Here is a 57,671-nt window from a genome sequence, read left to right on the forward strand (position 1 = left end):
GAAGTCAGCCCTGAGCGGGGAAGTGGTGTGCGATGCGGGCCGTTGAGGTGTCCCAGGAGAAGGGCCCAACCCGGCGAGCGTGTCACCAGCAGCGACACGGCGCGGTTCATCTGGCTTTTCGCGGGGAGCGGCTGCGCCTTCATCTCCAGCAGCGTCAGCTTCCATTCGCGGCCCCGCAGCCAGCTCAGGGCAGCATCAGGTGCAGATCCCCAAACTCGTGCCAGAGGTACCCGGCCTCCAGCGCCGCCGCATAGGCCACCTCCAGATGCCGCCGCCCGGCGATCGCCTCCAGCATCAGGAGGTGGCTCGCGCGCGGCTCATGCCAGCCGGTGATCAGGCCGTCCACGGCCCGCGTTCCCCGCTGTGGTGAAGATCGACTACGACAGCACGGAGCTGGGTACGATCAGCGCCTACGGGTTGACCCAGGGCGGGTACGAGGCAGCCTTTCAGGAACTGCAGAGCGAGGGAGTCGAGCCGGGAGCGCTGCGACGGATGAGCGACACGCTGCACGCGGCGCGCGCCCTGCTCGGCTGCTACCCCGATGCGCTGCAGGTTGATCCGGACGAGGTGCTGGCGAGGAGAGCAGGCATATGGAAATCCGCCTGAAGGTGAGGAACTGGGGTTCCGGCCGGGGAGTGCTGCTGCCCAAGAAGCTGCTCGAGGAACTCAAGGTGCAGCCTGGCGACATGCTCGCAGGGGAAGTCCGTGATGGGCAACTGGTGCTCACCCGGGCGCCGCGCTACCGCCTGAGGGACCTGCTGAAGGAACTGCAGCCGGAGAATCAGCATGACGTGTCCGCTGAGGTGGAGGAAGAGGTGGAGCCGTGAGGACAACAGCGATCGCACAGGGTGACCTCGTGCAAGTCTGCAGCGCGGAGGTGGGGTCTGGGGTGCGTGCCGTGGTGATCACGCCGGGGGCCTACAATGCCCGGAGCCGGTATGTGCTGGTGGCCCTGGTCGCTGGGAAGTCCCATGAGCACCCGTTCGAGGTGTCTGTGGGAACGCAGAATGTTGTGCTGGCAGACTACGTGTATCCCCTGAGGACCGAACAGGTGCAGGTGGTGGGCCGGGTACAGGCGGCAGTGCTGCAGGACGTGCTCGCGAAACTTGAGGCGCTGCTCTTCGAGCGGTAGGCGGCAAGGGAATGGGGGCGCTGCCAGTCCTGCAGCGCTCCCTGTTCGTGGCCGGTGTTTCCACGGGAGCACCCGGAGGCTCGGAAGCGCACAGCGCGGGAGTCCTGAAGAAGCACAGTGCCCGGTCAGGCCCGCTCCGGGTGGGAAAATGACCGGGTGAGTGTGAAAGCAGGAGTTTTTCCCTCCCAGAGAGACTGGACAATCGGCTGCGGGCCTGAGCTTTTTTCGCACTTTTTTCCCAACCCTGAGCTGCCAGGAGCCTGTGGGCCAGACGCCACGGAGGGGATGGATGCTCAAACGTGAAAAAGCTGCGCCAGAACGCTCAAAAGTAGAGAGGCAGCAGGATGGCGAAGAGTGGGAAAATGACCAGGCGAGCGTGAAAGACAGATTTCTGTTGTTCCAGCGTGCCTCTTGGGCTGGGAACAGGCCGAGCTATTTTCACACTTTTTGAAGGGCCTCGAGGTGAAGACGAAGGAAAAAGTTGTTCTACACGTTGAAAGGCGCGCCTCGACAGGTGCGCCTTCTCAGAGCGGAGTGTGAATATACATGGGCCAGTGTGAAATTAAATTGTCATCCGACATCTGGCAGGTGCTGGGCCAGGGGGCTTGTACAGCGCGCCGATTGTTGTCACCAGCACCCCCGATGAACACGACGTCCATCGGGGGATTTTTATTCATGTCACTACCCGCTCGCCGCGGATAGTTGTCACTGGTGAAGCGGAACGCCGAATTGACGCGCCGCTCAACTGGTCACGCAGCATTCTGCAGAACCGCGTGGAGTTGAAGCCCACGAACCTCGCCGAGCACCGACTGGAGATCAGTCAGCGACCAGCCGCGTAACTGCTCGAGCGTTGATCCAGCGCGGGCATGCAATGCGAGCATCTCCCCGCGGTCGAGCCTTAGCGGCAGCTCCAGCAGCCCGAGGGCTTCCTCGGGAAGTCCGAACTCCAGTCGCGTGAGTTCGCGGTCGAACGCCTCCGCGTCGAGGTCGCCGGTCACAAGCAGCGCCGACGCTAGCGCGTGCACGGACCGCAAGTGAAAGCGCGTCGCGTCCGCGATGCCGCGGATACTCCCGGCGTCCATCACGATGAAGGCGTTCGTCTTGTAGGTGCTCTCAAGGTCGGCCATCGCCACGCCGTTCATCCAGTCGCGCAACACGAGGCTGCGCTTGCAGCGGGCGTGGAACGCCCAGGTGTCCTCCGCGTGACGCTGCAGCGCGCGCCCGACGTCAGCCCCAAGGTTCCTCGCGGCCAACGCGCCCCACTTCGTCTCGAAGGTGCCCCTCTTCTGCATCGGTGTGTAGATGTTGTCCAGCTCGCTGGTGACCTGGGTGGCTGTGAGCAGCCCGAGGGTCGTGTCACCGCGCAGTTCGCCCTGCTTGAACATCCTGATCAGCCGCTTGCTCGACGCGAACGACAGGGAGGACGCACCGCAGGCCCGCCCGAGTAGCGTCAGCCGCACAAGGCCGTCCTCCTCTTCGAGCAGGTCGAGGCGGAGCATCTCCTCGACCAGGCTCGCGACCGCGGCGTGCGCGCCTGCCGCCCAGTCCGGCTGCTGCCGAGCGAGCAGGAAGCCGCCGTAGGTGTTCACAAGCAGTCCGGGCAATTCCGTCGCGGGAACCCGCTTCACCTGCGCGAGCAGCCGCAGCAGCCACGTGCCGAGATCGGCCCCCTGGAACGACGAGCGCAGCCCTTCCGGCTCCGCCAGTACGTACTGTTGCAGCAGACGCGTGCGCTCCCACGGCGTGTCCGCGAGGATGATCGCGCGGCCGGACTCGTTGAAGCCGAGGCGGCCCGCGCGCCCCATCATGTTGCGCATCTCGGCGACTGTGAACGGTCGCTTTTCGCCGCCGACGAACTCGTGCTCAACCACGATGACCGTCCGCGCGGGCGTGTTGACGCCCGCCGCAACGGTCGTCGTGGCCGTCAGGACCCGCACCTCCCCACCGGCGTCGCGGAAGGCGCGCTCCACGATCACGCGCTCGTCTCGCGTGAGGTTGGCGGTGTGAAAGGCGGCGCCGCCCCCCAGGGCCGCGCGCAGGTCGTGGCTGGTGCCGGACAGGTCGTGGCGCGGCAGCGCCTGCAAGGTCGCCGTCGCGGGCGGCAGGCCGAGCTCGGCGGCGAGGTACTTCGCCGCGCCGGTCGCGCTGCCCTTGGTGTTGCGGAAGATCAGCACCTGCTCGGTCGGGTCGTCCATGAGCAGCTGGCGCACCAGCGGCACGATCACGTCCTGCGAGCTGGCCTTCTCGCGGCGCTGCCTCACCTGGTGCGGCTCGAGCAGGTTGGTGGTGCCGCGCGTGCCGTCGGGGCTGACGTACTCGTACATGCCGGTGCGGTCGAGGACGCCGAGCTCGAGGGGAACGGGCCGTTCGGTGGTGAGCAGGGTGCGGACGCCGAGCCACTCGTCGAAGGCGTTGACATCGCCGATCACGGCGGAGAGCGCGAGCAGCTGGGGCGTCACGCCGCGCTCGCGTGCGCTGCGCAGGTGCGTGAGAAGCAGTTCGACCACGATGCCGCGGCTGGGGTCGGCGACGAACTGCGCTTCGTCGAGCACGATCGTGCCGATCCGCTCAAGCGTGCCCTCGGTGCCGACGGCCAGTTGCAGGAACATCTCATAGGTGAGGAACGCGAGGTCGTACTTGCCGCGCACGAAGTCGCTCACGTCGTCCTGGTGGTCCCCAGTGCACAGCGCCACGCGCAGGCCCAGCTGCGCGCCATACACGGCCTTGAAGTCCTCGTACTTCTCGTTGGCGAGGGCGCGGTACGGCACGAGGAACACGGCCTTGCGGCCTGCGAGGACGCCGCGGACCGCGGCGAGCTCGCCGATGAAGGTCTTGCCGGAGCTGGTGGGCGCGATGACCAGCAGCGACTGGCCGTCGAGGACACCGTACTCGTTGACGGCGCGCTGCTGCAGCGCGTTTAGCCCAGTGGGAAAGCGCGCGCGCCACGCGTCAGTGACGCTGACGGGCAGGCCGTGTGAGGCGAGGTCGGCGAAGTCGGCGGTGACGGGTGCGCGGTCGCGCGTGGGGTGCAGGAGGTGGTAGCGCGCGCCCTTGACGAAGCTCGGGAGGGTGAAGCCGCCCTGGCTGAAGGCGCTTGCGGTGGGTTCCTGCGTGAGGTGATGCCGTGCGGACGCCTCGCGCACGCGTGCCTGCACGTCCGCAACGACCTCGAACACGTCGCGCGGGCCGGTGCCCGAGAGGAGCGCATCGATAAAGGCCTGGGTAAGGAAGCCGTGCCCACCGCCGGGATGCTCGTACGCGGGCGACGAGGGGTCGCTCGCGGCGATCAGCACGCGGCCCTCACCGGCGAACTGCTCGAAGTTGAGCATCTGGCGAGTGGCGGGGCCCGCGATGACCTTGGCGGATGCGCCGCCGCTGAAGCAGCAGTCGAGCAGGAAGAGGATCCGACGCGCTCGCGAAGCACGGAACAGGTCGCTGAGTACCTGCATGTCGATGGTCGTGCCCGGTTGGTCGTTGACACGCGTGTCGTGCGCGACCAGCCGGTGGCCAGGAGTGCCGTGCCCGGAGAAGGAAAGGATGACGGTGTCGTCCTCGGTGACGTTCGCGAGGTGGTTCTCGAGCGCGGTCATGATGGCGTCGTGCGTGGCGTGCTCATCATGCAGCTCGGTGACGGCGAGCGTGTCGACGGAGTCTTCGAACAACGCGGCGAGAGTCTGCGCGTCGCGGACGGCACCACCGAGGTCCGAGATCTGGGGGTCTTGAAAGCGGTTGATGCCGATGAACAAGCCTCGGTACGACATGAAGTCCTTTCCAGGCCGCGGCGTCTCCTTCTCGTCCTTCTCGAGGAAGCCACCGTGTCTGGCCTGTCGTGCGCGCGGTCAAGCCGCGCGTACATGAGGATAATTATACGCCATCAGCGTAGAACGAGCCGGTAATTACGGAATATGGAGGCTGAGGTGCAACGGGTCAGTCCAGATGGCGCGGTGCTCCTGCCCTGGCTGACCCGTTCCGGGCAGAAGCCATGAAGCCCCCTCCACGCCCGGCTCAGGCCACAAGATGAAGCCGCGGGCAGAATATCGCCAGTTCAAAGAGCACATGTTCGTCCACCGTCCGCCGGCCCTTCCGCTAACGTGCGGGCGTGCCCGACGACGTCTTTTTGCAGGTGCAGGCCATTCACACGCTGCTCGCGCCCGCGCGCCCGAAAGTCTTGGCGCATGCGCAGCGCCCCTCCCGGTGGCGCTGGCTCGCGCGCCTTCCGTGGCTGGATATTGCCCTGTTCTTGTCGACGGCGACCACCTACCTTCTCGCGCTGCGCCCGGCTTCCGACTCCACGCTCATCGTCGCGGCGACACTGGTCCTGCTGCTATTCGTCGCGCGGCTGCTGATGTACCGGCTGGAATACCTGCGGCTGTCGGGTGCCGCTGACTCGGAAGCGCACGCGGCGCTGATGGAGCGCAGCGCCTACGAGGCACGCGTGGCACGCGAGCTGCAAGTCTTCGATCTCAAGGCCCTGGAGTACGCCGTGGCGGAATACGACGCGCAACTCGAGGCGGTGGACCGCTCAGCGGGTACCTGGCTGGGGCCGACGCGCGTGGGCGGCGTGATTGGCATCATCGGGCTGCTGCTCGCCGCCTACCCTGGCCTGCAGAAGGTCACGGGAGGCTGGACGCTGCTCCTGCTCGCTGTACCCTTCGGTCTGGCGCTGGGCGGCCTCTCGGGAGTCAACTCCTTCGAGGGCCGGCGCCGTGCCCGGGCGTTGCTGGCGCGGGCGGTGGCCCTCAAGCGGCCCTAGGCACCCTCGCTGCCGGGCCTCAGGTTCGCCGCGCAGAACTGTCTGAGAGCATGTGCGTGCGCCTTCCCAGCGGCTCCTCGTTAAGCTGATCGGTGGCATGCCCGCCCCCCACACCCTCACGCGCAGCTCCCACCAGCAAGCCGTCCTTGACTTCGTCCGCTCAGGCGTTGGCCACGGGGTGGTGCTGGCCACGGCGGGCTCAGGCAAGACCTTCACCCTCACCGAGGTGGCCGGCGTCCTGCCCCAGGATCTCGAGGCCCGCTATCTCGCTTACAACGCCCATGTCGCCCGGGAACTCGCGTCCCGGCTTCCCCGGCACGTCCGGGCGCAGACCATTCACGCCCTGGGGAAGCGGGCCCTGCAGGCGCGGTACCCCGGCGTGCGCCAGGCGCAGGTCAACCCGGGCAAGGCGCGCAAGCTGGTCCGGGCCTACATCGACGAACTGCAACTGCAGCACCGCTTCGCTCCCGAGGACCGCTCGGACGCCGACGCCTTCCTCGCCAGCCTGCTGCACTTCGCCCGGGTCAACCTCACCGACAGCCGCGACACGGCCGCGGTACGCGCTCTTGCCCTGCGCTACAACCTCACCCCACCCGCCGACCCTGTGCTCGAGCGCGCCTGCCTGGAAGGAGTGCGCGTCCTGCTGCGCCGGGGCGACCAGGCGGTCGAGGCGGGCAACTTCGACTTTGACGACATGCTGTATGTCCCGGTCGTCCGCAGGCTGCCCGTCCCCCAGTTCGACTTCGTGCTGATCGACGAGGCGCAGGACCTCAGCCCCCTGCAGCTGGAATTCACCCTGAAGACTGTGCGCCCCGGGGGCCGGCAGCTGTTCATGGGCGACCCCCGCCAGAGCATCAACGGCTTCACCGGTGCCGACGCCGACGCGATGAACCGCATCCTCACGCGGATAGGCGGCACCGTCCTCACCCTGCCGGTCACCTACCGCTGCCCGCGCAGCCACGTCGCCCTGGCCAAGAAGCTTGCCCCCGAGATTGAGGCCGCACCCGGCGCCCCGGAGGGACGGGTGTTCGTTATCCCCGACACCGCCCTCCCGAAGTGGATCCAGCCCGGCGACCTGGTGCTCTGCCGCTACAACGCGCCCCTGATCGGGCGCTGCCTGGAAGCCATTCGTGCGGGGAAGCCCGCCGCCCTGCAGGGAAAGGACCTCGGGGGAACGCTGACTGGGCTCGCCCGGCGCGTCTTTCTCCGGGGTCTGACCCACTGGGAGGCGCAGCTCGCGGACCACCGGCGAGCGGAGCGCGAGCGGATCGAGCGCGAGGTGGGGGACGCCACGGCGGCTGCGGCCCTGCTGGCCCAGCGGGAGGACCTCGCCGAATCGCTGGGCCACCTCACCCGGGCGGCGGTGCGGGAGGGGGCGCGCGACCTCCAGGGGCTGGCCGAGTTCATGGCGGCCTTTTTCGCGCGGAGCCACCAGACCATCACCTTCTCCACTGTCCACGGGGCGAAGGGGCGGGAGGCGGACCGGGTGTTCGTGCTCCATCCCCACCTGATGCCCGCCGTCTATGCCCGGACGCCGGAGGCCGTCATCGGCGAAGCCTGCGTGCAGTTCGTGGCCCTGACCCGCGCGCGGCGCGACCTGATCTTCGTGGAGGAGGCCGGACAGGCGCCGCCACCCCTACGCCGGGGGCGCCGATGACGGCCGTGCCTTTCGCGCTGGATGCGACGGCGAATGTGGTGACTGCGCTGACCGCCCCGCGCGGTGCCCGCTACACCTGCCTGGAGTGCAGCGCCCCTCTGGGCGTGCGCCGCGGCGAGGAGCGCCGCTGGCACTTCTTCCACCTGCCCGGCTTCGAGCGGGACTGCGGGGGCGAGAGCGTGACCCACCGGGCGGCCAAGCAGCTGCTGGCCCAGGCGCTGCGGCGCGAGCTGGAAGAGACTGGGCACGTGACCTGGCAGCAGCGCTGCGCCGGTGTGAAAGGCCGCTGCCGGGACAGCGCCCTGCTACCGCGTTCCTTCCGCCCGGTGGGCTGGACCGCTGTGGTGGAAGAAGCCACCCACGGTGACTTCCGCTTCGATGTAGCGGTAGTGGCGGGAAAGCGCGTGCTCTTCGGCCTAGAGGTGTTCTTTAGGCATGCGGTGCCCGAAGCGAAGGCCGCGGCCTTGGACGTCCCCTGGCTGGAACTGCTCGCCGAGGACCTGCTGGCCCACCGGCCCCGGGTGCCGGTCCGGGGGGACGACGGGGCAGCCCAGTGCCCAGCTTGCCAGGAGCGGGCTCGGTTGCTCGAGCAGCGCGCTGAGGACGATGCCGTGCGAGGCGCCGTCACGGGCGCTTTTGAAGACGAGGCCCAGCGAGTCGCGGACACCTGGGCGGCGGTGCTGCGCGAGGCCCGGGCGAAGGCTGAGGTTGCAGCCAAGCGGACCCGGACTGCCAGCGCGCCAGCGGCGCCGCAGGAGACGCGAGAGGGGCAGGCTCCAGCCTCGAAGCAGAGGCCCTTGGTGGTTGAGGACGAGACGGCCCGCGCCCGGCGCGAGCAATGGGCAACCATGCAGGCATGGGTGAACGAGCGTAAGAACTCTGGGTGATGTGCTCAGAGAGCTTTTGGCGATAGGGCTTGGCGTACAGACCAGCGCTGTGCTGCCTGTATTGCTCGCTCCGGCGCCTACAGCGTTACATGACGCGTCAGGATTAAATCCACTTCACCGGGCTTGGATTCCCGGTCGCCGAACAGGCGGGTCTGCGTCGGATCCTTAAAAGGGCTCGCATTTTCCTCCATATTCCACTCTGGAAAGACTGTGCTCAGCACGCTTTTTGTGGTGTCCAACGTGAATTTCCGGGCGTCTGTCCGAACTACGATGGTGGCGTCAGGCTTCAGCAGCCGTCTCGAAATTGCAAAAATGTCCAGCAGTAGCTGGCGGTAATCCTCCTGATTGGCAAAATCCCGTTCATGCTTGTTCGATCCCCGGGTAGTGTTCGACCAGGGGCCACCGAGCATCCAGCGACGAAGCCACTGGTCGCGGTTGTAGTTCACCAGCCCGTAGTAAGGCGGCGAGGTCAGCAGCAGCTGGTGCTTGGCCTCGATCCGAGGCTTCAGGCGCTTGAGAGTCTCAGTGGAGTCACCGAACAAGGCCCGGGTCTGCCGGTCGCCTGTGATCACGCCGAACTTGTAGCGCCATTCAATCTTGCGCTGCAGCATGGCACCGACATCCTTGTTCCGTGGAACCAGGCCCTTTTCGCGCCACCAGGCCACAGAATAGTCAGGGCTCATGCTTTTGGTCTGACGCATCTGGTTCGAGAACGATTTCTCTTCGTTCCCATGCAGGTCAAGCAGAATAAGGGCCATTAGGCTGCGGTCGGTGGCATTTTCCTGCCAGTCCAGATGTTCGCGTGCCACCAGCAAGAATTTCAGAACCTCAGGATGGAAGGCCCACTCAAAGAACTCCGGGATCGCTTCGGGCAGATCCGTGACCTCCTCGATCCGGAAGGCTGGAACCAGGCGAATGATTTCCTCGAGACGCGCCAGAACAGCATCCTTGGGCGCCGCCTGCAACTTGGTCGCCGCGTAGATCCAGGCTACCGGGTTGATCTCACTGCCCAAGCCGATGCGCCCCAATGCGCTGGCCGCAGCCAGGGTCGTGCCCCGGCCCATGAAGGGGTCCAGCACCCGATCCCCTGGCCTGGTGTAACGCTGGATCATTTCGTAGGCGAAGTCCAGCGGGAACATGGCATACCACGGCCCTAGCCGAATCCAGCGTGCCTCCACGGTGGCAGAGTTCGGCTTGGGCGCTGGCAGCAGGCGGCGTTCGCCTGGAGCAGATGGGTGCGCTGCGGCGCCTTCGCTTGAGTGATCGGGCAGGGTTGCCAGGGTCATGCTTTTCGCCCTGCTTTCTGATGCTCAAGCAAAAAGCGCTTGAGGACGCTCTCATTGGCACGGGCAGGGAGCGAAGCCTCGGCGTGTGCGACCACGAGCGGAATCGTAGCATCGCGAAAGGCATTCGAGACCAGCGCGTCAAGCAACGAAAGCATGGTGCCCAGATTGTTGAAATGATCGCAGCAAGCTTCGGCCTTCATATCATCGTCGCCGTCTTTAAGGAATGCTGGCATAGCAGTGATCAGGGCACCTGAAGTTGTCTTGTACAGCACCTTGCGGCCATAGTGGCTCGTCTCGCCGTACGCCTTGTAGGGTCCAGTGCCTGGAGGTTCGTATTTGAAGATGATGTTCTTCTTTGTGTATGCGTCATTCACCAAGATGACCCGTCCTGCCTCCAGGTGACCCTTCTGCGTCAACTTTCGCGGATCAGGCCGCTCGTCTGCGGATCTCGGCGTCTTCTGAACCCGTTGATCCAGGAGCTTGAGGTGCTCCTGGAACATTCCAGTCTTCTCGATGCCAAAGATGATGGGTGTGACCCCAGAAGCTCGCCGGCTGGCTTCAGCCAGTCGAAGGAACTCCTTCTTGATGCTCATGGCCAACCAAGCGGGATGGCCACTGACCGCTAGGGGACCATCCATGACAAAAGCGACATCCTGGATGGAGTCCCACATGTTCTTGCGCTCGAAGTACCGTAGGTAATTCACCAGCACCAAGTGCTCCACCACGCTACGGCATTCAGTGATGACGGTCTGGTTGCTTCCAGCGTCCATGAAGCTCTCGTGGATGCGCAAGGCATCTGTTGAGAACAGCTCTTTTGTGCTGCAAGCGCAAGCGTAGGCGCCCTTTGCCTGGTGATACTTATGGCCCTTGTCAGGCTCAGTGCAGCTGCCCAGCAGAGGACAGCCCAGCTTCTCCGCGCCCTGATCATCGCGCAGGCCCAGGAGGACCTCGTAGGTCTCCAGCAAGCTCTCCCCGTCCTCTGCTAGGCGCTTTTCGCCCAGCACACGGAAGAACTCACTGCGGAAGCTCTCACGCGCATCTCCGCACTCATCCAAGACCATGTTCGTGGAAGGCAGGAACACTTCAATGCCGTGCGGATCATGCAAATTGCGGAACTTCCGTGGGTCGGGGACGCCCCTGACCCGGGCATCGCGCAACTTATGCAGGTCGATCATGACGCTGGCCACGGTGACTACGCCCACTTCGGCGCCAGGAAAGCCCTCCTCGATCTGCACTGCCCCCTGGGAGCCGTCAATCGCGATGACAAAGCGTGGGAGTGCGGCGGGGTCCGGTCGCTCAATCGCAATGCCGCTTGATCCCTGCGGAGGTTCAGATGGGGCGCGGTTCTGGAGCCGGCTTTTGAGCTTCTCGGCTTCGCCGCTGCTGAGCAGTCGCTTCAGGCTGGTGGTGACGCCCGCCCGTTCACCTTCATGCGGCATCAGTTGCCCTCAGCTACCGTGGCGCCCGGCGCGGGTGCACTGCTGGTCGTCAGGTCGAACTTGCGCATCTGCACCGGGATGGTGAAGACGTTCGTGCGGGTGCGCATGCGGATAAAGCCCTTATTCGGCGCGCGCTGGATGGAATCCGCGAAGTCCTCGAAATCATAATATTTGCTGATTTCTCTGATTTCCTCGCTGTTGTTCAGGTGGGCGATGAACCAGTTGGCCGTGTTCTTGAGGATGTTGCTTTGCAGCGCACTTACTTCCTGCGTGGCGTAGACCAGCCCCAGATTCAGCTTCGCGCCTTCCTTGGCCAGCCGAGCCCAGACGTTGACCTCACCTTCGGCACTCTTCTTGGGCAGCAGGTTGTGCGCTTCTTCGACGTAGACCAGGATGGCGGGCGGCGGATCCCCTTGTCCGAACGTCTCCATGTGGCTGCGCAGCAGCTTCCACATCACGCGCTCCGCGACCGCCCGGTTCGCCAGTTCCTCGCCGAGCGACTGATCGAGAATGACCAGCTTCCCGTCAAGGAGGTCGTCGTAGATCATGTCGGCATAGTCCTTGCTCGACGCAGGCGCGTGATTGGGGTAAAGGCGCCCGGCGAGGCGGGGCCCATTGCTGTAGCGGAACATGCCAAGGATGTTCTACAGGGTGCTGTCATGCCAGGAGCGGCCTTCGTGGTCCTCTCTGTACTTCCTGTTGAAATCGGCGTATTCAGGGCGCTCAAGGAATTTGTCCAGCCCCTTAAAAGCGATGGCTAAGTCATTCCAGCTCGGGCTTGGGGTCACCTTCGGGTCCAAGATGTCGGCAGCTTCCTCGAATTCCTGCTGCAGCGCTGCTTCCTTGGGGTCCAGAGGCGTGCGCATGGCATCCCGAAGCTCTTTGCTGAACAGGTTCTTGGTGCTGGGTCTGAAAGGGGCATCCAGGCCGCCTTCGGCCAGTAGGGCACGGTAGACCAGCAGGCTGCGGATATAACGGACGCCGCGGCCATACGCTTCGTCAGGTGGGAACATGGTCAGGTCAGGGGGCGCCAGGTCGGTGCCAATGAAGTTCCCGATGTACTTGGTCTCCTTGGAGGGGGCCAGAAGCTCGTTCAGGATGGCCTTGCCAATCAGCAGCATCTGGGTCTTTTCCTGCAGTACCGTGTAGGCATCCTCCTGGGCCTTCTGAATGTTGCTGGCTACACCTGACTTTTCTGCCGTCTTGATCCCCAACATGTCAGTCATGGCGAGCTGATCGCCGAACACGTTGATCTTCATCAGGCGCCGATCGGGATCTTTGGGGTGCGGAAGGGTGCCGTAGGTCACGACCTCTGCGGCTTTGGTCAGGCCCAGATGCCGATGGATGTTCTTCAGCGCGCTGGGGTTGAGGTTGGTTCCGTCTTGCACGTTCTCGTTGGCGTATTCCCCGTTGGGGTCGAAGATGAGCTGGCCAATCCGATTGCTTTTGGCCCGCGCTGCCGCTTGTTCTGGGGTGTCGCTTGCATCGGTCGGCACCGGCATGGCGCGGAGCTCGTAGATGGCCTGCGCGATGATTTTGGTGGTATTGGATTTGCCGCTGCGGGTCATGCCGAACAGGGCAGTCTTCTGACCGATGAGGTCGGCGGGGGTGATACTGATGTCGACCCCGTCGCTGCTCAGGTTCCGGCGGGTGCTGCCATATCGCAGGCTCGCGATGGAGACCGTATGGTCGCCCAGCGGATGGTCACTGCGGAATTCAGGGTCGCGATAATTCACGAGCTGCTTAAGCGCGTCGGCAGAGGGCTTGTAGATCTTCATGCCTCGGCCGGAGTAGAAGTTGTCAATGTCGGTACCCAGGCGCAACTGGAGACCATCAGGCGCGGTGGCGCTCTCCTCGATGTAGAGGGTGCCCAGCACACGGCACCGCAGGCCGCTGAACGAGAGGTTGTTATGGGTGTATTCGTCGACTTCGGTCTCCCACGCCGAGTCACCCTGCATCGCCCGAGCCACGGCGTCCGCGCGCTGGTCTTGCCGCTCCCCATCACGGGGAAGCGAGGTGGGTCCCATCACTCGCAACAGCACGATCTCGCTGTCCTCGTCATCGAAGGGCAGAGCACTCTGGTCAGGTGAGACGCGCGTGGCGATCAGGAAGGCGCCCTGCGGGATGCCGCCGACATCCCGCCGGAAGCTGTCGTGCACTTGAGCGATGAACTCGTTGAAGCCGACGGAAAAGACTTCGCCAACGTACCGGTCGGCCTGAATGAGGCTGTTGAACATCAGAGCCGCTAGGGCCTGCTTCTTAGCCACCAGCTTTTCGGTGTGGTGCTCCGTGAGGGTAGAGAGGGGACTATTCATGCACGAGCTCCTTCTAGGTCCAGCTGGGCTGCAGGCGTCAGAATCGATGTCATCTGGCTTCAGAAAATTCTAATGCTTAAGGGCTTGGTCTGTAGCCCCAGATGGGTTAGGACGCATCCTTCGGAACCCCACTGGTCGGGGAGCAAGCTCCACCGAAATTGATGCTGTGTGGACAGCCCTTGGAAAATTGCACCGGTACCCCCGATGGATGGGGCGATCTTCCCGCGAACTAAGACACTGTCAGTCATCTGCGTACTCCCACGAGAACGCCACACAGCCGCCAGCCGCTACCCGCGCTTCAAATTGCTGGATGGCTTCCGGGGTGAAATACGCACGCAGAAGCGCTTGGCTGACGCCTTCGCGGATCGTCACTTTCGGACAGAGCAGCGCCCAGGACAGTGGGTCATGTTCATAGAACAGGGCACCGAACGCTTCCGCTGCTGAGTTCACACTGGGTGTCTGGATCACCAGCAGCTGCTGGACCTCACCTGCACCCGGCACGCTTAGGCGCAAGCACAACGTGTATGTCCTCTGTCGCGTAGCACTGCTCATTCCGGGTCGTACGAGCAGCTCAAGCTGAAGTTCAAGCTGTCGGAGGCCAGTGCCAACGCTTCCAGGCGATCTAGCGCCCCCGCTGTGCACCAGTGCCGCAACGGCTCACGGGCCACGCCTTGCCGGACCGTCGGCCAGAACGTCGTGGGCTGCCGCTCTCCACGGTAGAAGGCATTCCAGAACAGTTCGATTGCCTCCTCTTCACTCTGCGCAGAGGCCACCAGCACTTGCAGCAGGACGCCCTCACCGGTGGCGAAATGGTTCAAGGACACTGTGTAGACCGCGAACTCGCCCATACCGCTCCTTCTCCGCCCATAGGTGGATACTTCCGCATCCGGCCAGTGCCAACCAATAGGCCGAGCTCAGGTGGCGAAAAAGCTGCCGCCCGCTGCAGCCAGACGGCAGACCAGGCGAACCCGCGGGTCCCCGGGGTTCCAGTCGCCCTGCAAGATGTCGCGGGGGGACTCGCCGCGCAGCGTGTAGCGGGCCCGCTCGAACCATTGGCGGATCCCACTGTCGGTGTGGGTCGCGCGCAGGTTCGTGACGATCTGCCCCAGCGTCGCCTGACGGGCCAAGCCTGCTGGCGAACACGCCTCCCGCCCCCCGAGCAACGCGGTCAGCAGCTCATCGCCCAGCAGGGCGCGCAATTCATCGCCCCGGGGCAGGTCGTCGGCCGCGTGGGGTCCACTGGGCTGGCCCCGGAACGCCTCACGCAGGGCGGGGTGACACGCTTCCCGGAAGGTGACGTCTCGCAAGGCGCTCTGGAGCCGCCAGCGCAGCAGCGCCCGCGTCAGTCCTTCGCCGGGCGGCTGCGCCTCACACGTCCACAACCGCAACAAGGGGAGCCCGGCCACTCTCAGAATCCGGTCCTTGCGCACGTCGCGCTCCAGCTGGGGACTGCGCTCGTGCTGCGGGCCATCCAGTTCCAGAACCAGCAACGGCTGCTCGGTCTCGACATGTTCGACGACCAGGTCCACGTGAACGCTGGCGTTGGCCAGGAACGTGCGGTCGGCTTCATCGAGCAGTCCGTTCATGACCTGAACATCCAGCACCTGGCGCAGGGGCACCCGGGGCCGGACCACATGGGGCGCAAAGACCTCGCGGCAGAGTAAGCGCAGCACCCGCTCCCCGGCATGCGGAGCAGGGCAACGCACTGTGTCCTCACTTCTCAGCACCACCCGGGCCCCGACCGCTGAATTCAGGTCGCGCTGCACCCGGGACCGCAGCTCGTCCAGCAGCGCACAGCGCCCGGGCAGCAGGTGCACCATTCCCCCGGCTGCAAGGGCAGCCAGCCGGGCCTGGAGCGCACCATCCGGAAGATCCAGGGCCCCCGCGAGCGTTCCCATATCAGCGCTGCCCCCGTGGGCTTCCAGCACCATCAACACCTGCTGGTCCGCGGGCACCAGTTCGGCGTAGCGCACCGCCGGGGAGGGCATGGGCTTCGGCGGAACCACGCGCAGAGACTCGCGCGGCGGTGCGGTGGGCTGGGCCGTCATGGTCTACTCCCCGTTCTGCGTGCGCCGGCTGCGGCCGGCGCCGATGTGTCCCACCATGCAGCCCTGGATCAGCACCTCTTCCACTTTGAAGGTCATGGGGCCGTACTCGGGGTTCTCGCTGGTCAGCGTGACCGTGCCGTTGTTGCGGTGCCAGCGCTTCAGCGTCGCGGTGTTCTCAGTCGGAAGGGTCACCAGCATGATCTCGCCGCTCAAGGGTTCCTCCTGCTGGGGCCGGATGGCCACCAGAGCTCCGGGATAGATGCCGATGCCCGTCATGCTGTCGCCACGCACTTTCAGCAGGAAGTCGCCCTCACGCAGGTCCAGCACGTCCTGCAACCGGGTGGCATAGGCCTCCACCTGCCCGTCGGCCAGCGTGGGCTGCCCGGCGGCGATCTCACCAAGAATTGGGAAGCGCAGGTCGACGCTGGCCGCGCGGGGCACCTGCGAGACCCGCCAGCCCGCCTCGCTCAGCCGAATCGGGGTGGTGAAGCGCTCGGCAGGGTTGTAGACGATCAGGCCGCGCTCCTGCAGCTTGCGCACGTACCCCCAGATGTTCTGCCGGGGAAGGTGCAGCGCTTCACCGACGCGCTGGATGGTCACCAGCTCGCCCGCATTCTCCAGCTCGGCGATCTTGTGCAGTACATCCCGCGGCCGTCCGGTCAATTCATCCTGAGTCATATGACACCTGTCACAGTGTGCGTCCTGGGGTTCTGAAAAAGCAAGAGCGGGCAGCCTCCCAGGGTTGCCCGCACGCCTTGCAGGCTTTCAGCCCAGTCCGGCCTGCACCTCCTCCGCCAGCCGTTCCAGGGCCGGTCGCAGCCTCTCCAGGTCCCCGTCCCGGAAGCGGCGGTACACCTCACGGTGCGATTCCCGTTGCGTGCTGTTCCGGGACGACAGCGCCGGCGAATTCTTTGCATCCCGCAGCGTGAGCTGCGACCAGACCCAGGCAGCCGCGTTGCGTCGCCTGACGGGCGTGCCGGCCAGCCCGGTGACGCCCAACCCGGCCCACTGCTGCGGGGTCAATTCCCGGAAGTCGGCCAGCAGGCGGCGCCGGGCGCTGTAGTCCACCCGGTCCGGCCGGACTGAGAGCTCCGCCGCCACGGCGCGCACCTGCTCGTCAAAGGCGGCGGTGTGCCCCCGGCTGCGCACCACGCCCATCGCCTTGTTGTACAGGCCACCCGCGTGCGAGGGGGGCAGGCCCAGCGCCCGCGCCGCCCCCACCCGGTCCAGCGAGGACACGAGCTGCACCAGCACCATCGAGACGAAGCGGCGCCCCGAGGTCTCCGTCAGGTCGCTCTCTGTCAGGAAGAGAGCAAAGCGCTCCCGGTAGACCTTCGGCCACAGCTCGGGGGGCACATGGTCCGGGGTGAAGGCATAGGCCGGCCGGGCGTGGGCGTCGCGGCCCAGCCGGCGCCGCAGGTGGGATCGGTCCGCGAGGGAGGCGTCGTAGGCTCCGGCGAGCATCCCCCCGAAGTGGAAGTAGGTGGCGAGCTGCCGGACCTGGCTGCCCTTCACCTCCCGGGCGCGGGCCGCCAGGGGTGCCAGGCGCCCGGCCATATCCGCCGCGTTCCCGGATCGGCATGCTCCTCGAAGGCCGCCTGCACCTCGGCCTGCAGCGCTCCCAGGTCCGTGGGCTGTGCCACATGGAGCGCCAGACTGACCAGTGAGCGCAGGTGACCGAAGATCTCCAGCGGCGGGGTGGGCTGGCCAGCCACCGGCAGCCCTTCGCCGGCGAGCAGCCGGTTCACCGTGCGCTGCGCGTCCAGCAGACGACGCTGGGTCACCGCGGTGGTGGGAACCTGGGTGAGGTCCCAGCCGCAGGAGGCCGAGACGCCCGGGCTGCTGCGGCCCTGCGGGGCAGGATTCATGCAGATGCCGGGCCGGGCCGCGTGGGTGCGGAAGCGTGGCATGGCCCCCAGTTCTGTACGCTGATCGCCCGGGCGCTTCCCGCAGCCCGGGCAGACCCCAGCAGGAAGCGCTGGTGGGTCAAGCACAGAAAGGTCCAGGGCAGCTTCCAGGCGAGCAGCCAGGCCCGGGTGAGGGGGTCCCCATCCGGCCACGGGGTGGCCGCGGGCTGGGCCAGGCAACAGGGACCGACGTGGGTGCCGGTCAGGTAGACCCAGTTCGCATGCCCGGTTCGGCGCGCAAAGTCGGAGCTGGCGGGGTCCAGGTCGGGCAGCTCCAGACAGACGCCCACGTAGTGGGTGAGCAGCAGGGCAGCCACGGTCTGTTCGTTCAGGCGGGTCACCCGGGCGAAGGTGCTCCGGTGCTCCGGGGTCAGCATCAGCCCGTAGCCGGGCAGGAAGGCCCGGTGGTCCTCCTGCGGCAGCAGGCCGATGCGGGCCAGCATCGTGGTGGGTGACATCTCCAGGATGCGCGGCTGAAAGGCGCACAGGCGCCCCACATAGCTTGCAAAGCTCTCGCCAGGAACCGGGAGACAGCGCATGGGCAGCGGTCGGCCAGCCCCGGTTGGCGCTGGGCGCAGGCGCCAGCCGGTCATGCGGCCTTCCTGGTGCTGCTCTTCTCGGCGTTGTAGTCCGCCGTGGTGAGGTCGATCAGCTTACGGCTGACCTGCTCATGCTCGGTCGCCACGGCTTTCAGGGCCACCCGGCGGATCAGCGACATGAACGAGCCGATGCCGCCCTGGGTGCGGTTCCACAGGTAGTCTTTCAGGCGCAGCAGGCGGCCGGGCTGGTGGTGAAGCAGCACCAGCTGACCATCGGCCCAGCTCACCAGATCGATCCACTCCGGGCTGCCCTTGGCAAAGCGGCCCACCGGCAGCACCGTGGTGCGGCCCCCAGTCTGGCCAACCTCGATTCTGTCCTTGTGGCGCAGGGCCTCGAACAGGTCGGTCTTCTCCAGGTCGATGCCGACCATCAGCAGCATGACGGGGGCCCGGCTGCTGAGGGCCTTGAGGTAGCTGTGCACGCCCTCGGTATTGCGCCGTCCGGGCCGCAGCAGATGCACGTCGTCGAGAATGACCAGTCGCACGCCATGCCGGCGCAGGGCCTCGGCCACGGCCAGTTCGAGGTCGCCCTTCCGGTACTGCTTGCTGACCGAGATGGGTGTGCCCAGGAACAGCAGGATCTGCCGGTTGAGCGTCTCGGTCGTCGTCTCCGAGGTGATGGACAGGTAGACCACCGGCTGGAACTCGTCGAGGTCCTGAAGATCGATGCCGCGTTCTTCCAGCAGGACGCGCACGTCTCGACCGAAGTCGCGCCCCAGGAGCTGGGCGATGGTGGTCTTGCCCAGGGTGGGCGGACCGCTCAGGGCCACGTGATCCTTCACCGGGTCATGGCTGTAGAAATTCTTCTCGGCCATGATCGCGAATTCCTGACGCGCCAGGACAACCGTGCTGGTGGTGTTCAGGCCCCAGTCCGCGTGCCAGGCGGCTCGGCGACGGTTGTAGCGTCGGCGCTCCAGGTCCCCCAGGGCCGCATACTCCGCGGGGGTCAGGCGGGGCGGGCGTTCGGGGGACTGGTGCGCGCAGTAGGCCGCCCAGTCCTCGCGCGTCAGGATGCTGTTGTCGTCAAAGAGCCGTCGGCTCAGGTCCATGCCGGTCATGGGTCGTCCTCCTCGTCGTCCTCCGCACTCAGGAGATCCTTCAGGTCGTCGTAGAGGCCCCCGTGGTCGCCCGGGTCAAGCGTCTGCAGCCCCCGGGTATGCGGAATGACCACCTTCCGGGTGAGGGGCTCGGTGGGCTCCAGCGGGACGGGCCGCTCCAGGGGGGGCGGGGCCTCCGCGCCGAGCGCCGCCTCGCGGTCCCGCTGCGCCGCCTGCTGGCGGGACTGCGCGTTGCGCTCGGCGCGGCCCAGCTGGCCTCCCTCCGGCTTGCGGTTGAGCTTCAGAAGCTCGTCCATCAGCTGCCCGCGCAGCTGCTGCCTCTCCCCGGCCACCCGGGTGTCGTAGAGGTTGCGGCGCTCGTCGCGCCGGTCGTCCATCGCCCGGTGGTTGTTGAAGCCGTGTTCCCGGAAGGCGGCGCTGGCGGACTCGTACAGCAGATCCTGGAAGGGTCGTGAGGGATGGTCGATATCCACCCAGGGAAGCGCGTGGTAGACGGCCTGCTCTCCCTCAGGGGGGTAGGGGTCCTGGAAGAAGATGTACGAGGGATCGCGCGGGTCCACCAGGAAGGGCCACTGTCCCTCCAACTCGGGGTAGGGGGACTTCGACCCGCGGTAGGGGTTGAGCTCCGGCCCGTCGTAACGGCGGTAGCGGATGGTGACGCCATTCTCCCCGATGCGCCGCTTCTCACGGCGCAGGGACAGGTAGTACGCATTGCGCGACCGGGGCACGGTGAAAAAGCCCTGCATCTGCAGGCCGAGGTCGAGCATGCGGTTGGGGCTGATCTTCACCTTCGGCCGCAGGGGGTCAAAGCAGGCGTCGTGCGCGCGCTCGTTGTATTCGGAGGTGATCATCTCGCCGATCAGGGTCATCAGCTCGGTGCGGGTGTGGTAGGGCTGGGCCTCGCGGCCACGGTGCTCGACGCTCGGGCCCGTGTAGCCCACGATGGCCTCGGCGAAGCGCTCGCGCAGGGTGCCGAACAGCGCCTCGACGTGGGCCTTGTCGCTGCCCTTGAAGGGGCGGGCGAAGCGGAAGTCGAAGTGGAACTCGTCGGCTAGGGCTTCCAGGGGGCTGCCGATAAAGATCTTGCCGCCGTCGACGATCAGCAGCTCGGGCAGCAGGGGGGGCGAGGCCGCGAGCTGCACGTCTGCGTCCAGCCCGAACGCCTCGATGACAATCTGCTCGGGAACGCCGGTGTAGGGCCACCTTGAGGCGCCCGGCCAGTCGGGGTGCCACAGCTTGGGAAAGAGGATGCCGATGACCAGGCGGGTGGCGTCCAGTCCCGAGGGTTCGGCCTCGACGAGGTCCCAGCTCACGATGGCGCGGCTCCACAGGTCAATGGCGATCAGCAGCTTCAGCCGCAGTGGGCTGCCGTCGATCTCGCTGATCGCCATCAGGTCGATGCGGGTGTAGTCGAGCAGCACAACCTGCCCGGGACGGTCCCCGCGGGCGCGCCCGAAGGGCCGCTTTTTCAGGTTGGAGAGGATGCTCTCGCGCTGCCGGGCGGTCTTGAACAGCGTGGGAGCCGTGGCGCGGACCAGCTCGGCGAACTTGGTGCGGGCCGGCATGCGCACCCTGCCGGGCCCCTCCCCCTCAGCCCCGGCAAGCTGGCCCTGCACCCGGAGCTTGTTGATGGTGAGGCGTCGCAGCTCGCCCAGGGTGACGTCGGACTGGCCCTCCAGGTCCTCCTGCACCTTGTCGATCGCGCGCATGATGAGGTGGTCACCCGCCGAGTGCGGGCTGGCGATGCGCAGGTGGCGGCGGTCGACCAGGCCGAAGATGCCGCGGCCGTTCTGCTGATAGGCAGCGATCCAGCGTTGAATCTGGCGCTCGCTGACCTTTGAGGCCGGGTCCTCGGCGCGGAGTTCAGCGACCTTACGGCGAACACGCTCGTTCTGGGAATACAGGGCCGGGTCATAGTCCGGGTGGACGGGCCCGCCGCGCTCGCAGGTGCCGTACAGGACCTCCTGGACGTGGCGGGCGAGCTTCTGGGCCTTTTCCTGCACGTCCCGCGGCAGGGCGTCGAACATGGTCTGGTAGCGGTCGAGCGGCGGCTCTTCCAGCCCCAGGACGGCGTAGTCATGGGCCTGCAGCACCGAGGCCCAGATCGCCGTGATCTCCACGCCCTCGTTGTCGCGCAGGCGGAGGTGGTGGGCGGGCTGGGCGACGACCAGCCACTCCCGGCCGGCGTAGCGCAGCCGGGTGCCGATCTCCACGCGGGCAGAGCGGGTCATGAGGGCGCTGGGCGCCGGGGCGCGAGGGGGCCGGGCAGGACCCGGGTGTGGTTGCGCAGCGGCCGGTCAAGGTCGAACCTGAGGTCGCCGTGCCACATCAGGTGAAAAAGGGTGGGGCGAACGAAATACCGCGGGGTGAAGCAGGCGGCCTCGAGTTCGGCGATGGTCAGGCTGTCTCCCAGAGCGAGGTGGAGCACCTCGGCGCTGGCCTCCTCGAAGCCCAGCGGTTGACGGCGGAAGCCGCTCAGGAAGCGCACATTGTGGGCCTGGGTAACGCTGGGTTCGCCCCAGACCTCGTAGTCCAGGCCGGCCGCCCGGGCGATCTCGCGGGTGGTCTCGAAGAACAGCTGGCTGCGGGGGTCACCCTGCAGGACGCGGGGACGAACGTCGACGATCAGCCGGGGCCGACCCCGGCGTCGCAGGAAGAGGTCGGGGAGGTGCAGGTGTTCTTTCCCGCCGTGGAAGAAGGTCAGGCCGAAGGGCTGGGTGACCGCGCCCAGGGTGTCCGGGTCCAGGTCGGCGTACTGCAGGCGCAGGTGTTCGAGGACGCTGGCGTAGGGCAGGCGCCGACCGGTGCGGGTGAACCAGTAGGTTCCGCCGATGGACGTCTGACCGCGGTAGTTGGTGGGGCGGGCGGCGTCGCGGACGGTGCGCTTCTTCTGACCGGGGGGCCCCTCAAAGTGCAGGCGCAGCGGCAGCAGGTCCCCGGGGTCAAGGATGCTCAGCTCGCTGGCGGGCTGGGTGACGGTCTGCCGGCGCCGCGGGGCGTAAGTTACCTGGCAGTCGTCCATGCGGGCCTCCCGGGGCAGAAGGCGGCCCAGCACCGCGCGGACCCACCGGGAGGGTGGACGCGGTGCTGGGCCGGGGGGGAGATGGCGGGAGCGGGGGGCGGGGGATGACGACGGGTGCCGGCGGCGACGCGATTGGGCACGTGCTGCACGGCAAGGCCGTCGCTGCGCCGGGGCGCAACGCGGTATCCTGACATTGGCTTCTCCTGTCCGGGAGGCCGAGGAAGCACCGGGGTCCGTTCGCCGCGGGAGACCCGGTGCTTCGACTGTGACAGGTGTCACTGCCCCTCCCCGCCCCACTGTACGCCCGGCACTCAGCTGGTAGCAAGTGGCGTGGGAGAGGGAAAAAGCGCGTTCAGAAAGATGAAAATAGGCGGCGTGCAGAAGTTGGATGCCCGGCGGGCGAGCTCTCCGGGCACTGGAGCACGGCGCCGGGCCGGGCCGGACGGCAGGCCGCCGGGACTTCGCCTGTTCCGGACGCCAGAAAGTGAGATCGTGGGTGCCTGCCGAGGTGAAGAGGACCTCAAAAAAAGAGCCGGGCTCCCTGCCCGGCCGAGAAGCGTACGATGGCTTCAAGCCTGGCTGGGATCCCGTCCCCCGTGACACGAGGACGATACAAGGCCCACCTGCTGGCACGCAAAGGAGGCGGCTCCCAGCCCCTCCTGGCAGGCAGGAGCCTCTCTCCCGGAACCCACCGCCCAGGCGGGGAGGTGGGCCATGCCGCTGCGGGCACTCGACCACACGCCGTCCTGAGTCCTGGCAGGCGCTGCCAGGGGCAGCGCGCCGCGCGCTGGGCCGCTTCGTCATGAAGCGGGCAGGAAGGCGGGAGAGATGAACGACATGGAGCTGGAAGTCCGGCTGCCGGAGAGGCGGCTGGGCTACGGGCAGGGAGACGTGCAGGCGCTGCTCCGGCAGCAGGCGGGGGTGTGGCGACTGCTGGGGAGCGGGGAGGTGGTGCCGGCTCCCGCGGAGGAGACTCTTGAGGAGCGGGCCGACCTGATTGGGCAGGTGTGGGAGGGCATGCTGGCGCAGGCGGGCCGGGCCTTTGGCCTGACGCCAGCCGAGGTGGCTGCCCACATCGCCCAGGTGCGGCGGGTGGCGCAGGCCGGTGGAGCTGACGAGGGGAAGGAGCTGGAGAAGCGGCAGCTGAAGGCCTGGGCGGGGGAAGTGGCCGCGGTGGTGCTGGGCGCCCTGGAAGGGTGCGAGCGATTCGTGGTGGAGTATCCCAACAGCATCACCAAGCTCTGGCTGCTGGCCTGCGATGAGGCGGGGGCGAGGGTCATCAACCCGCGGGAACTCGACCTGCGCGCCCAGTACTTCGCGCCGGTGTGCGAGGGAGGCTGGATGGAGCCTCCCAGCTGGATGCGGACCAACGGCTCGATCAACCGGCCCTTTGACAGCCTGTGGGAGAACAACGAGGAGAAGATGGAGCGTCCAGTTCTCTCCGGCCAGGGGAGGAAGGCGGTGCATGCGTACGGCCTGAAGCAGGAGGGCCGGGCGGTCTTCCGCGACGACCTGCTGCACGATGGCCTGTCCGCGGCGGCTTACGAGCGGATGGTAGCCTCGCTGCACGCGGTGCGGCTGCCCCCGGCCTACCCGGCGGCGTTCCGGCACGCTTCGGGTGACGTGCCGGTGGGGGTGGGCGCATGAAGCGGCAGGCAGAGGGGCGCGTGGGGCTGGAGCCCATCAAGAGCGGCCGGTGGGGCGGCAGCAGGGTCACGGTCTGGCCCCCGAAGCTGCTGACGGCCCTGGGCATGGACGAGGGCGACGAGTTCCTGCCCGTGCTGACGCCCGATGGCGTGAGGCTGTATGCGAGGCGCCAGCGGCGCCTTGCCGCCGTGGTCGAGGGACTCACCCCGCAGAACCAGCATGAAGGGCCCTGGTGATGGCCACGACCTTCCGGCGGGGCGACCTGGTGGTGGATACTCGCCAGCCCTCGAGAGAGCTGCCGCGCCTGGCCCTGGTCGTCAGCCACGACGCGATCAACCGGGTGAACCTGGGGCTGGGGGTGCTGTGGCTGACACCCTTCCCGCGGGGCAATTCCCTGGAGGTGCCGGTGCCGGAGCTGGCGGGCCAGTGGGTGGTCCTGGTGGACTTCTGGGATCGCCTGCCTGTCCAGCACGCGAGGTGGTGGGGGTCGGTGCCGACCCGGGTGGTGCGGGAGGTGCAGGCCCTCCTGGGGGTCATCATGCTGGAGCCCTGAGATCTTGAGGGAGAGGCGTCACCTTCAGGCGACGCCTCTGTTCTGCCCGGGGCACTGACAACTCGCCGCGGACACTGACAACAAGGTCTTCAGGCCCGCGTGAACGGCAAAAGTTCCCCATTCACTGCCTGCGAATGCCGCGACTTTCTGTCAGTGGTGGGCCTGAAAGGGGGAGCGGCCCGGCCTTGATGAAGAGGGCGGCGCGGGTTCTGAGGCGAGCATCACGCGCTCTGGCGGAGTCGGGGCCTACTGGCGTTCTTCCCCGCTTCATGGGGCTCATCCACTGACAACTATCCGCGGATACTGACAGATAGGGTTGAAGATTGGCCAGCACGGACTTTTGCCACCAGATCCAGCCCGGCGCTGCCGCGTATTCATGGTGTATGCGACGTCTACTCAATGAGAGCGTCTACAAGAGAATGGGCCACCATTTCGCTTCAAGCCGCTTCAGCACATGCTGCAAATACGAAGAAAGGCACCCGCAGGGGTGCCTTTCTGAGGTGCTGACATGAATACGCGGACACTGACAACTATCTACGGGCTGTACAGGGCTTGTGGAGGTCACGTTCATTCTGGCAAAACAGACGCATTGAGGTGGCCTCCAAAAAAATCCGCAAGTCCAAGTGGCAACGGATTTTGAAAGGGTCAGTTGGCAAAAATCAAGAACCTGCCCCAGCAGGAGGGCTAACGGTACCCTTACTGAGGTCGGCCGAGAACGACCCGAGGTGGTGGAAAAGCAATTTTGAACGGCGGCGGGCTCGCTCGTTTCCGAGCCGCCTGACGTGCCGGGTGTCGGGTTGATCGGTACGGCCCTCGGCCCAGGGAAGGTGGGCTAGGTGGACTGTGTCGAGAACGAGCACCCCATTGCCGTGCCCTCAACCGACTGACGACTCCGCCTCGTCAAGACACTTTTGCTGTAGATGCCTACTGTGGACGAGCTGTCCCAAAGGGCATACCCCCGGTCAAGCTGCTGATCCGCTCCGGTTCGACTGTAACTGGGCCTCAGAGGGGTGTGACCTGCGCTGCGATGGGGCCACCGTAGTTGAAGCCCAACGAGAACTCCACACGGCGTCCTCGCTCAAGCAGCCCCCACACCTCGTCGGGGAGTTCGCGGGAGTGCATGTAGATGAGGTCACCTGCACCGTCACGGCGGATGCCGCCATCTTTGAACCGACGAGCCCCGACAACTCCTGTGAAGCGCCTCGGCTGCCCATCTTCCTTGGAATAATCCTTGACCCTGAAGCGCTCGTTGTGCCCGACCGTGCCGTACCGGAGTTGGTTGAAGACCTCGAGCGCCTCCTGCCGCTGCTCGGGGTTGCCGTACTCGAAGGCGTAGCGGGCGAACCAGAACTGCGCCTCGTGGTTGCGGTCGCCGGGTGTGAAGGCCAGCCCGAAGTGGTGAAGGATGCGTTCCGGAGGTGCGGCGTTCTGCTCATGCAGCATCAGACCGTATTGAAAGTGCAGGTTCTTATTGGCTGGTGCCGCATTCAGCGCCTCTCGCAGGGTATTGAGCGCGTCTCCGGGGCTCCCGTTCTTCGCCTGCCACTTCGCGAGGCGTTGAGCGACAGGGACGTTGTGCTGATTCTGCGCCAGCGCATTGACGAGGGCACGCCCCGCTTCGCGGGAGTTCCCTAAAGTCTCTGCCAGGGAAGCCTCCAGTCCCGAAAAGGTCCCGTCGTCGTTGAAGTCGCGCTTGCCTTCCTGAAGCAGCAACTCGGCGCTCTCTACTGCCCTACGAACCTCGTCATGTCGGCTGCGCTGCAGTCCCCAGCGCACTTTGGCGATGTAGACCTTCACCATCGTCATGTGCCCCAACTTCTGGAGGATGACGTCACGTTGCGCCTTCACCTGCCGCGCGAGGGACATCGCCTCATCGCGCAGCGCCTCGGCCTCCTCGTCGTTACCGGCCTGCTCACTCTGGCGCACCTTCAGCTCCGCGAGAGAATGCTTGATACCCACCCTCCGGGGGTCAATCTCCAGTGCCCTCGCAAGGAGCTCCTCAGCGCGGCCTAGGTCTCGTTCCTGGTGCATGGAATACAGCGCCTCCTGCTGCAGCACGTACCCTCGGTCCCGATGGGAGGCGACACTGTCGAACGCCATCTGGTAGAGCGCCTCCACCTGATCGTCCTCAAGTCCCAGCTCTCGAACTGCCCGGTACTGCACCATCTTGCGCAAAGCCTCCGTGTCGCTGAAGAAGCCGGTGTTCAGGCGCGAGAGCAGTTCGAGATACTCGTTGAAGCGGACGTCCGGGTACTCGTAGGCTCGCTCGAAGACGATGCGCGCGATCTCGGGGTGGCGGGTCCGGTAGACGTATTCTCCCTGTTCCCTCGCCGTGAAGATGATGTGGCTGAGCGGGTCGAACAGCTCCTGCTCGAAGTCCTCGAAGGAGATGTCGAAGGCGCGTGCGATCAACCCCGACCGCACGGGAATCCTGAGCCGGTGAAGGGCCGCGACCGCCCGGTAGAGGTGGCGGGCCTTCTCGCCGTGGATGCCGTTGTATTCGTCCAGAATGATGTCCTGGAAACGGCGCCCGAGCGTAGCCTGGTACAGGGCGACCAGCAGTTGGCTGTCGAGCGTCCGCTCGATCGTCTCCACACGCTCGTCCTCGCTGAGTGATTCGAGCTCGCCGAGGGCTCCGTACTTCTCCAGCAGACGCGCGAGCTGTCGAATCTCACCCCGGTGGAGCCGCTTGAGCTCGAAGTAGTCGTTGACGATACTGTCCAAGCGCGCCGCGTCGGAAGTCTGATACTCGTTGAAGCGCGCTGCGGTGATGATGGTGAGGGGCAGCCGTTCTTTACGGGCCAAACGGACGAGCCGCTCGAGTTCACCCGCATGGTCGGGCGCGTCGTCAATGAAGAGAAAGATCCGCTCGTCGCTGAGCGCATGCAACTCCTGCAACTGCGTGAACTCGACCTGTTGGTTTCCTGTGCCGAAGAGGCACAATACCCCGGCGCGGGCGCCGTCGTAGGCGAGGCGACGCAGCACGACGCTCTTTCCCTCTCCGGCCGCCGCCCGGATGACATACAATTCGGCGCCTTTGACACGGTCGTCATCCCCACGGTCGATTAGATCTCGCAGTAGGTCCGAGGTGAGTGCCCGGGGCACGTCGAGGTTCTCACGGATGGCTTTCCAGCCCAGCTCGACACCTCGGTAGAAGTCTCGCGCCTCGTGGTCGTGTTCTGACTGCCATCCGATTCCCTCGTGCACGTATTCCGCAACCTCCAGCAAGTCGCGGACGTTCCCGGGGAGCGCGCCCCGGATCTTCAGCCGCGACTCAATGGGGTGCCGCACGGGAAGCACTGCGGCGAGCGAGCGGCGGTCGGCAGGTAGTTCCCTGTCCAGCGCTTCCATAAAGTCGCCGAAGGTCGCGTCAATGAGTTCGATGCGCTTCTCATTCCACAAGCCGTGCTCTAGCATATTCACGCCTGGGCGCACGGCATAGTACTTGTTGCGGTGGTTCCCGAGCTTGCGGGTGAGCTCGTCGAGAATGCTGACGAAGTTCCAGTCGTTGAAGCTAAATCCAGCGAAGACGAGGGTGTACTCCTTCGCCCAGTCGACAAAGCGGTTGAACAGTTCCTCGCGCCCGTCGCGGTAATGAAGAAAGTGCTCCTGGGTGAGAATCAGGGGTGGATCCTCGTGCCCTATCCGGTCGATACAGCCATGCAGCTTGAGATATGGCGTTGCACCCCCGGGAAGCGGTTGCACAGCGTCTCCGTCGACGCGTCTCACGATCAGGGGCCGCTTCGCCCGCTCGTAGGCCCGCTCGACCAGCAGGTCATAATTGGTGGTCACGATCCCCTGCCAAGTGAATTCTGCGAGCTTGAGGTGGGCCGACGTTGGCTGGAGATTGACGAGCAGTTCCCTGATGTATCCCTGCAACTGCCCCGCGCTGTAATGGTGCAGCACCAATCGGGAGATGTAGTCGAGCGACTGCCCCCCGACTCCGTCATTGGGGAAGAAGTGGGCGGCGACGCGCTCGGCGAGCTGCACCCCCGTGGGCGCGGTCTGGCCGCCGGGGCCGGCCGCTCCGAGGGAGGCACCAGCACCTAAGAAGAGGACGACCCGCCCACGCGACAGGTCATGTAAGAGCGGGTTCGGCAGCGTAACGACGGGCACGCCGTATGTTATCAGTGAACCTCCACAGTGCCCTCAACATCTGCGGCCATCATGTTTCGGCTGGCGCTGCTGTGCCGATTTTTGAATCTACAACAGCAGGCGACGGCGAACAGGCGACGTCGGGTGCCGCCGCTCCAGCATACCAACACTAGAACCCCACTCGACATTCAGTCTCCGGGAGTCGCCTCGGGCCGATATGGGGCGCGACGCACCCGACAGTCTGCAGAGGGGAGAACGGTCAGGGGGTCCACAGGGTTTTCAGCTACAGGGGCACCGGAACACCGAGCCGAGTACGCCGACGTTCGATTGCCGCCTCGGTCTGCAGCTTCGGAATTCGTCCTACATACGCGCACGATGTCACACCCACCCTGCGCCCAGGCCACGATGAAAACCCGGTCTCGGCAGGGTGGCGGGCCTCATGGATTCGCGTGCCGACGGGTGCTCTGACGGGGAACAGGCGGCACATCTGGGCTGGCGCCACCGTCCCACCGGACTTCAGTACGCCGCCTGAAACGAGTAGTACTGCGGACGTAAAAAGCCCGATACCCCTGGGGGTTCCACGTCCTGGTCAGTCGTCCGCCGCCGAAGGCTGGGGCTGCTCGGCGGCGACTTCGCCGAGCGTCGCCAAAGGGGCGTCAAGTTCCGCCCGGGCGAGGTGAGCCATGATCGACCGCCCGATGACCTGCCCCAGGACAGGGGGCACGGCGTTGCCGATCTGCCTCCCCTGCCTCTTGAACTTGACCTCGTCACCGGGCTCCACGAACTCGTAACCTCGAGGGAAGGTCTGGAGGAGCGCGCCCTCGCGCAGGCTCAGCCCCCGGTCCTGCGTGGGGTGGACGAAACGTCCCGTCCCGATGTTGTAGAACTGCGTGGTCATGGTCGGCGAAGGGGCGTCGGGGTCGATCCTCCCGTAGACGGAGCCGTACGAGGCTCCCGTCTCCTTCTTGTGGCACGCGAGTTTCAGGTCCTCGGGCCAGGTCGCCCACGTCCCCTTGATGCGTGACGCCTTCGCCCGGGCCAAGTTCTTCTCTCCCAGCTTGTAGGACTTGTGCAGCGGGTCGAGGGGGTCCGCGTGCCCGTTCTCGAGAGTGGAAAGACCCTCCAGCGCCTCGGCCGCCGTGGGGTACTTCTCCTTGGAGAACTTCTTCTTGGGGAGGACCACTTTACCACCCTTCGAGGCGAAGAGCACCAGACGGCGGCGCGCCTGCGGAATGCCGTAGTCGGGGCCGAAGACCTTGTACTCGCGGACGTCGTAGCCCGCGTCCTTGAGACGCGCCTTGAACTCGGCATAGACGGGGAACTTCCCTTTCGTGGCGAGGCGCACGACGTTCTCCATGCTGACCACGTCCGGCTCCACCGCGAGGATGAGCCGGAGGAACGCGCGCAGGGGCTCCCACTCCTTTTCGAGTTCCGCCTGCTCCTTGCCGATCTTCGTCTTGGCTGCCGCGGAGGAGTACGGCTGGCACGGCGCGCAGCCCACCAGCACCTTGACGGCACCGGGCGGGTAGTGCGACAGGATCTCCTCGGCGGTGAGCTCGGTCACGTCCTTCTCGTGGAACGTCGCCCCGCGATTGTTGCGCTCGAACGCGTACTTGCAGCTCCCCTCAAGGTCGTACCCGGCGACGACCCGGACGCCCTCGTGCCGGAGACCGTAGGTGAGCCCCCCCACGCCGCAGAACAGATCGACGGCGACCACAGGCCGGTCGCCGTTCTCGTTTCGGAACAGTCCTTGGGGAGGAGTGTGCATCATCTCACTGCCTCTGACTATAGAACATTCGAGCACGACGGCGCGAAGGGTTTCCGGCACACGGAAGGCCCGGGCCGGCTGCGTTACCTTCCCGGTATGGCCGACAAGCTGACGAGGGAACAGAGGAGCGCCCTGATGGGCCGCGTACGCCAACGCGACACCGCTCCCGAGCTCGCCCTGCGCTCGGCGCTCCACCGCCGCGGCTTGAGGTTCAGGAAGAACGTCAAGGGCCTGCCCGGTTCGCCCGACATCGTCTTCATCAGGGCGAAGGTCGCCGTGTTCGTGGACGGCGACTTCTGGCACGGGCGCGACTTCGACGGGTGGAAGGACAAGCTCCAGCCCTTCTGGAGGGCGAAGATCGAACGCAACATCCAACGCGACGCGCAGAACGTCGCCAACCTGGAAGCACTCGGGTGGAGGGTCCTGCGTGTCTGGGAGAAGGACATCAAGAAGCGGCTGGACGAGGTCGCCGCACATGTCTTCGACCGCGTACACGAGGTTTGAAGACTGCGCGCGCTGTGCGGACGATGGGCGACCTGCCGGGAAGACCCGGCAGGTCGCTTCGAGGGCGTCGCGCGACCCGACAGCGGGTGGCACGCAGGTCCCGGGTCAGGGCGAGTGGCGGCCGAAGAGGGAATCGAACTCGCTCTTCTGGTCCCTCCGGTACAGCACGCTCAGACCGTGTTTCGCCCGAGTCACGGCCACGTACGTCAACTGCCTGAGGTGCTGGTCGCTCGTGCAGCTCACCGCCTGGGGGTCGACGAGGATCACGACCGGACTTTCGCAGCCTTTGTACTTCCGGGCAGTCGTCAGACCTAGGGCGGAGTTCTCTTCGACGCTCGAAAGGACCCGGATCGTATGACCACCCACGGCGACGTCGAGGGGAGCGGAGTCGGGAGTGAGCACAACGATCTCGGACGGCAGATACCCTGCCGACAGCCACCGTCGCACCTCGCGCTCCACCGCCGCCGGGAGGTCCTGGTATCCGGTGATCTCGATCGGTGCGCCGTCGGCACGCACCGGCCTGATGTGGTCGTCCCCAAGGACGCGCCGCCCGAGATTCGCGATCTGCCGTGTGTTTCGCAGGTTCTCCCTGAGGGTCATCCGATAGGGCACCCGGCCCTTGCAGTACTGTTCTTCGAAGGCCGCGAAGCGCCCGCTCACGTCTCTTTTGAAGATGTCCTGTTGGATGTCGCCCAGGAAATGCCACCGTCCTTCCGCGAACCCGCCCTCCAGCAGGCTGTCGAGGAAAGTGAGGATTGGGAGCGAGAAGGCGTCCGGGTACTCGTCAAGCACGATGAGGTCGTACGTGATCTCCTCTTCCCAGACCACCAGCGTCGCCTTTTCAGGGAGGAGCTCGTCGAAGAAGTTGGGGGCATTTTTTTGCGTAGGCGAGAAGAGACCTTTGGTGAGGTCCATCATGAACTTGTGGACGGTCGACACCTCGAACAGCCCATCGCTCATGCCTTGAGCCTTCTGGGCGAGGAAGGTGTTGTAACAGAGGAACAACCGTCGCTCGCCAGGGAACTCCCGCCCATACCGGTGAAGAAGGTCGATCGCCAGCACGGTCTTCCCGGAGCCCGCGGGGCCGTGGACGACGTGCGGACGATGGTCGTTCTCGAAGATGCTGTCGATCACCCGTGACTGCTGCTCGGTGAGTTCGAGCGCTTCGCGCTCCGCCGCTTCGATCAGACTGCGCGGATCGAACGTCGGCTGGAAGCGGGGTTGGAACTGCTCACGCAGGAACGCCTGTGCCTGTGGGTGCAACGCCCCCGACGTGCGGTGGTCAGGCGCCCCGTACTCCGCGACGCGCTGGATCGCTTCGACGATTCCGCCTCGCATCTCACGTTCGTCTACGATCTGACGGCGGTCCCACGGAATGCCACCGGCATGCCCGAGAGTCGCGAAGGGAAGGAGCACGCCGGTCGCGACGTGCACGTGCTCCCGCATACGTCCGTCACGACGAGCCTGCTGCAAAATGGAAAGGACGTCCCCTCGCGCGCGATCCACCTGCTCGAGCGGATCCTTACGCGACCCGTCTTGATAACGGACGAGGACGCGCTCGCCACGCTCCTCGACGGATTCGTGGCCCTTGATCTCCAGCAGGACCACCGTGTGACGGCCGGGCATGATGACGGCGAGGTCGACTTCGCCACCGTTCGGAGAGGTGTGCGGCTTGATGCGCACGGAGTGCAGGACGATCCAATCCTTGGCGACCGGGTGTTCCCCGACACTCTCCAGTTCGGTGAGCACGCGGCGTTCGCCCCTGTTGCCGACGTCGCCGATTCGCCCGCAGTGAAGCCGTAGTTCCATGTTCGCCGAGTCTCGCACAGCCGCACGCCGTCCTGCACGGGGCGTGCGCCGTGGTCCCGGTGGGCGGTTGAGCACAGGGGTCCACGGGCATCGTGGACCTCTGCTTGACGCATACGGCCCTCTCGGAGAAGCGGCGACGATCAGACGTGCTCCTCCGACACCGGCAGCCCTCGAAACACGGCGGAAGTTCCCGTCCCTCCCCGCTTCTCACTTTCGGCGAGACGGAAGTTGCGCGGATGATTGTACTCACCGTGCAGAGGCAGCGTCTCGGCGGGTTGGAGCCCGAAGAACCAGATGCTCTCCCCTCGCTCCAGCGAACCCGCGAGGGCCTCGGGAACGCCGGCGACGAGCACCGAGCGTCCTGCGGCGTCCCTCAGCGCGAAGCGGCCCGTACCGGGCGTCGGTCCGTCTGGAGCGACAGGTGTCCCCCAAATGTCGAACGGAGCGACGGGATGGAGCGACGACGTCGCTCGCCACCAGACCGGGGCTTCCTTCCGGTAGCCGGGACAGCGATGCCGGATCCGGCAGGCCCGGCAGTGGCGACCGGGTTTCGCGAGCGCCTCCGCACGGACGGACCCGCCTCTCGGCAGGAGATCGACCAGGTGGCCCAGACGTTCTCGAAGTTCCGCGCGGTCGCGGTCGGTCCAAGGCACCTCCACCCGTTCGGCGCCGTGGAGCCAAAGCCTGACACGAACTCCAGGTTCGATCTCCTCCAGCATCAGCGCATACAGACGGAGCTGGTCCACGTGAGCGGACCGGATGTCGCCGTCCTCGTCGGTCACGGCGCCGGACTTCAAGTCCGTGACGTGGACGACGTCGGTGCCGCGTTCGATGAGATCGGGACGTCCCGACAATCTAAGTGACGGCACGCGTACCGACTGCTCCCGACCGTATGGAATCTCGCGCGTCGCGACGAGTGCCGAAGGATGCCGGACGTCGGCCGGGGAGGACGCGCCACGACCCCCCGCGCGGGTACCGGCCGCTTCCGCTTCACCGGCCCACTTCAGCAGCCGGGCGCGTCCCCTCCGCCATACCGTGCGGCCGACGGCGGTGCGGAGCGGGACGAGTCCCGCGCCCGGCCATTCCCGCTGTACGGAGGCTTCCGTCTCCGCCACCACCCGGTCGAACTCCGCCAGTGCCGCGGCGTCCTCGGTCACTCCTGTAGGAAAACCCCAACTGAGACGGGTTACGGTCTCGTGCAGGATCGTTCCGAAAATTGCGGCCGCGTCGGGGGCGAGCAGTTCCGTCCCCTTAAGACCGTGCACCTGCGAGAGGGGGCAGCGGACGAGCGCGGCGAACGTGGAAGGACTGAATGTGGGAGGTGCGGGGACGGCCGTCAAGGCAGGGGGCAGGAGCGGCAGCCGCCCCCGCCCTGGGGTGGTCATTCCAGGCCTCCCCCGAGCATCTGGTTCTTGATCCATTCCCGCACCTGTACCTGGCGCCTCTCTAAGTTGAACGTATCCCAACAGAGCGTGGTACCACCGGAATCTTCGGCGGCCTCCTCGTCCGCCTGAGCGAGAATCGTGCCGGGCACCAGATCACGCCCGCCGTCCCAGTCCCACAGGGGGTGCGCCACGAGCACCCACGGCGACAGTTTCTGTCCTTTCGTCTTGACGCGGAAGGCGGGCACTCGACCCTCCGCGAACGACTTCACCTCGCCGCCGAAACGTTCTGCCATCTCCTGCGACAGACGGAGGGCGAACGGCGTGAAGTCCGTCAGTCCGGGCGCGCCGAAGTCCCCATCGAGGCCGCACGCGAAGGTCGGATCAACCAGGGTCCGCAAGTACGTCAGGCCCAGACGCCAATCCAACAGACCGTGATAGTGCTGATTTCCGTACCGCAGCAGGCACCGGTAACAGGCGGTCGTGCAGTCGGCGTGCTCCGGGTCAAGGAACGGCGTGCGCGGATACTCGTGCCCGTCCGACAGCATGGACTGGATGTAGCTCATGATCCGCGGTGGGGCGCCTGCGGACTCGGGCTCGCTGAGGATGCGGCAGAAGCCGGCCCCGTTGACGAGCTCGTCCGTGATCTGCAGGAGCGGACGCATACCTTCGGGTCCGAAGCGACGTGGTTCGAGCACGGCGAGCTCTTCCGGCGCGATGTCCAGTTCCAATGCCGCGCGCCCCACGACCATGAAAGTCGCCGAGAGGGCGGCCGCTCGGACGCCCTGCCACCTGGACTGGCGCTCGGGATCCGAATCTTCCGTCCGCACCGGGAGACGGCCGAGGGACAGGGCGGGATGGAGTGCTGCCGGCGCGAGGTAGAGGGAGTCGGTGGTTTTCGGTGCGGCGAGCCAGAACGGACCGTGGTCGACCGGCTCCGCTTCGAAATTCTGGGGCTGTGCACCGGGCAGGTCGACGATCTCCTGCGCGGGCAGCCGGACATTCGTGCTGCCCGTCCGGAGGAGCTGATGACCGCGGCGGGTGACGAATCCGTGCGCCCCGTCGGCGTGCGTCCCACCCCGGTTGAGTCGGTAGGTACGCGCCTGGTCGTCGAACGCCAGACTCAGGCGCACGACGCTCGCCTGCTCGTCGGACCGCTTGACTTCGTGATCCTTCAGCTCGATCGGACGGCCCTCGGCCTGGACCGTGCGGTGACGGGCGCCACCCGTCCCCTCGTCGTCCCGTGCCTGTTTTCGGAAGTCGGTCCTGAAGCCGTTGGGAACGACGCACTCGTGCCTGCTGCTCGCTCCCAGCGACGCACCGCACGCCCCACACGTGCTCTCGGAGGACTCGCTCCCAGCCTCGATTCGGGCCCAGGCGCTGCAGACCGGGCATTGGGCCAGATGGAACTTTTCCCCGAAGGCGCTGTCCTGGAACACTTGGGCGTCCGGTGTCCGTCCGGACCTGGTGTATGCGGGCAATTCGAAGGCGGGCGTGAACCCGACTCCCACGTGCTCGAACTTGTCCTTCACCAGCTTGGCTCCAGGCGCGAACTCGTAGATGGCAACGTCGAGGTCGCGATCGATCTTGTCGAGGACTTGGCGACCACCGTGCCGACTGGTTCCCAAGTACAGGTTCCGAACGCGGGTCGGCATACCGTACATCGGAAGGAGGCCGAGTTCCGCGATGGATTGGGCGAGGCCCGGAGCGATGCCGGACGACAACTTGGTCTCCAACTCTTTCATGAGCCGATCCACGTTCGGAGGCGTGACGGTCGTTCTGCTGTCGCTCCCCAGGACGAGCGCGAACTTCTCCGCGTCCGGCCGGGTGGCCGCGAGGGCACCGCGCAGTCTCGTCTTCCAGTCGCCGGCCGGGTTCAGGAACTCCTCCACCGGTAGGAATTCGCCGTGGATGTCGGGGGGGGACATGACGTCCCCGGGATACAGGTGCAGCGGCCTTGCACGGTCTTCCGCACGCAGTCGTGCGAACGCGTCGACGAGCCACTTCTTTCGAAGGAATCGCTGGGCGATCGACGGCATGCTCTTCGTCAGCACAGGGGGAGGCGGGACGTCCCCGGTCATTTTTTCGGGATTACGGAAGTAATGGAGATCGTGGCTCTTCGTCCGGCAGACCGTGAGCGCCATGGAGAACGCCTGACCGCGGCGGCCGGCGCGTCCGACCCGCTGCTGGTAGTTGAACCGTTGCGGCGGCATGTTGGCCTGCATCACGGCCTGTAGAGGACCGATGTCGATGCCGACCTCCATTGTCGTCGTCACGGCGAGCAGGTCGATGGTGGCCTTGCGCTCATGAAGCCGACCCTCTTCGGCCGTTCGTCCGTCGTCGGTGGTCGAAGGAACGAATATCCCCTTGAACTCCCGCTGACGCCGGGCCGGATCCTCCGTCTGTCCCGTCAACTCCTCGCAATGCAGACGAAAGAACGGCTCAACGTCGGCGGATTCGTCGGCCCAGTGTGCGAGGGCCCGGTCCACCCGTCGCCCGAGGAAGCTGGTCGCCCGCAGATTGACGATCCTGCCCTCCGGAGCTTTCGGTAGTTTCGCGAAGCAGCGCGTGCACACGTCCGCACCCCGGTGAAGGTGGACCCTCGCACAGCGGGCGCACCGCCAGAAGTCGTCCGTCGGCTCGGGCAGTCGGAAGTGGATCATGTAGACGTCGACGATCCCGTTCGGGTGGCCCGCGTGTCCGAGATCGGCGAGGGCGAGTTCGATCTGCGCCTCCGCATTCTCCTCGCCCCAGACGGCTTGAGCGTAGGCCAGAATCTTCCCCTTCACGGTGCCTCGTGCGCCGATACCCGCCATCGGCTCGTCATTCTTTTCGTACTTCGACGGCCGGTAGCGGTAGGCGTCGGTCAGGACGCGCAGGAGCGCCGCGAGTTCCTGCCGCCGACGTTCCGTCCGCCGGGGTTCGGGGATATTGTCCAGCCGCACCGTCACGTAGCCGAGGCCGGCTTCCTCGAAGGAGAAGTACGTCTTGCTGAAGATGACGTCGGTCATGGTCGTCAGGAAACGGTGGACCACGGTTCTCCGGGCCGACGACAGAGCCCCGTTCGCACTCGCGTCGGCCTTCCAGAACACCTTCTCGTCCTCGCCTCGCAACTCGAACAGGGCGTCCCACTGGAACTTGCGGACGTCGGCGTTGTCCGTAGCCCCTCCGGGCCTGTCTATACCCGCGTCGTCGTAAGGGTGGACCCCGCGTTTCACCATCGTGGCGATCAGTGGACGGACTTCGATCGCTCCCTTGGAAGCGGAGACTTCAGGTCCGTCTACGATGTCGGCGAACGCGATGGACGGGTCATCGTTCTCCGCGAGTCGTCGCTGCAGCGACGTGAGTCTTTCGCCCAAGCTCCCGAGCTCGCCGTACCGTTTGTGCAGCGCGGCTTCCGCGATCTCCTCCTCCACCCGTGCGATCTCGGCCGTGAGCTCTTCCGCCGACGGGCGGCCGGCCGCCTGTTCTCGCAGGCAGATCGCCAAGATTTCGCGCCTGAGGTCCTGGTGATGGTTGCGCTCGATGTCCAACGCTGCACGTGCCGCGTCTTGCCGGCTGTCGGAGAACGACACCAGTTTCGCGTCGTGTTCCGCCTCGGCGACGCGTTGGGCGTCGAACAGCTCCGTAGCCAACAACTGGGTCGTTTTGCCGAAGCCTGCGCGAAAGTTACGTATGGGCGACAGCCGACCCGTTCCCTTCCGGCGCGGCGCGTAATCGGTACCACACTTCGGACAGGCGTACGGCACGTGGGTCTCGGGGTCATCAGCTTCCCGGCCGTGTCGATCTCTCCCCGTAGGACGTTCGAACAGGAAGCCGGTGATCGTTTCATCGCGTGAGGCACCCTCCGCGGAGGTGCTACGGGTCCGGGCCCGGGCCGCGCTCTCTTGTAAGGTGACGACCCCCGTTTCCCGGTTCAGGCGTGCCGGATTCCAGGTGGCGGTCGCCCTGGACATCGTGCCGCTCTCGGGCTTCGTGTCGCTCGGAGCAGGCCAGAACACGGCGTACTGTTCGTAAGACAGTTCCTCGAACCGTTGCGAAGCCGCCGTGTCGGGGAGCCCGTCGAGGAGCGGCTCGTGAGGCAGGAGCTCCGTGGAGGTGGACCTGGTGGAGCCGCGGGACCGCATCCCACCGAGGAACAGTTCGCCGCAACATTCGCAGTACAACACTTCGAACTGCCGGAGCATACGCGGCTCGCCGCCATCGCCCACGTCGAAACGCTTCCGGCTTTCGCGCTCGATGCTGAGACGTCCGACTTCGGCCTTCCGGTCCGCGTCCGCCTCCTCCGGCGCGAACCCCGCGTTCTTCCAGGCGGGAGCATACAGTCCTTCAATGCTCCGGAAGAACGTGTGCACTCTGAACGACGGGGCGTCCGCGACACGGCCGCCCAAAAAAGCTTCCAGGCCGTCGCCGCAGCCCCGCACGAACAACAGGGCACGGACGGCGTGCAGGGCGGACTCGTAAGGAAGATCCTCCGGCATGGCGTGGGCGGCCCGCAGGTCCCCGAACACCTTCCAGGCGAGCCGCCTGGCGGTGACGGCCCGGGAGCGCCCTTCGTCGTCGTTCCAACAGGCGGCCGCGATACGTGCCGCCGCAGCCCGGACCGTGTCGCCGATCACGTCTTTCGGCGATCGGCCCTGGGTGGGCACGTCCAATTCCGCCGCCACCTCAAGCCACGCCGCTTCCGACCGGACGTCTTCGGAAGGGTCGTCCGCCGAGACGGGTTCGTCTCCGGAGCCGTGGGTACGGTTCGCGATCGCAAGATCGAGAAGTCGGACGAAGGGCCGAGAGTCCAGAAGACGGTCGGCGTCGTGCCGAACCGCATAGGGGACTTCCCTTCCCGGGACGATGGCGTCACGCCACGAAGCACGCACTTCGTCTTCGGGCATAGTGGCGTCGGCCGTCCCGAATCGCCCGAACATGTCCCACAGGTAGTCGATGCTCGCCTCGTCGTCGCCGGGCGTGGTCGGGAGAGAGGCGCTGGAGGCCAGGATGCGCAGCTTGTGCCGCTGTCCTTCCTCCGTCAGGCCCAGCCGCTCCAAGAGGAGCCTCAGCAGATAGGCGACCTCGGTCCCAGCGGACCCTCGCTGGAGGTGCAACTCGTCCAGCACGAGGTAGAAGTAGGCGTCGGGGCGTTTCAGCCATTCGCGTGTCTTCGTGAAGATGCCGTCGTCGACCTCGCGGGACAGCATCGCACTGAGCATGCTGACGTTGGTGATCAGCAGGTCCGGTGGGGTCCGCTGCATGTCCCAACGGGAGATGAGTTCGTTGCCGTCCGTGGAGGGGAACATGAACGGCGAATCGTCCCCGAAGGCGGAGGCCGCTCGTGCCGGGTCGAACCGACCTCCGGGTGCCGCAGTCTTGTTCCAGACGTGGGCCCGAGCCTCGTGTTGGCCGGCTTCCGCTTCGACCATCGTCTCGAACAGCTCCTGCTGCTTACGTTGGCGCCGCTGGATTTCGCCGTCCCTGATCTGTTTCGGGGTGACGTCTCCACCCACCGACGGAACGGTGCCGTCCAAGCGGTCGTCGTCCGATGCCATATCCAGTATTTCGCGGAAGGCCGGGTTGTCCTCGTGGCCGGTCACCGGGCTCTTGCCGGTGTACCGCCCGAAGAAGATCCTGTTTCCCGCGAACTCGCGGTCCATGACGTCCCTCGCTTCTTTCGAATCGAGTGCTTTCCGCAGGCGGACCATCTGGTCTTCCACGAGCGCGTTCATCGGGTAGAGGATCAGGGCCCGCACGGCGGCCTCGCGTGTCTCGCCCACCCGGTGTGGGACGAACGGGGTCCGCCTGGGGGCGGCTTCCGTCGGCCTCCTTTCGATCGGGATCCTCGTGTACGAAGGCGTGAAGCGCCCGTCTTCCTCCTTGCCGTAAGGCCGTCCAGTGAGAGGGTCGTTCCACCAGCGGCGCTCCAAGTAGCCCGCCTCGGGGGCCGGCCAGCTCCCGGCTTCGGCGGCGAGCGCCGCGAACACGGGCAGCAGGAACGATTCCGTCTTGCCGGAGCCGGTGCCCGACGTGACGATTCCGGGCTTCCCAGGCTTCGCACCCTTGGCCAGCATCGCCACTTGGTGGAAGTAGGGTTTGAACTTCGCCTCTCGCGTCAGCGGCGAGGCCTCGGGACCGTCCACGGGCTCCGAGGGGAACAGCCCTGCCAGGGCGAGTTCCACGAAAGCTTTCCGCTGCGTGGTGGATGCGCCGTGCAGCGGGTCCTCGTCGGCGGGAAGCGGCCCGAGGAGGTCACGGAACGTCAGAGCCGACGACTGGTAGCGGGGGAGAGGTTCCACGAGCGGCTCGGTGCACAGGGTCCCAGGCGCCCGCAGCAGCCGCCGACGTTCCGCCGCGACGCTGGAATCGCCGATGCGGAAGGCGGTGTCCAGGTAGCTGATGTAGAGTTCCCGAATTCTGACGAAGCTGCCGATGGGATCTTGCACGAAAGTCTCCTCCGGAACGAGCGTGGTTAGGGAAAGGCGGTTCGGGGCGTCAGTGGACGAGGGTCTCGGTGGGGTTGAGGTACTCCGACAGGGTTTCGCGGTATCCGCCGAAGAGGGGGTAGGCGTAGGAGAGGACCTTGCCGGAAGCGTCGATGCTCGGTCCGGAGAGGCCAGCACCGAGAACGGCGCACAAGCGGCCGAAATGGACGGGCAGGTAGATGCCGTCGGCCCAAGTGCGCACTACGGGTTCGCTAGGATCGTCGGAGAATGGGAGATCGCCGTACTTCAAGTGGTAGGCACGGATCAGCGCCACGTTCCTCAGCTCCGACCACGCCACGTCCTGACCGTCCTGACGGATCACGTAGACCGGGCACCGTCGTGGGTGCCGCCGCATCTCGACATGAATCCCGGCGGATGGCGTTCCGGAAGAGGCCTTGAGAAACCGTGACGACTTCCAGTCCCAGACTTTCTCGCGCACGTAGGCCGGATCGGAGCCGGATCGGGTGGCTTGGACCGCTGGCGTCGCGTGCGGTGTACGCTTGAAGGGCGCTTCGAACCATCTGGACGGTGCGAGTTCGAATTCCCGTGTCAGTTCGCGGAGGACGGCGAGATCGTCGACTTCGATCTGCACGACGGGCGGTTGCCATACGTTCGCGCCGTGACGTGTCTCCACGAGTGCTCCTCGCCGCCGCGCGTGGCGCTCCAGTTCCGACACGCTGAGCGAGGGCAGCAGGCCGATCAGGGCGGCGCGGAAGCGGCTGCCGACGCGGTACGTAACGAATCCCGGTCGTCTCGCCATGACGTACGACACCGGTTGCCCTCGCGCGTGGACGACGTCCAGGGTACCCGCTTCCACCCAACTTCTCAGTAGTTCGTACAGCGTGTCGCTCCGGTCGAAACGGCTCAGGCCGGTCGCTCGGCCGAACAGGTCCACGGTCGTGCTCAACCGCATACCGCTTCGTCTGCAGGCGAGTGCGGCGAGGGCGTCGACCAGCTCCGACGTGCGGGGCGAGGGTGCGACGCCGACCCATGGCGTGGTCGTAAGGCTGTCGTCCAGCCCGGCTATCGACGCGTCCGCCTGGTCTGCGTGGTCGAGATCCCGGGTCTTGAGCGCGGACAGTACGGCACGCACTTCGGGATGTCCGTCCAAGGATTCGATTCGACCGTCCTCAACCCTGACTTCGACCCTCCGGCTTCTGTGTACGGCTTTCCGCCAGATGCTGCGGTCCTTGGAGTGAGGGCTTTTCCGTGGCTCGCGGGGGGCGGGCGATCGCGGATCGCCGACGAACAGGAGCAGGGACGGTCTCCGGGGGTCCCCGAGGACCAGCCAGTCGTGCTCGGCGGTCTTCTTACGGTTCATGTCCCCCAGACGTGGAGCGAGGTACACGACGTCCGGCAGCGATTCGATCTCGTCCGGACGACGTGTACCGTCGTCCGAGGCGTCGAGGGGGTCGCCGGCGATCCAAGAGGGAATCTCGTCGTCCCTCGTCAATTGTGCCATGTCGCCCGCAGGGCCTTCCGAGACGTAGACGCCTGCGCCGAGGCTTTTGTAGTCGTGCCTCACCTGGCGGTTGCCGAGGGTGAATTCGCAGGTGCTCGTATGTTCCGCTCCGTCGGTCGAAGGCCAATGGACGAGGGCGGAAAAGCGGCCCGGTGCTTCGGCGACCAGGTGGTCGGGGAGCAGCCACTCGTCGGGTGAGTCGGCGGCGCGTGCGGCGGGGACGACTCGGCCCGCCGGGTCACGGATTTCGACACGCGTCGCCCCGTCGAAGCGCACGCGGGGAAGCAGTCCGGGAAGCGCCACGAAGCCGTCGTCTCCCCGGATGCCGCCCACGATCCGGACCGTCGGCGAGGCCATCGTGGCCTGAAGGTGCGGGATCCCCTCCAGCCCCCTCGGGGCGTCCGGAGCGATGCGGACTCTGCAGCCGCCGATCTGTCGCCACCCTTCGAAATAGGCGGGCTCGGCCGTCCCGCCGTAGTGTTCGACGAAGGTGGCCGCGAGGTCGTTCCGGACCAGCGCCATGTCGGCTCGGTCCGCGTTCAGGCCGCCCACGAGTTCGTACTCTCCGGCAGTCGCGAGCTTGAAGATCATGACGCCCCGGCGGTAATGCAAAGAAGCTCGGGGGATCGGCAGCGTGCCCTCGACCGCCGCCGCGACGGCCTGCTCGACCGACAGCGCACCCTGGTCGGGGGACCGCAACACGAGACACGAGAAGCCGTTGTGGCTAAAGCCCAACGCCGTCTTCGAGAAGACGGCCGGGAGCGTCGCATCCTCGGCACAGGCCACATATGGCACCAGAAGGTCGTCGTCCTCGTTGTAGTAGGCCATCAAGCCGGCATTCGGCTCCTGTGCCCGCGGGTTCCTCCCGCCCCCATAGGCTGCGAGGGCTTCCTGCCGGACCGCTCTCCAGAACGCGCTGTTGCGCACGTCCTTGTCCGTCGTGACGAACTGCTGGACGAAGTTGTCCAGGTCCTGTCCGAACGAACCGCTGAACGTGTATCTGGCGTCGGCGAGGAGCTTGACGACTCGTCGGAGAGGCGGCTCCTCTCCCACGAGGTCGTGATCCTCAAGCAGTTGGCGGAGCTTGGATCTGTCGTGGTCGTGGGGGAAGGCGAGGAACCAGGACGCTCCGATGACCGTGCGGAAGTTGTCCCGCGGTGGGAGCACGAGACGTCTGAAGCGCTTCGCGACATGGTCTGCGGAAGCCCTGTTCGACGTCCACTTCTGGAGGTCCAGCCATAGCTCGGGCAGGCATTCGAGATGTTGCTGCCTCTCGAAGACGTCGAACATCCGCTCGTGGAAATTCCCGGGGTGGCCGTCGGGGTAACCGTAGGCCACCAGACATGTCAGCCACAACATCGCGAAAAAGTGTGGAGGCCTGTCGGAATCCGTCTTCCAGCCCCTGTCCTCCGTGCAGAAGCCACAGAAGCTGATCCGGAAGGCCGGAAGCTGTTTTTTCAACACGGACACGAAGCGATTGACCACCTCGTCGGGCGGTGCCTCCAGATCGCCGGTCACCGCGACCAGTTCGTGCGGTGTCGCCGGGAGCTGCTCCACCGGTGAAGACGACTCCCCTTCTCGCACGGTGAAGTAGTAGTTGATCAGCTTCGAATTCCAATCCGAGTAGGACCATGACCGCCAGTCCTTCATGCCCTCTGGTTCTGTCGTCTTCGTCATCGGCTCCTCATTCGGTTATTCGGGTCATCACGTCGAAAAATCGTTCCGAAATGTCGGTCGGTACGGGCGTGAGGCGGCATGTATTCCAGCGGGACCTCTGCTTCCCGAGCAGGTCGAGGGCCCGCCCGCAGGCGGGCTGGGAGGACCTCGTTCAAGTGGAGTGCACCATCTCCCTCTCGGTAGCCTCACCTGGACAGACATCGTCTGCGGCGAGCACGTCAATGTGCCCCGCGTCCACCGACCAGGTACTGGATCGTGCCGGTGATCCATGATGCTCGTCCCGCTGCGCAATGGTGCCTACAGGACCAGGACCCGGCGGTCGACGTTCGTCGCGGCACTCCGGCGCACGAGGGTGAGGAACTGGACGCGTTCCTCGCCCCCGTACTACACCGTGACGCGGGTCGTCTCCGATCCCTAGACCCCAGCCGAGGCGTAAGCCTGCACGTCTCCGACCATCCGACAGCGACGGCCTTCGATCAGCCGATTCGCCTCCCGCATCACCGGGACCTCGCTGTGGATCGTAAAGGACGAGCGCCATCTCCTGCCAGGCTAGCGCACGGTTGAACGGTTCCGTGCCGCATCTGCGGCACGGACGACGTACTATGGTCGGGTGCCCGAGGCCCTCTGCAGGGAAATCCTCCGGAGCGCCTACGCCACGGACGGCGAGGCGCTCGACGAACTCGCGCGCCGCCTCGGTGCGGCTACCTGGAGCGGGCTGACCGCCGGCCTGACGTTCCACGAGGAGGGGACCGGTGGAGGAATGGGTCAGCTCACCGCGGAGTTGCCCGGAGGGCAACGCCTCCTGATCACCGACGGGGAAGCCGGCGTGCCGATCGGCGACGACCGTTTCCTGCTCGTCGTCGTGGACGAGGACGAGCAGGAGTTGCACAGCGTCTCCGTAGGGGAATGAGCGCCGTGACCTGCGGCGCCTGCTGAGGACGCGGATGGACGTCCTGATCCTGAGCTCCCGCCGGGAGGACAACCCCTACGGCGACACGGACGAGACCTACGTCTTCCCGCGTTCCTACCTTCCGCGCTTCGAGCCGCTCACCCGTGGCGAGCCGATGCTCGCCCTGATCTACGAACCTCGCCGTGGTGGCGGGCGGCAGGAGTACGTCGCTTGGGGGATGCTCGCCGGCGCCCCGGTTCCGAGGACGGATGGACAGTACGAAGTGCGGTACGACGGGAAGCTCGTACCGCTCCCACGCCCTTGCCCGTTGACGGACGCGACGGGCAGGCCGTTCGAGGTACGCCTTCAGGTCGCCCCGAGGCGGAGATGGGGTAGCGTGCTGCAGGGACAATCCGTGCGACCCGCGACGCTGATGGAGGCCGCGGGAATCCTGACCTCCGGTGGCCTGCTGATGACGTCCGACATGAGTGGGATGTCAAGTGAGCGGACCGTGGAACTGGTGCGCCGCAGCGTGCGCGACCGGGGCTTCCGAGGCCAAGTCCTGTCGGCGTACGCGTTCCGCTGCGCCGTCACGGGGTTCGCCGCCCCGGCGAGCGAGGCGCGGGCCTTGTTGGACGCGGCGCACTTGCGGCCTGTGGCCGCCGCCGGCGGCGATCACGTCCGTAACGGTCTGGCACTCTCTGCGGGAGTGCACCGCCTGTTCGACGAGGGCCTCGTCGCGTTCGGCTATGAGGGCGGACAGGTGCGGCTGGAGGTCTCCTCTGTCCTCGAGACGCTCACGCTCGACGGTCAAGGCGGCCACCTGCGTCTGGAGACCGGCATGGCGCTGCTGCTGCCGGCCGATCCACGTGCCTGGCCTGATCCCGACGCCCTGGCTTGGCATCGTAGCCGGGTGTTCCGGCGCTGATGCGAGGGGACGCTGGAGAACCGCCCGAGTGACACGTCCACTGCCGCTCCGCGTCGCCGAGCAGTGCCGAGGGGTCGCTCTCCGGAAGCCCAGGGTCTGCGAGACCGTCCGCAGCCGCCATGACGAGCACGTCCGCAGCAACCTCGCCGCAGGTAGCTCACGCTCGTCGGTCCACATCTACGGCAGGGAAGGTCCTGCCCACGCAGGGTGCAGTCCTCGCGCATGGCCGTCCACTCTGGGGACCGCGCCCGTGCGGGGGAACGTCGAGTTCCAGGGCGAGCAGCGGCCCCTACGTCTCGTAGTCCTTGACGACCGCTTGACCGCAGACGTCGGCTGCGCGAGCACCTGCTCCATGGGCTCGACAGGATCTGCCGACAGGCGCCGGACCGGCAGGTGGATTAGGGGTTACAGCTTGAGGTTTCTGCTCACCTGCACGTTCTCTTTGAGCATAGGAGCGAGGGTAGTTGTCGTGGGAATGTTTGGAGCACCCGATCGGTTAGCGATGCTCAGCCCGGGCCCCAGGCACGCTCGCCCTCCCACCCGTGCTCCCAGACCACCTCCAGAGGCATAGGGGCCCCCTCGTCCTCAACGTAGGCCCGGGCAATGAGGCGTTCCGGGTCCTGCCCTACAGTGACGAGCGCTACCTCCGAGGACACCAGCGCGCGCCGCCGCGCCCGCCGCCATACTTCATAATCCGCTGTCTCCGACACTGCCCGCCCGTCCGCACGCATGACCCAGGAGCCCACCCAATCCAGCGGCTCTCCTGAACTCAGCCGCGCTGCGTCCACGACCCCGAGCACGTACGACGCGTCTACCGCGAGCGGATCACCAGCCGGCAGGAGACCGACGTACCCGGCTGGAAGGATCATGTGGACGTGCACGGTTCCAGTCCGGGTATAGCCGATCAGGAGTCCGCCGCGGGCCACGCCCGCCGTCTCCAAGTGGGCATACGTCGCCGCACGGCATCCGGGCGCGAAGACCAGACGTCGTAGAGGATGGTAGTCCCCCTCGATGCCGACAGGAGCGATCAAGCCGAGTATGCGGCGATGGGCGCGGCTGAGTGGAGGCTGCAGCATCACGCGCTCACCGTGCATTTCCGGGTCGCGTACCGACGTGTGGGGTTGAGTTTCACGCCCGCACCTCGCCGTTCGACCGGTCCAGAACGCTATAGAGAGCCTGAGAGACGGCCTCCCGGAAGCTCCGGTCCCGCAGGGCCTCGCGCAACCGCCAGCTCAGGTAGGCCCGCAACAGGCCTGCGGACGGGGGTCGACGCTCATCCGTCCACAGCCGCAGCAGCGGCAACCCGGCGACCCGCAGAATGCGATCCTTGCGGACGTCGCGCCCCTGCTGGGGGCTGCGTTCGTGCTGAGGACCGTCGAGTTCCAATGCCAGCAGGGGTTCTTCAGTCTCATGGTGTTCGATGACCACGTCGAGGTGAGCGCTCCCACTGGCGAGGAAGGTCCGGTCGCCCTCGTCGAGCAGGGTGTTCATGACCTGCACGTCAAGGACCCGGCGCAGCGGCACTTGGGCGGCGACGTTATGCGGCGTGAACAGCTCGCGGCACACATATCGCAGCACGCGCTCGCCCATCAAACCGGGTGCGGTGCGCAACCTGCTCGGGTATGAAGTCACCATACGGGCCTGCACCGCCATGCTCAGGTCTTGCTGGACGCGCCTCCGTACCGCCTCCTGCAGACGCCACCCCGTGGGCGTTCCGTGGACCAAGCCGAGGCCCGTCAGCCGTACGAGACAGGCCAGGACGTCCTCGGGCGTCCCACTCACCATGTCGGTCAGCGCTTCCCGAGTAGTCTCTCCACCCTGGGCCTCCAGCGCCAGGAGCAGTTGACGCTCCGGCGGCTGGAGTTCGGCATAGCGGACGGACGGATGCACGGCACGAGGTCCAGGAGCATGCATGATCAACTCGTCTTGAGCAGCAGGTTCTTGGGCGGGTCGGAACCGCGAACCTTTTACAGGAGGCGTCGTCATGCCGAAACTTTCCGTGGAGCGAGGCATGACGCCCTCTCGTTGTGGGATGGGGGGTGGTGGACCGAATTTCCGCCCGTCTGCAGACCGTCTTCCCGGCTCCTCATGTGCACGGCTCTCCGGAGACGTGGCGGAAGGGTTCTCGGAGCCCGCTTGAGGAGACCTCCTCCACGAGGAGACGTTCTCCTTCGAGACCCCCTCGCAGGTGACTCAGTTCGGCCCCCGTCAACCAGTTCATGGTGTCCGGAGTGGCGCGTGCGGTCACCAGGAAGGGCCTGACACGGGGAGGCTTCGGAATGATTCGCAGGCTCACCCTTCCCGTGTCCCGGTCCAGTTCCACAGGTCTCCCGAGCGCACTCCAGGTGAAGGGCGAGGTGCCCTCGACCGGTTCCTGAAGATTGACGACGTGAAGCTGCTCACGCAGACGGCCGTGGCGGTCAGTTCGCAGGAAGAGGGTCGCCGTCCAGCGGCCGGGTAGGCGTTCGCCCAGCCGCAGCAGGTGCGGGGCGAGGTGGGCCCGGCGCCACAGGCCGGTGGCGAACTCCAGGTCCACGAGATCGGCCACCCCGCTGTCGTGGACGGTGAGTAGGGCGTGTGCGAGGGCGTGGGGCAGATCGGGAACGGTTGGGATGGGGGACAGCGACACGAACACTGGGTCTCCTCGTCCCGGTGGGTTGCCTGCATGTCTGGGTCGTGTACGGCCTGCCCTCACCGATATGTATTTTGGTCAGCGTAGCGCATCGACAGGGCGCGCTCGGCTCGGCGAGAGCCACACATATTGATTCTCTTGCCAAGAGAATTATACTCCTATCAGGAGTAGAGTTGTACTGCCAGGCTCCGTAACGTCACGACGTGACGAAGCGGCGGCAGCGGGGACTGGAGCGCATGACGGGGCAACGCAACATCGTGGGCGAGCGCCTATATCTGGCACGACACCGCCATACCCCCCCTTGGACCATGCAGCAACTCAGCGACGCCGTGGAGGAGGTGACCGGATTGGAGGTGACGGTGGCGACCATCGGGAAGATTGAGGCTGGTGTCCGCGGTGCCTACGACTGGGAAGTGGCAGCCTTCGCGCGGGCGCTGGGGGTCAGCACCGATTGGCTCCTAGTCATGACGGACCGGCTGCGGTTCAAGGTCGAGAGTTGAAGACGCCGGCATCGTCGTTCGGATCGAGGCTGTGTACGCTCGTGCGGCTGAGCGTCGTCGAAGTGAGAGGGAATACGGCTCGAAATCCAGACGCCCGGTAAGCAGTAGGGTGCAGAGTCGCGACTTCCGCCGGAGGTTCTCCTGATGAGTGTCAGACCGCTCTCGATCTGCATCGCACCTCGGCAGGGCGAGAGCTTTTCGAGTTACGTCTCCCGACTCTCGTTCGACCTTCAGGTCCCCGTCCTGACGACGCTCTTCCGAACGGGGGTCATTGACGCCGAGGAAGTCAGGGCTCTCAATGCGGGATATGGCGTCGTCCTTTCCCCTCGGCGACTCGGGGCGTTCGCCCGGGCGACACGGCTGGAGGACGCGGAGGTCGCCGCCCTCCTCCTGAGTCGTTACGACGGCGGGGCCATAGATCTGAGCGGGATCGACGCTGCGGACGCCGCCTCCATCCACAGGGTCGCCTCACGGGAGTGGGCCTACTTCTCGGGCACCCACCTCTGCCCCGAGTGTCTGCTCGAGGACCAGGGTGTCTGGCAACTCGCCTGGAAATTGCCCTGGTCATTCGCCTGTCCACGACATGGATGTCTACTGGTCGATACCTGTCCATCCTGCCGGCGTCGTATAGGGGCAGCCCGTCAGGATGGAGGGAGTCGGCCCCTCTTCACCACCCAGGGGCCTTCGCTCTACCGCTGTCTGAACGCCAGGCCACCGGGCGAGGCCGCGACCGGCAGGGCTGCCGGCCCCTGTGGGGGTTCTCTGACGGGCATCCACTGTGACCCGTTGACCGACTGGCCGGTACTCCTTCAGGCGCAGCACGAGGTGTGGCGGCTCCTCTCCGGGGCGACTCGGGTCCTCCCCGGCGGTCCGTCGGCGAAGAACTTCTTCAAAGAGATGCGCTCCCTGTGTGCTCTCCTTCTCTATGCGGCGGAACTCGCCGACCTCGGCTCTGTCCCCCCCGTTTCGAGGGACGCGTTTCTACACGTTCTTGACGAACGGGCTCACCGCCTCGCCCACGCCGGTCGAAGGATCGGTGAGAGAGCGAGGGGGGCACACACCCACGTGTATGCTGGTGCCCCTACCAGTGCTGCCCTGATGGCCGCCCTCGTTCCGGCGGCGCTCTCGATCCTCCACGAGTTGGGGACCGAGGCACCCCCGGAGAACCTGTGCCTTCTCGTGGAGCGGGCGGCAGAGAGGTGCGGAGGGTACAAATACGTCCGGAGATTGCCCACCTTCTTCTCCTTCACACCCCGTTTCCTACTGTCCTTTAAGCATTGTCTCCCTCGGGAGTCAGGCCTGCATAGGGGTTTACGTCGCGTATTCGTAAGCAGAGAACCTAGTGCCCCAAACTTTCAGGTGCGCCATATTCCACAATTGTTGTGGGGGCAGGTTTTCACCTTCAGATTTGCACGGCTCCTACCTGGGGTCCACGAGGACTACGCCCGCCGTTTCTGCTCGATGGCCCTGGTCAAGGCGAGCGGCGGACACTCCTGGGGAGATGCGGCACGTCATCTTCAACTTCCGGTCGAGCAAGCCATGGGACTGGCGAACAAATGTAGTACGCTGCTGAGCAGTCGTTTTCAAGTTCCGCAATTCGAATCGCAGATGAACGATCTACTGACCGAACTGAATCGGGGCATCCATCACTGCGACTATCAGGAACGTCGACGGCTGCTTCGGGACTTCGAGGAGATCGAACACTCTGACTGGATGGGAATATGTCGGGCCGCCGATGTCCCGATGGGGAAACGTGGGGGTAAGGTCAGATTTGCCTCCGTCTGGCTCTGGAGTCGTCTGACTGAGGGGGACTACCGGCTGGCTCCCGGCATGGGAAGTGATCGGGCGTTGGCGAGACGTGAGATGTATCGACTCTTCTGTGCCAACTATATCGACCCGCTCAGACCGACGCTTATGGACTACGCTCGTAATAAATTGGGGCTCCTTGAGCTTCATATGTCGTGAGTGGTCTAAAATGCGTTTGCCCCGCTAATAAACGGGCTTTGTAGTCGAGCAGCGCCTCTTCTATGCGCGGGAGCGCATTTCGAAGGAAGAGTTTATAGTTTTGGCGCTGGTAGGTTCTGTTGCCCTGATTCAGAGCCGGGGAAAGCAGGTATTCTCCACCCGTCGCCTGACACCATACCCAGACGGCCGCTGGTCTTGAGCGACTGTTCGGTAGCAGGTTTTGCACGCGAAACTTATCACGTATTTCTTGCCAATCCTCATATGGAACCGTGTTGAAATTCGACAAGAGTCTTCTTCTGTTACCGTAATCAATTTTGTTTGAATCGTTTGATAATTTCGCGGCCAGTCGACGCAATCTGTTCTCGAACTCCTCCGACAGACCAGCTTCTCCTAGAGAGGTCATCGTGGGATTCACGGTCGTCGTCCGAGTGACGGGTAAATCCAATTTCTGTGCCGCTTCTCCCCATGTACAATTGAAATTGATTCTGATGAGGGCCATTGAGCACATGCGGCGGCCCATGACGGAATCGGAATTGGTGTTGAGGAATGGTGACAGTAGGTCGAGGAACAGCTCGTCATAGTCCGATTGCCACAAGAGCTGTGGGACGTGGTCTTCGGTAAAGGTATAGGGTGTTCCTTCCTTGCCCGTGATCCTCGTCCTCAAGTTCATTCTGCCTGGGGACATGCCCACAGACCGCCAATTCAGAAATGCTTGCAAGACGTATGGGGAGCCCTCCGTATAATTGATCATCCTGCTCGTTCTCTTATGTGCGTAAGAGAAGAGATCCGAAAGCCGATGTTCAAGTTCCCCGTATGTTTCGGTGTGTATCATATTTTGTGCTTTGACCACCAGTGAGGCCATAAGGAACGAGCTGCTCGGGGCTCTTGTTCTAGCTTCAAGGTGCCGCGTCAACTTCGTGCCATCACGTGCGTTCAAGGCCAGAATACCATCCCGGCTGGTCATCAGATCGATGAATTTCTCTTGTATAAATGATGGTAGACCATCGGCGTCTTCCGGGCGTCCGGCAAACCGAAGGAGGGACGCCACGGTCCTCAATGCTCTGAAGTAGTCGAAGCTGGACACCTCTTGACCCGCTATCAATGGCGTCTTTCCTATTAGTGCGCCATCTACGTATTTCTGAGCCTCTAATATTGAGGGCCACTCCTCTATCGATCGTGTATCGACGAGGGGAAGAAGTTGGTGGCATATGTTATTACCAGACGCCGTGTTTCTAAATCTTTCGTCTCTAATGTGGTTGCCACATTCCAGAGGATCTGGAACATCTAAAGAGTATATGTGCCCCGGCCCGCGATGCACGTAACGACTTGGGCGAATATTGCAATTTGGACAAAGGTCGATAAGCATGACGCCATGTCTAGTGCAGGAGAAGGACCAGGGCAGCTTCCATCGCAATTGCCACACTCCACCATCTTCTTTTATGCATAAGGGGCAAACGTGGGAGCTGCCGAAGTAACACCACTCCTGCATGACTGCGGAACGTAAACTATTATGACTTCGACTGTCGATGCGGCTCAGGTCTAGGGCAATACCGTTTAGACTGTCGAGAAAAAGACGAGAGACTTCTGCCTCACCCAAGCGGGTCGAGTAAGCGAAATTGCGGACCGAAGGCTCACTCTCAAGGATCAGGTCTCGGGGAACAATACTACCCGACCGCGGTTCCTTGATGAAGCCAGTCGCGTGTAGGAGCGTAGAGACCGGCACCTGGAGATGAGCCGCGAAGCGAATGATGAAGCTCGTGAAGGACTCGCCTCCTGCCGGTAAGATACCCATGGAGAGCTGGCGCGGACTCGACATATGGTGTTGCCCCTATCGGCTCTATTTTAATCCCGAAGACGTTCGGGATCTCACGATATAATCCTCCTCGGCGCCCTGGTCCAGTAGAATCGTCTCTAGTATACTCTTTGTTATTCTTTCACTGCCGTTTTCAATAGCCATATTCGCACCCCGCCTCACCAGATGACACAAGGCTGAAATGAAGCCGCCGGTTCTGCTCCACAAATACTGATCTAATTCCAACAGTGTGTTCTCGGATCTTCTCCCGAGCACAAGATTGCTCTCCAACAGTTTCAGAAGGTCCATCCACACGTCTTTGTTCGTGACTACCCTTGGAGTCTCTCCATCACTCCCTTGTGTAATCCTATAGGCGACCTCTTCATCGTATTTGAAGCTGCCCACTTCCAGAAGCGTAAATCTGCGCCGAGTCTGCGACTTTCTGGAGTTCTCGGGCGTCTCTCCCAACCCCTCCGTGAAAAACTTGTTGTTCTTGACATCGATCCCGGCGACGACGATCGTGGCGGCTATGCTGTTGGCGAAGTCCTTGATGTGGTTGTTGACGTCCTGTGAGGTCTTGTTGCCTGGTTTCAAATAATGTATGTCGTCGATGAATAGAAGTGTCGTCGCACAACGTTTGGCATTGTTGACGACTAGATCTGTAATTTCGTCGGCGTCCGCACCCTTCGGGTAGGGAGTGTTATAGAACTTCGCGAGTTTGGTGCTGAGCCCCTTGATGGTGGTGGCTCCACGCAGGGTCACGTAGGCGACGGGCTTGTACACGTCGTTCTGACGCGTCCTGCCTGTGGTATACCTCTCCCGCATCTCCAGTTCGTACTGCTTGCCGAGGTTGGCGAGGATGGTCGTCTTGCCTACGGTCCCTTCACCGTCGATGACGGCGCCGCGGCGGGCACCCGGTTGAGCGAGGAGGTTCGCTCGGATGAGTGGCAGCAGGATTTCGTGAACTCTCCTCATGTCGGGCGTGAGGATGGGGCCGAAGCTGTTGTGATAGTCCACCCGACTTTGATTGTAAAGTTTCCTTTGATCGAAGGTCATGGCACTCATCTGGGTGCGGGAAACCTTTGAGGGCTTCTCCACAGGCTTCTGACTTACGAAGGCCTCCCATTCCTCCCAGGTGTCGAAGGTGAGAGGAGCGTCCGGTAACGCTGCCGAATCTGCCTGTTCCTGTTGCTCTTCCATCACTCGTCCTCCCAAACGTCGGGGTTGTAGTTGTCGCCCGATATCGTGTGATCTCGGAGGGCATCGTCAAGCAACTGCATCGGGGAGCCCCCGTCCACGAACCGGGGAGGCGCCGAGGTCGGAGCAGGAAGAAAATCCGACTCTCCCATCCTTGTCAGGGTTGCGGCGAGACTCGTCCCCGTCATGTTGCCGCCTGTGCGATCGCGTGCAGCCTGACGGGCCTCCTCCAGCCGTCGGGCGGCCAGGCGCCGCTCACTGCGCTTTTCCAGCACGGCGTCGTCCATTCTGTCCAGCACCGCATCGAGTGCTCTGGAAACCTGCTCGCGGGTAGGCTTCAAGTTTTCGCCGCCCCTGCTCAAGATCAGCGACTTGACGAAGCCGAGCGTCACGTCGTTGAACGGTCTGTCGGGGTTCATGGTATGGACGCGGCGTACCGGCTGCCACGACCGACTGTCGAGATCGTAGAAGAAGAGCCTGGACAGGTCACGTGGGTCGCAGCTGACGGGCCACTTTCCCTCATGTTCCCCGCCGTACGGGGAAGTCCGGTGACGACAGGGATCCAGCACTGGACCGTCGTACAGCATGTTCTTGAATCGCAGTCCGGCGTCGTCCACCGTTACCCAGGCGACAGGAAGTAGCTCGTAGTAGAGATTGACGTTTCTGGGTACGTAGACGAAACCCGCCCGCGTGATCCCCTCTTCGTAACGCTCGTTGGGGGTCAACTTCAAACCCGGTGCGATCTCCTCCCATAGGCCAGGATGCCACCTTTTCTGCCAGAACGAGCAGACCCAGTCGGCGAAATAGACTTCGAGTTCGTCGACGAAACTGAAAGCCTCTTCCTCGACCTGTTCGGGTGTGCCCCGTGACCACACGTTCGGCCCTTTGTAGCCTGGTACGTACTGCAGGAACATGCTGCCGATCGTATTGAACATACGCTCGACGTAAGATTTGTCGGACCCGGTTCGCGGGCGGGCAGGCTGAACGTTGATGCCTAGAATCACGCATGCGCGTTCGAACACGGCCGACATATATATTTTTCCTCTGTCGACGATGACGTTCTCCGGTCGAATCACGGGAACCGCCATCACGCCCTCCGGGAGGTCCGTTTCCGATAGATTGACGACGATGTTCTCCGGCACGCCGACGTACGTCCGACTCCAGCGCGAGCTTTCTGGAATGTGGGGGTGAAAGCGTTTCGGTCGAATGATGTCGTACAACATCAACGCGGCGTCAACCTGCTTGTCCCGATGTACGATCCTCCAGGCGAGGATCGATCGGCTGTAGACATCGACGGCCAGGACCAGCTGGAGCGGAATCCATTCCAGGGAGATGGGATCCATTCCGAAGGCATCCAGTGGAGTGCTGTCGATCATGACGTACTCGCCGGGACGTTGGGCCTCGAAGCGACGGTATGGCGTGGATGGTTTGCTGGCGGCGCCCCGCCGGGTTTTCGACGAGTGGTTCAGGTACTTCCCACGTGAGCGTTCCGTGATCAACTTGTTGAGGGTGGGGATGCTCGGAATCTTGACCTCACCCTCTCCATGTTCTCTACCCAGTAGCTTTACAATGTCACGCCGCAATTTTCCGTAGCCGACATTGGTCTTGTCCTTTTGATCTTGAATCACCTGGTCTATCGCGGCGACGAGTCGATGATCGGCCCGGCCCGTCGGATTCACAGGTCGTATCTGCCTTCGATCTACCAGACCTATGAAACCGAGCTTGTCATAATTCGCTTTGTCCCTATATAACGTTCTCAGACCTATCTCCAGCTCTTCGGCCTTGTTTCTCATTCGGCTGGTGAGCCCTACCAATCCTGGGTTGTACTCGTCGCGTGGCTCTCCGGGCAGCGCCAGCTCGGCGTAGCCGGACCGGAAGCCGGTTATGGCTTCCCGCAGATGAGCCAGGCGAGTCGTAGCTGCCTGGCGCTGTTCGGCGGTAATGTCGAGAGAGACGAAAGAATCGTTACTTTCGCCCTCATCTTCACCATCGAGAATCTTGAAGTCGCCGGTTGCCACTACGTCACTCAGGGAGGCGATTGAAATCCTGTCGTGAACCGATCTGAGTCGAATAGTCGCGCCGGCGAAACCCACTACCGTATAGACCTCACCGTCGAACATGAGCTTGCAGCCGATGGATATACGACTAGCGTTCGGCAGAGTGACCACCCCGCGCTTCGGTCAGAATTGGTGTACTGTCAGTCATCGGTAGATACAGATCTACGTTGAGAACTTGTCTCCAAAGGAGCCAGAAGAGGATCGGTCGTACCAGATAGGCAGGGCCGTCGACACTCCTTATGAGGGAGCCGATGGAGTGTTCCGTAAGATGAGCGTTGTCGACAAGGGAATCGGCGTAGCCTGCCTTCTCTTCACGGAGGCTCCTGTAGCCTGAGAGCCAAGAAACGTTTGAGAAGAAGGTCGGATGAGGTTCGGTTTGTATTTCGTAACCCCAACCGATCTGATCACATGCGATTTTCGTCGCCTCCGCCTGCCGCTGGAAATCCGCATCGTCGACGAAATCGAGTGCCTTGACATCTATAATGCATACCCTTCCGTACCTATCTCTTGTGTATATGTCAGGATAATGTACATAGGACCGTTGTTTGAGTTTATAATGTAATCTGAAGGGTTGTGTTGCAACGACGTCAATGATGGGGTTGAAGTCGAGGAGCATGACTGCGGCTCGCTCATTCCGACTCTCGCAGAGAATGAGCTTTGACATCTTCTCGAAGAAATAGAGATTGGGAAAATGTCGCTGCCCGTGGTAGGCCCGGGGACGCCGTACGGGCTGACAGGTCTCGAACGGCAGGGTCGAGACTTCGAGCAGACCCACCCCCGTCGAGGATGTTTTGGCTTTCGTCAGGAAGTCGACCTGGAAGTTGCTGTACATCGGCACCTCACGCAGGGTCGTGCCAGATGGGGAGGAAGCGGCGGCGCCCTCATCGGGGCGCCGCCGCTCCAGGTGTGGTCAGATTGACTTTACTCTTTCGCCAACTGATTGCCAACTGGTCCTTCAAGTTGTCATATATGTCGGCGGACAATTTACTTTCCCACTGCGCTGCGATGACAGCGCACTCTTCTTGCTGTGGGAAAATTGCATACGTCCTGCATAACGATGCTGTATTTTCCCATTTTTTCTATCCGCTCCAGCACAGGCTTTTAGAGGGCGTGCAAGGGTCTAAGGGAGAGTATGCGTATAGCTGGAGGCCTCAGAGGCGCACGATCCCTTAGCATGCGCGGGTGGAGGACACCACCCTCGTCCCACGTACGCCGGGCTTCGTGTATGTGATGCGCAGCCCGGCCCTGCGCGAAGGCCTGTACAAGATCGGCCTGACCGCTGCGTCGCATCCGGAAGCAACGGATGCCCTAAAGCGCCGGGCACGTGAGCTTAATGACCCCACAGGCAGTCCTGGCGGATATCAGTTGGTGGAGGCACGCTGGTCCCCCGACTGCAAGGCGGCAGAACGCTGGGCGCACCACCTGCTGCGCGAGTACCGCTACCTGCCCGGTAAGGAGCTGTTCTGGGTGCCACGTCCGGCGCGTGTGCAAGCGGCCCTTCGCTTAGCAGTCTTCAAGGCTGAGCAGCGTCAACCGCTGCCGCAGCGTAAGCTTCGTGCGCGAAAAAGCGTCACTGTGCACTACCGCCAGGGTGTGGGGTTCTGGGATAGGCCGCCTGCGGGTCTGGACTCCTACATGGAGGGCTGTCAGTTGCTGCCGCTCTTCCCCCGCCGTGGGGAGGCTTTCTTGCGCCGCGCTGGCGGCATGCTGCTGCCCCCAGAGTTGGTGAGTGAGGCACCCTTCGTGCCTGCTCTCCGACTGCTGGGCGAGCATTACGCGCGCGGCGCATGGATGGATGTGACTGCGCCTAATGTGCGGGTGGGTCCAGGCGAATCGCCCCTATTGTTGCCCGCGTGGTTATTGTGCCGGCCAGCGCCAGCTGCGCGTACATGGCTGAAGGCGGCCGCCGCGCAGGGGGACTGGCTCGCCCATGGACGACTCGCCCAGTTGGAACTCGCAACGAGCCGCCCCGAGGCAGCGCAGATCCATCAGGCGCAGGCGCATCTAACCGTGTTCGGTGTGGGTCTGGTTGAGGCCCTTGCGAGGGCAAATGGCGAGTTGGATGAGGTCTGCAGTCCTCTGGACGCTGGCGCGTTCCGGCGCGAGGACGGCCGTACGGCTTGGCGCATCCTGGTCACCTGGGCATCTCAGATAAAGAGGGGCCAGATGGCGCCTCCTGATCCCAGCCTACGCAGGCAGCTGAAGCGGGAATTGGCGCAGCACCTTGAAGAGCGGTGGGTT

At 64.7% G+C, this 57,671-nt stretch carries 45 protein-coding genes and 1 pseudogene (2 of these 46 running past the window's edge); 17 read left to right on the forward strand and 29 right to left on the reverse strand.

Annotated features, from left to right (window positions below; all coding sequences use genetic code 11):
• A protein-coding gene (locus ABEA67_RS09005) for a hypothetical protein (RefSeq protein ID WP_345464084.1) crosses the window boundary here: on the forward strand, window positions 1-2 show a 2-nt sliver of it. It extends 532 nt beyond the left edge of the window; a 2-nt sliver of its 534-nt coding sequence is all that appears in the window; its start codon lies beyond the left edge, outside the window; only part of the stop codon is in view: it crosses the left edge, with 2 bases visible at window positions 1-2.
• Between the two features lie 182 nt (window positions 3-184).
• Here ABEA67_RS09005 and ABEA67_RS09010 read toward each other — a convergent pair whose 3' ends face one another.
• On the reverse strand, window positions 185-346 hold the full coding sequence (locus ABEA67_RS09010; protein WP_345464087.1) for an S-adenosylmethionine:tRNA ribosyltransferase-isomerase: 162 nt from the start codon (window positions 344-346) through the stop codon (window positions 185-187).
• Between the two features lie 20 nt (window positions 347-366).
• Between ABEA67_RS09010 and ABEA67_RS09015 the strand changes: the two genes are divergently transcribed.
• The 4 genes from ABEA67_RS09015 (at window position 367) to ABEA67_RS09030 (ending at window position 1,583) form a co-directional block, all read left to right on the forward strand.
• Window positions 367-606, forward strand: a complete 240-nt coding sequence (locus ABEA67_RS09015) for a hypothetical protein (protein ID WP_345464090.1) — start codon at window positions 367-369, stop codon at window positions 604-606.
• The gene (locus ABEA67_RS09020; RefSeq protein WP_345464093.1) at window positions 591-827 is read left to right on the forward strand and encodes an AbrB/MazE/SpoVT family DNA-binding domain-containing protein; all 237 of its coding nucleotides are present in this window, start codon (window positions 591-593) and stop codon (window positions 825-827) included. The genes ABEA67_RS09015 and ABEA67_RS09020 overlap by 16 nt, the downstream gene beginning before the upstream one ends.
• Window positions 828-856: 29 nt before the next feature.
• Window positions 857-1,132 carry a type II toxin-antitoxin system PemK/MazF family toxin gene (locus tag ABEA67_RS09025; RefSeq protein WP_345464096.1) on the forward strand — a complete coding sequence of 92 codons (276 nt, stop codon included), beginning with the start codon at window positions 857-859 and terminating at the stop codon, window positions 1,130-1,132.
• Window positions 1,133-1,421: 289 nt separating this feature from the next.
• Complete coding sequence (locus ABEA67_RS09030) at window positions 1,422-1,583, forward strand: hypothetical protein (protein WP_345464099.1); 162 nt, start codon at window positions 1,422-1,424, stop codon at window positions 1,581-1,583.
• Window positions 1,584-1,881: 298 nt separating this feature from the next.
• On the opposite strand, the gene ABEA67_RS09035 is transcribed toward ABEA67_RS09030, so the two are convergent.
• The gene (locus tag ABEA67_RS09035) at window positions 1,882-4,893 is read right to left on the reverse strand and encodes a DEAD/DEAH box helicase (protein WP_345464102.1); all 3,012 of its coding nucleotides are present in this window, start codon (window positions 4,891-4,893) and stop codon (window positions 1,882-1,884) included.
• A 338-nt stretch (window positions 4,894-5,231) separates the two neighbouring features.
• Between ABEA67_RS09035 and ABEA67_RS09040 the strand changes: the two genes are divergently transcribed.
• The 3 genes from ABEA67_RS09040 (at window position 5,232) to ABEA67_RS09050 (ending at window position 8,429) form a co-directional block, all read left to right on the forward strand.
• Entirely contained in the window at window positions 5,232-5,885 is a 654-nt protein-coding gene (locus ABEA67_RS09040; protein ID WP_345464105.1) for a hypothetical protein, read from the forward strand.
• A gap of 97 nt (window positions 5,886-5,982) precedes the next feature.
• Window positions 5,983-7,542 carry a UvrD-helicase domain-containing protein gene (locus tag ABEA67_RS09045; protein WP_345464108.1) on the forward strand — a complete coding sequence of 520 codons (1,560 nt, stop codon included), beginning with the start codon at window positions 5,983-5,985 and terminating at the stop codon, window positions 7,540-7,542.
• Window positions 7,539-8,429, forward strand: a complete 891-nt coding sequence (locus ABEA67_RS09050) for a competence protein CoiA family protein (RefSeq protein ID WP_345464111.1) — start codon at window positions 7,539-7,541, stop codon at window positions 8,427-8,429. Before ABEA67_RS09045 ends, ABEA67_RS09050 begins: the two co-directional genes overlap by 4 nt.
• 77 nt (window positions 8,430-8,506) lie before the next feature.
• Here ABEA67_RS09050 and ABEA67_RS09055 read toward each other — a convergent pair whose 3' ends face one another.
• From ABEA67_RS09055 to ABEA67_RS09120, 14 genes are all read right to left on the reverse strand, one after another.
• Window positions 8,507-9,715 carry a DNA methyltransferase gene (locus tag ABEA67_RS09055; RefSeq protein ID WP_345464114.1) on the reverse strand — a complete coding sequence of 403 codons (1,209 nt, stop codon included), beginning with the start codon at window positions 9,713-9,715 and terminating at the stop codon, window positions 8,507-8,509.
• Window positions 9,712-11,154, reverse strand: a complete 1,443-nt coding sequence (locus ABEA67_RS09060) for a DNA double-strand break repair nuclease NurA (protein ID WP_345464117.1) — start codon at window positions 11,152-11,154, stop codon at window positions 9,712-9,714. The genes ABEA67_RS09055 and ABEA67_RS09060 overlap by 4 nt, the downstream gene beginning before the upstream one ends.
• Complete coding sequence (locus ABEA67_RS09065; RefSeq protein WP_345464120.1) at window positions 11,154-11,786, reverse strand: ATP-binding protein; 633 nt, start codon at window positions 11,784-11,786, stop codon at window positions 11,154-11,156. Before ABEA67_RS09065 ends, ABEA67_RS09060 begins: the two co-directional genes overlap by 1 nt.
• A gap of 12 nt (window positions 11,787-11,798) precedes the next feature.
• On the reverse strand, window positions 11,799-13,469 hold the full coding sequence (locus tag ABEA67_RS09070; RefSeq protein ID WP_345464123.1) for a helicase HerA domain-containing protein: 1,671 nt from the start codon (window positions 13,467-13,469) through the stop codon (window positions 11,799-11,801).
• Between the two features lie 240 nt (window positions 13,470-13,709).
• On the reverse strand, window positions 13,710-13,982 hold the full coding sequence (locus tag ABEA67_RS09075) for a hypothetical protein (RefSeq protein WP_345464126.1): 273 nt from the start codon (window positions 13,980-13,982) through the stop codon (window positions 13,710-13,712).
• A 35-nt stretch (window positions 13,983-14,017) separates the two neighbouring features.
• Window positions 14,018-14,317 carry a hypothetical protein gene (locus ABEA67_RS09080; RefSeq protein ID WP_345464129.1) on the reverse strand — a complete coding sequence of 100 codons (300 nt, stop codon included), beginning with the start codon at window positions 14,315-14,317 and terminating at the stop codon, window positions 14,018-14,020.
• A 66-nt stretch (window positions 14,318-14,383) separates the two neighbouring features.
• On the reverse strand, window positions 14,384-15,517 hold the full coding sequence (locus tag ABEA67_RS09085; protein ID WP_345464132.1) for a DUF2726 domain-containing protein: 1,134 nt from the start codon (window positions 15,515-15,517) through the stop codon (window positions 14,384-14,386).
• Between the two features lie 3 nt (window positions 15,518-15,520).
• Window positions 15,521-16,195, reverse strand: a complete 675-nt coding sequence (locus ABEA67_RS09090) for a LexA family protein (RefSeq protein ID WP_345464135.1) — start codon at window positions 16,193-16,195, stop codon at window positions 15,521-15,523.
• Window positions 16,196-16,282: 87 nt separating this feature from the next.
• Entirely contained in the window at window positions 16,283-17,074 is a 792-nt protein-coding gene (locus ABEA67_RS09095; protein ID WP_345464138.1) for a hypothetical protein, read from the reverse strand.
• Window positions 17,029-17,385, reverse strand: coding sequence for a hypothetical protein (locus ABEA67_RS09100; protein WP_345464140.1), 357 nt, complete (start codon window positions 17,383-17,385; stop codon window positions 17,029-17,031). The genes ABEA67_RS09095 and ABEA67_RS09100 overlap by 46 nt, the downstream gene beginning before the upstream one ends.
• Window positions 17,382-18,017, reverse strand: coding sequence for a TniQ family protein (locus ABEA67_RS09105; RefSeq protein WP_345464143.1), 636 nt, complete (start codon window positions 18,015-18,017; stop codon window positions 17,382-17,384). Before ABEA67_RS09105 ends, ABEA67_RS09100 begins: the two co-directional genes overlap by 4 nt.
• Complete coding sequence (locus ABEA67_RS09110; RefSeq protein ID WP_345464146.1) at window positions 18,014-19,081, reverse strand: TniB family NTP-binding protein; 1,068 nt, start codon at window positions 19,079-19,081, stop codon at window positions 18,014-18,016. The genes ABEA67_RS09105 and ABEA67_RS09110 overlap by 4 nt, the downstream gene beginning before the upstream one ends.
• Window positions 19,078-21,312, reverse strand: coding sequence for a hypothetical protein (locus ABEA67_RS09115; protein ID WP_345464148.1), 2,235 nt, complete (start codon window positions 21,310-21,312; stop codon window positions 19,078-19,080). Before ABEA67_RS09115 ends, ABEA67_RS09110 begins: the two co-directional genes overlap by 4 nt.
• Entirely contained in the window at window positions 21,309-22,103 is a 795-nt protein-coding gene (locus tag ABEA67_RS09120) for a TnsA-like heteromeric transposase endonuclease subunit (protein ID WP_345464151.1), read from the reverse strand. Before ABEA67_RS09120 ends, ABEA67_RS09115 begins: the two co-directional genes overlap by 4 nt.
• An 828-nt stretch (window positions 22,104-22,931) precedes the next feature.
• Between ABEA67_RS09120 and ABEA67_RS09125 the strand changes: the two genes are divergently transcribed.
• Genes ABEA67_RS09125 through ABEA67_RS09135 form a run of 3 tightly spaced genes read left to right on the forward strand, consistent with a single transcriptional unit; the run spans window position 22,932 to window position 24,303 of the window.
• Window positions 22,932-23,750 (forward strand): hypothetical protein, encoded by an 819-nt coding sequence (locus ABEA67_RS09125; RefSeq protein ID WP_345464154.1) that lies wholly within the window; start codon window positions 22,932-22,934, stop codon window positions 23,748-23,750.
• Complete coding sequence (locus ABEA67_RS09130) at window positions 23,747-23,986, forward strand: AbrB/MazE/SpoVT family DNA-binding domain-containing protein (RefSeq protein ID WP_345464157.1); 240 nt, start codon at window positions 23,747-23,749, stop codon at window positions 23,984-23,986. The genes ABEA67_RS09125 and ABEA67_RS09130 overlap by 4 nt, the downstream gene beginning before the upstream one ends.
• Entirely contained in the window at window positions 23,983-24,303 is a 321-nt protein-coding gene (locus ABEA67_RS09135) for a hypothetical protein (RefSeq protein WP_345464160.1), read from the forward strand. Before ABEA67_RS09130 ends, ABEA67_RS09135 begins: the two co-directional genes overlap by 4 nt.
• A 1,002-nt stretch (window positions 24,304-25,305) precedes the next feature.
• On the opposite strand, the gene ABEA67_RS09140 is transcribed toward ABEA67_RS09135, so the two are convergent.
• Both ABEA67_RS09140 and ABEA67_RS09145 read right to left on the reverse strand, forming a co-directional pair.
• Window positions 25,306-28,419 (reverse strand): P-loop NTPase, encoded by a 3,114-nt coding sequence (locus ABEA67_RS09140; RefSeq protein WP_345464163.1) that lies wholly within the window; start codon window positions 28,417-28,419, stop codon window positions 25,306-25,308.
• A gap of 568 nt (window positions 28,420-28,987) precedes the next feature.
• Entirely contained in the window at window positions 28,988-30,169 is a 1,182-nt protein-coding gene (locus tag ABEA67_RS09145) for a DNA cytosine methyltransferase (protein ID WP_345464167.1), read from the reverse strand.
• Window positions 30,170-30,262: 93 nt separating this feature from the next.
• Here ABEA67_RS09145 and ABEA67_RS09150 point away from each other — a divergent pair, with 93 nt between their 5' ends.
• Complete coding sequence (locus ABEA67_RS09150; protein WP_345464170.1) at window positions 30,263-30,670, forward strand: very short patch repair endonuclease; 408 nt, start codon at window positions 30,263-30,265, stop codon at window positions 30,668-30,670.
• A 105-nt stretch (window positions 30,671-30,775) separates the two neighbouring features.
• Here the strand turns inward: ABEA67_RS09150 and ABEA67_RS09155 are convergent, their stop codons facing one another.
• The 4 genes from ABEA67_RS09155 to ABEA67_RS09170 form a co-directional block, all read right to left on the reverse strand.
• Window positions 30,776-32,479, reverse strand: a complete 1,704-nt coding sequence (locus tag ABEA67_RS09155) for a nuclease-related domain-containing DEAD/DEAH box helicase (RefSeq protein WP_345464174.1) — start codon at window positions 32,477-32,479, stop codon at window positions 30,776-30,778.
• 140 nt (window positions 32,480-32,619) lie between these two features.
• Complete coding sequence (locus tag ABEA67_RS09160) at window positions 32,620-33,900, reverse strand: RecB family exonuclease (protein WP_345464177.1); 1,281 nt, start codon at window positions 33,898-33,900, stop codon at window positions 32,620-32,622.
• Window positions 33,861-40,292, reverse strand: a complete 6,432-nt coding sequence (locus ABEA67_RS09165) for a DEAD/DEAH box helicase (protein WP_345464179.1) — start codon at window positions 40,290-40,292, stop codon at window positions 33,861-33,863. The genes ABEA67_RS09160 and ABEA67_RS09165 overlap by 40 nt, the downstream gene beginning before the upstream one ends.
• Window positions 40,293-40,341: 49 nt before the next feature.
• Complete coding sequence (locus ABEA67_RS09170) at window positions 40,342-43,470, reverse strand: hypothetical protein (RefSeq protein WP_345464182.1); 3,129 nt, start codon at window positions 43,468-43,470, stop codon at window positions 40,342-40,344.
• A 610-nt stretch (window positions 43,471-44,080) separates the two neighbouring features.
• Between ABEA67_RS09170 and ABEA67_RS09175 the strand changes: the two genes are divergently transcribed.
• Both ABEA67_RS09175 and ABEA67_RS09180 read left to right on the forward strand, forming a co-directional pair.
• Complete coding sequence (locus tag ABEA67_RS09175) at window positions 44,081-44,380, forward strand: hypothetical protein (RefSeq protein WP_345464185.1); 300 nt, start codon at window positions 44,081-44,083, stop codon at window positions 44,378-44,380.
• Between the two features lie 34 nt (window positions 44,381-44,414).
• Window positions 44,415-45,287: an HNH endonuclease gene (locus ABEA67_RS09180; RefSeq protein WP_345464188.1), complete on the forward strand. Its 873-nt coding sequence runs from the start codon at window positions 44,415-44,417 to the stop codon at window positions 45,285-45,287.
• 1,128 nt (window positions 45,288-46,415) lie between these two features.
• Here the strand turns inward: ABEA67_RS09180 and ABEA67_RS09185 are convergent.
• Window positions 46,416-47,201: a DUF2726 domain-containing protein gene (locus tag ABEA67_RS09185; RefSeq protein WP_345464191.1), complete on the reverse strand. Its 786-nt coding sequence runs from the start codon at window positions 47,199-47,201 to the stop codon at window positions 46,416-46,418.
• A 172-nt stretch (window positions 47,202-47,373) separates the two neighbouring features.
• Window positions 47,374-47,916: a hypothetical protein gene (locus ABEA67_RS09190; protein ID WP_345464194.1), complete on the reverse strand. Its 543-nt coding sequence runs from the start codon at window positions 47,914-47,916 to the stop codon at window positions 47,374-47,376.
• A gap of 206 nt (window positions 47,917-48,122) precedes the next feature.
• On the opposite strand from ABEA67_RS09190, the gene ABEA67_RS09195 reads away from it, so the two are divergent.
• Together ABEA67_RS09195 and ABEA67_RS09200 are read left to right on the forward strand one after the other, a co-directional pair.
• A complete protein-coding gene (locus tag ABEA67_RS09195; protein ID WP_345464197.1) occupies window positions 48,123-48,419 on the forward strand; it encodes a helix-turn-helix domain-containing protein in 297 nt (98 codons plus the stop codon).
• Between the two features lie 144 nt (window positions 48,420-48,563).
• Window positions 48,564-50,384 (forward strand): TniQ family protein, encoded by a 1,821-nt coding sequence (locus ABEA67_RS09200; protein ID WP_345464200.1) that lies wholly within the window; start codon window positions 48,564-48,566, stop codon window positions 50,382-50,384.
• Here the strand turns inward: ABEA67_RS09200 and ABEA67_RS09205 are convergent.
• The 5 genes and pseudogenes from ABEA67_RS09205 to ABEA67_RS09220 form a co-directional block, all read right to left on the reverse strand.
• Entirely contained in the window at window positions 50,332-51,468 is a 1,137-nt protein-coding gene (locus ABEA67_RS09205; RefSeq protein WP_345464203.1) for a hypothetical protein, read from the reverse strand. The genes ABEA67_RS09200 and ABEA67_RS09205 overlap by 53 nt on opposite strands.
• A gap of 288 nt (window positions 51,469-51,756) precedes the next feature.
• Window positions 51,757-52,200, reverse strand: a pseudogene (locus ABEA67_RS19445) (TniQ family protein); the annotation flags it as partial.
• A gap of 21 nt (window positions 52,201-52,221) precedes the next feature.
• Window positions 52,222-53,376 carry an ATP-binding protein gene (locus tag ABEA67_RS09210; RefSeq protein ID WP_345464206.1) on the reverse strand — a complete coding sequence of 385 codons (1,155 nt, stop codon included), beginning with the start codon at window positions 53,374-53,376 and terminating at the stop codon, window positions 52,222-52,224.
• Window positions 53,376-55,493 carry a hypothetical protein gene (locus ABEA67_RS09215; RefSeq protein ID WP_345464209.1) on the reverse strand — a complete coding sequence of 706 codons (2,118 nt, stop codon included), beginning with the start codon at window positions 55,491-55,493 and terminating at the stop codon, window positions 53,376-53,378. Before ABEA67_RS09215 ends, ABEA67_RS09210 begins: the two co-directional genes overlap by 1 nt.
• 25 nt (window positions 55,494-55,518) lie before the next feature.
• Window positions 55,519-56,262: a TnsA-like heteromeric transposase endonuclease subunit gene (locus ABEA67_RS09220; protein ID WP_345464212.1), complete on the reverse strand. Its 744-nt coding sequence runs from the start codon at window positions 56,260-56,262 to the stop codon at window positions 55,519-55,521.
• 350 nt (window positions 56,263-56,612) lie between these two features.
• On the opposite strand from ABEA67_RS09220, the gene ABEA67_RS09225 reads away from it, so the two are divergent.
• Window positions 56,613-57,671: the 5' portion of a GIY-YIG nuclease family protein gene (locus ABEA67_RS09225; RefSeq protein WP_345464215.1), read on the forward strand. Its footprint extends 51 nt past the window's final position; 1,059 of the gene's 1,110 nt are visible here — the first part of the coding sequence; the start codon lies at window positions 56,613-56,615; its stop codon lies beyond the right edge, outside the window.

This window comes from Deinococcus carri (assembly GCF_039545055.1).
Lineage (GTDB): Bacteria > Deinococcota > Deinococci > Deinococcales > Deinococcaceae > Deinococcus > Deinococcus carri.

Coding starts and splice junctions, on each gene's coding strand:
- ABEA67_RS09020 (WP_345464093.1), top strand. CDS start 591: ATGGAAATCCGCCTGAAGGTGAGGAACTGGGGTTCCGGCCGGGGAGTG.
- ABEA67_RS09030 (WP_345464099.1), top strand. CDS start 1,422: ATGCTCAAACGTGAAAAAGCTGCGCCAGAACGCTCAAAAGTAGAGAGG.
- ABEA67_RS09035 (WP_345464102.1), bottom strand. CDS start 4,893: ATGTCGTACCGAGGCTTGTTCATCGGCATCAACCGCTTTCAAGACCCC.
- ABEA67_RS09045 (WP_345464108.1), top strand. CDS start 5,983: ATGCCCGCCCCCCACACCCTCACGCGCAGCTCCCACCAGCAAGCCGTC.
- ABEA67_RS09050 (WP_345464111.1), top strand. CDS start 7,539: ATGACGGCCGTGCCTTTCGCGCTGGATGCGACGGCGAATGTGGTGACT.
- ABEA67_RS09055 (WP_345464114.1), bottom strand. CDS start 9,715: ATGACCCTGGCAACCCTGCCCGATCACTCAAGCGAAGGCGCCGCAGCG.
- ABEA67_RS09060 (WP_345464117.1), bottom strand. CDS start 11,154: ATGCCGCATGAAGGTGAACGGGCGGGCGTCACCACCAGCCTGAAGCGA.
- ABEA67_RS09065 (WP_345464120.1), bottom strand. CDS start 11,786: ATGTTCCGCTACAGCAATGGGCCCCGCCTCGCCGGGCGCCTTTACCCC.
- ABEA67_RS09070 (WP_345464123.1), bottom strand. CDS start 13,469: ATGAATAGTCCCCTCTCTACCCTCACGGAGCACCACACCGAAAAGCTG.
- ABEA67_RS09080 (WP_345464129.1), bottom strand. CDS start 14,317: ATGGGCGAGTTCGCGGTCTACACAGTGTCCTTGAACCATTTCGCCACC.
- ABEA67_RS09085 (WP_345464132.1), bottom strand. CDS start 15,517: ATGACGGCCCAGCCCACCGCACCGCCGCGCGAGTCTCTGCGCGTGGTT.
- ABEA67_RS09090 (WP_345464135.1), bottom strand. CDS start 16,195: ATGACTCAGGATGAATTGACCGGACGGCCGCGGGATGTACTGCACAAG.
- ABEA67_RS09095 (WP_345464138.1), bottom strand. CDS start 17,074: ATGGCCGGGCGCCTGGCACCCCTGGCGGCCCGCGCCCGGGAGGTGAAG.
- ABEA67_RS09100 (WP_345464140.1), bottom strand. CDS start 17,385: ATGAATCCTGCCCCGCAGGGCCGCAGCAGCCCGGGCGTCTCGGCCTCC.
- ABEA67_RS09105 (WP_345464143.1), bottom strand. CDS start 18,017: ATGACCGGCTGGCGCCTGCGCCCAGCGCCAACCGGGGCTGGCCGACCG.
- ABEA67_RS09110 (WP_345464146.1), bottom strand. CDS start 19,081: ATGACCGGCATGGACCTGAGCCGACGGCTCTTTGACGACAACAGCATC.
- ABEA67_RS09115 (WP_345464148.1), bottom strand. CDS start 21,312: ATGACCCGCTCTGCCCGCGTGGAGATCGGCACCCGGCTGCGCTACGCC.
- ABEA67_RS09120 (WP_345464151.1), bottom strand. CDS start 22,103: ATGGACGACTGCCAGGTAACTTACGCCCCGCGGCGCCGGCAGACCGTC.
- ABEA67_RS09125 (WP_345464154.1), top strand. CDS start 22,932: ATGAACGACATGGAGCTGGAAGTCCGGCTGCCGGAGAGGCGGCTGGGC.
- ABEA67_RS09130 (WP_345464157.1), top strand. CDS start 23,747: ATGAAGCGGCAGGCAGAGGGGCGCGTGGGGCTGGAGCCCATCAAGAGC.
- ABEA67_RS09145 (WP_345464167.1), bottom strand. CDS start 30,169: ATGATGCACACTCCTCCCCAAGGACTGTTCCGAAACGAGAACGGCGAC.
- ABEA67_RS09150 (WP_345464170.1), top strand. CDS start 30,263: ATGGCCGACAAGCTGACGAGGGAACAGAGGAGCGCCCTGATGGGCCGC.
- ABEA67_RS09155 (WP_345464174.1), bottom strand. CDS start 32,479: ATGGAACTACGGCTTCACTGCGGGCGAATCGGCGACGTCGGCAACAGG.
- ABEA67_RS09160 (WP_345464177.1), bottom strand. CDS start 33,900: ATGGATCAAGAACCAGATGCTCGGGGGAGGCCTGGAATGACCACCCCA.
- ABEA67_RS09170 (WP_345464182.1), bottom strand. CDS start 43,470: ATGACGAAGACGACAGAACCAGAGGGCATGAAGGACTGGCGGTCATGG.
- ABEA67_RS09180 (WP_345464188.1), top strand. CDS start 44,415: ATGGACGTCCTGATCCTGAGCTCCCGCCGGGAGGACAACCCCTACGGC.
- ABEA67_RS09185 (WP_345464191.1), bottom strand. CDS start 47,201: ATGCATGCTCCTGGACCTCGTGCCGTGCATCCGTCCGTCCGCTATGCC.
- ABEA67_RS09200 (WP_345464200.1), top strand. CDS start 48,564: ATGAGTGTCAGACCGCTCTCGATCTGCATCGCACCTCGGCAGGGCGAG.
- ABEA67_RS09210 (WP_345464206.1), bottom strand. CDS start 53,376: ATGGAAGAGCAACAGGAACAGGCAGATTCGGCAGCGTTACCGGACGCT.
- ABEA67_RS09215 (WP_345464209.1), bottom strand. CDS start 55,493: ATGTTCGACGGTGAGGTCTATACGGTAGTGGGTTTCGCCGGCGCGACT.
- ABEA67_RS09220 (WP_345464212.1), bottom strand. CDS start 56,262: ATGTACAGCAACTTCCAGGTCGACTTCCTGACGAAAGCCAAAACATCC.